Source organism: Gammaproteobacteria bacterium (assembly GCA_016712635.1).
Taxonomy (GTDB): Bacteria; Pseudomonadota; Gammaproteobacteria; order SZUA-140; family SZUA-140; genus JADJWH01.
This window is the reverse complement of the sequence record JADJQS010000002.1, coordinates 515,579-573,101: the sequence shown is the minus strand read 5'-3', so window position 1 is coordinate 573,101 and position 57,523 is coordinate 515,579. Positions and strand designations below refer to the sequence as shown.

Sequence of the window (57,523 nt, the reverse complement as noted above, 5' to 3'; positions counted from 1 at the left end):
GTGGCCGCCGAACGCGCGGGCGAGAAGGTGAAGGAATACGGCCTGAAGAACCTCGAGGTCCAGGTCAAGGGTCCGGGCCCCGGCCGCGACTCCGCCGTGCGCGCGCTGCACAACGCCGGCTTCAAGATCAACAATATCTCCGACGTGACGCCAATCCCGCACAACGGGTGCCGTCCCCCCAAGAAACGTAGAGTTTGAGCGAGACCGCCGTGGCTAAATATACCGATGCAAAGTGCCGTCTGTGCCGCCGTCAGGGCGAGAAGCTGTTCCTCAAGGGCGAGAAGTGTTTCGGCGCCAAGTGCGCCATCGAGAAACGCGGCTTCCCCCCCGGCCAGCACGGCAAGCGCCGCGCGCGCGTGACCGACTATGCCGTGCAGCTGCGCGAGAAGCAGAAGGTGCGCCGCATCTACGGCATTCTCGAGCGCCAGTTCCACCGCTATTACCAGAACGCCTCGCGCGTCAAGGCGTCTACCGGCGAGACCCTGCTGCAGATTCTGGAGAGCCGCCTCGACAACGTGCTCTACCGCATGGGCGCCGGCGCCTCGCGTTCCGAGGCGCGCCAGCTGGTGCGCCACAACGCCGTGACCGTCAACGGCAACAAGGTCAATATCCCGAGTTACCAGGTCAAGGCGAACGACGTGATCGCCCTGACGGACGAGGCCAGGAAGCAGCTTCGCGTACAGGCCTCGATGCAGTTTTCGCAGCAGCAGGGAGGCTGTGAGTGGCTGGATGTCAATCCCGACAAGATGGAAGCCGTGTTCAAGGGTCCTCCCGAGCGGAGCGATCTGCCGGCAGAGATCAACGAGCATCTCATCGTCGAGTTGTACTCGAAGTAAGCGCCGGTCGTCACAGCAGCTCATGCTCATCAACATTGGAGAGGACATCGCATGAAGAACTCTGCGACAGAGTTTCTTAAACCGCGAGTGGTGGATGTTCAGGTCATCAACGACCACCACGCGAAGATTACCCTGGAGCCGCTCGAGCGCGGTTTCGGCCACACCCTGGGTAACGCCCTGCGCCGGATCATGCTGTCCTCGATACCCGGCTGCGCCGTGACCGAGGTCGAGATCGACGGCGTGCTGCACGAGTACAGCTCCATCGAAGGCGTGCAGGAAGACGTCATCGACATCATGCTCAACCTGAAGGGCGTGTCGATCCGCATGGCCGGCCGCAGCGAGGCCACCCTGACCCTGAAGAAGAAGGGTTCCGGGCCGGTGCTGGCGCGCGACATCGATCTGGTCGGCGACGTTGTGATCGTCAACCCGGACCACGTGATCGCCCACCTGACCGACATCGGCGAGCTCAACATGACGCTGAAGGTCGAGCGCGGCCGCGGCTACCAGCCGGCGGTGCTGCGCAAGGAGAACAGCGAGACCAGCCGGCCGATCGGACGTCTGCTGCTGGATGCCTCGTTCAGCCCGATCCGCCGCATCAGCTACGTGGTCGACACCGCGCGCGTCGAGCAGCGTACCGACCTCGACAAGCTGATCATCGACCTGGAAACCGACGGCAGCGTGGACCCGGAGGAGACCATCCGCCGCGCCGCCAAGATCCTGCAGGACCAGCTCACCGTGTTCATCGACCTCGAGGGTCCGGAACTGGAAGAGCCGATGCCGGTGGTCGAGGACATCGACCCGATCCTGCTGCGCCCGGTGGACGACCTCGAGCTGACGGTGCGCTCGGCCAACTGCCTCAAGGCGGAGAACATCTATTACATCGGCGACCTCATCCAGCGTACCGAGGTCGAGCTGCTGAAGACGCCCAACCTGGGCAAGAAATCGCTGACCGAGATCAAGGACGTGCTGGCCTCGCACGGCCTGTCACTGGGCCTGCGCCTGGAGAACTGGCCGCCGGCGAACCTGAAGCAGCGCGAGAAGCAGGGCGAAGACAAGCCGGAGACGGCCGCCTCGGCGTGAGGCGCGCCCGCGCCTGCGGCGCGGGTTGAATAGAACAGACAGGAAAGGGCGGAATCATGCGTCACCGTAAGAGTGGAAAAAAACTGGGCCGTAACAGCAGCCATCGCAAGGCGATGTACCGCAACATGGCGGCCTCGCTGATGCAGCACGAGATCATCCGCACCACCCTGCCGAAGGCCAAGGAGCTGCGCCGGGTGATCGAGCCGCTGATCACGATGGCAAAGACCGACGGCGCGACGCGCCGCCGCCTCGCCTTCGACCGCATCCGCGACCGCGACATGGTGACCAAGCTGTTCAACGAGCTGGGTCCGCGCTACAAGGACCGCCCCGGCGGCTACCTGCGCATCCTGAAGTGCGGCTTCCGTCCCGGCGACAACGCCCCGATGGCCTACGTCGAGCTGCTCGACCGCCCCGTGGCGGCGGCGGAGAAGTCGGCCGCCTGAGGCAGCCGCGGAATCCTGAACTGACGAGACCGGGCCTGGCCCGGTCTTTTCGTTTCAGCCGCTCGCACTTCAGTTATCTTGCGTTCTCCCGGGTTCCGCTGCGCTCCATCCGGGCGGCGATGCGGAACCGCACCGGGAAGGGGGCAGATTTCACTCCAGGATTTGAAATCTGTCCCCGAAAGCCTGGTCCTTTGGCATCGCACCGGAATTTTCCTATAGTGTCGGCATGATCGTCCTGTTCACGGATTTCGGCCCGGCCGGTCCCTACGTCGGCCAGATGAAGGCGGTGCTGCACGGCATCGCGCCCGGGGAAACCGTGATCGACCTGCTGTCCGACGCGCCTGCCTGCGATCCGCGCGCCGCCGCCTACCTGCTCGCGGCGTACGCGGGCGATTTCCCCGCCGGGGCGGTGTTCCTCTGCGTGGTCGATCCCGGCGTCGGCGGGAAGCGTGCCGCGGTGGCGCTGCGGGCGGACGGGCGCTGGTTCGTCGGGCCGGACAACGGCCTGTTCAATGTGGTGGCCATGCGCGCGCGTGAGCTGGAGTGGCGGGACATCGCCTGGCGCCCGGAGCGCCTGTCGGCGACCTTTCACGGCCGCGACCTGTTCGCGCCGGTCGCGGCCCGCATCGCGCGCGGCGAGATGCCGCCGGGCGGCCCCTGCGAGGCGGCACAGCGCGTCGACAGCGGCTGGGCGCAGGATTACACGCGCATCATCTATGTGGATCACTTCGGCAACGCCCTGACCGGCATCCGCGCCGGGGGCGTTGAGCCGGAGCGCCGCCTCGAGGCTGGCGGCAGGACGCTGGGCGCGGCCCGCACCTACTCCGACGTGGCGCCGGGGGAGGCCTTCTGGTACTCGAATGCCAACGGCCTGGTGGAGATCGCCGTGAATCGCGGCAGCGCCGCCGCGGCGCTCGGCCTGCGCGTGGGCGACCCCGTGGCGTGGGATTGAGAGTAAACAGGACTGAGTGCGGAGGACTGAGGACGGAGTGAAACACCCACAAAACTGCGGACAGGTCCGCACCGCTTGTTTTCCGTGCGACATGTAGCCCGGATTCCGCTGCGCTTCATCCGGGCTACATGCCGAAACGCAGTGAAAGAGAAGCGGGCAAGGCAGGCGGATCTCGCGGGACAGTTTGAGGCCTTTACTCCGTCCTCAGTCCTCCGCACCCAGTCCTGTCATTCGCCCAGCGCCTTGATCGCCTCCAGCACCTCGTCGACGTGCCCCTCGACCTTGACGCCGCGCCATTCGCGGCGCAGCACGCCCTTGGCGTCGATCAGGAAGGTGCTGCGCTCGATGCCGCGCACCTGCTTGCCGTACATGTTCTTCATCTTCATGACGCCGAACAGCGCGCACAGCTTCTCCTCCGCGTCGGACAGCAGGTCGAAGGGGAAGGCCTGCTCGCTCTTGAACTTCTCGTGCGACTTGAGGCTGTCGCGCGACACCCCGAGCACCACGGTGTTGCGGCGCCTCAGCTTAGCGTACTGGTCGCGGAAGTCCTGTCCCTCGAGCGTGCAGCCCGGCGTGTTGTCCTTGGGATAGAAATAGATCACCACGGTGTTGCCCTTGAGGTCCGACAGCCGGACCTGCTTGTCGCCGGTGGCGGGCAGTTCGAAGTCGGGCACGGGTTTGTTGAGTGCGATGGCGTTCACGGTTCCTCCTGCGCGGGATGCTGACGGGTGCGGATTTCCCCTGCCCGTATCTTACCCGATTTGTCCGCGCCGCAAGACGTCCCCGCGCACGCGGTATGCGATCGGGGCCCGGTGCATTGTCATCCCGGGGCCGGAAAAGTAATATGACCCCCTGGCAATGCGCGGAGATCTCTGATGTTTCACGGCAGTATAGTGGCGCTGGTGACCCCGATGACGGCGGAGGGCGAGCTCGACTACGCATCGCTGCAGCGTCTGGTCGATTTTCACGTCGAAAGCGGCACCAGCGCCATCGTGGCGGTGGGCACGACGGGCGAGTCCGCGACGCTCGACGAGCCCGAGCACTGCGAGGTCATGCGCCGCGTGGTCCAGATGGCGCGCGGGCGCATCCCGGTGATCGGGGGCACGGGCGCCAACTCGACGCGCGAGGCCATCGCGCTCACGCGCAGCGCCATGGAAGGGGGCGCGGACGCCTGCCTGCTCGTCACCCCCTATTACAACAAGCCCACGCAGGAAGGCCTCTACCTGCACCACAAGGCAGTCGCCGAAGCCGTGCCGATCCCGCAGATCCTCTACAACGTGCCGGGCCGCACCGCCTGCGACCTGCTGCCCGAGACGGTCGCGCGCCTCGCCCACATCCCGAACATCGTCGGGCTCAAGGAGGCGACCGGCGACCTCGGCAGGCTCCGGCGGCTGCGCGAACTCTGCGGCGATGCGCTCGACCTGTTCAGCGGCGACGACGAGACCGCGATGGAATTCATACTGGGCGGCGGCCGCGGTGTCATCTCGGTGACCGCCAACGTGGCCCCCCGCGCCATGCACGAGATGTGCGCCGCCGCGCTGCGCGGCGACCGCGCCGCGGCCGCGGCCGTCAACGCCCGCCTGATGGCGCTGCACCGCGACCTGTTCGTCGAATCCAATCCGATCCCGGTCAAGTGGGCGCTGCACGAGATGGGCCTCATCCCGCCCGGCATCCGCCTGCCGCTGACGCCGCTCTCGCCACGGCATCACGATACCGTGCGTCGCGCCCTGCGCGAGGCGGGTGCGCTGTGAGCGGCGGCATGTCCGTTCCGGCACGGCTCGCGCTGCTCGCCCTCGCCGTCGCGCTGGCCTCATGCGGCATGAGCAAGCCGGACCTGCGCTATCGCGACAGCCGGCTGGAGCCCCCCCTGTCCCTTCCGGCCGGGGTGGACAGCCCCGGATATTCCGCCAGCATGGAGATCCCCCGGGCGGGATCGGCCGCGCCCGGGGCGGAAGGTCTCGACATCGAATTTCCGCCGGACCTGCGGGCCGTAGACCCGGTTCTCGTCACGGAGTGAGGCGGCCGCGCCGTCGCGGCGCGCGGGGAATTTCCCGTGCCTGAACGGCTCCGGTGCGGCGGGAGCGCTATGGACGATCCGTCGCCGCGGCCGTATCCTGTAACGCAAGACGCGCCCGGTGCCGGCACCGCCGGGCGGCGCCGGTTCTGACAATGAGGTAGAACATGCAAATCGTGAAGGAACTGTACTCGGGCAAGGCGAAATCGGTCTATACGACGGCCGACCCGGACCGGCTCGTCCTGCGCTTCCGCGACGACACCTCGGCCTTCGACGGCCGCAAGATCGAGCGTCTCGCGCACAAGGGCATGATCAACAACAAGACCAATGCCTTCGTCATGGCGCAGATCGAGCGTGCCGGCATCCCCACCCATTTCGAGAGCCTGCTGTCCGACACCGATTCGCTGGTCAAGCGACTCGAGATGATCCCGGTCGAATGCGTGGTGCGCAACATCACCGCCGGCAGCATCTGCCGCCGCCTCGGCGTGCCCGAGAATCTGGAACTCGATCCGCCCACCTTCGAGTTCTTCCTGAAGAACGACGAGCTGCACGACCCGATGGTGAACGAATACCACATCCGCGCCTTCGGCTGGGCCAGCGACGAGGAGGTCGCCACCATGAAGCGGCTCACCTTCGAGGTCAACGACGTGCTCAAGCGGCTGTTCCTGGACGCCGGCATCCTGCTGGTGGACTACAAGCTGGAATTCGGCCGCTTCCACGGCGAGGTCATGCTGGGCGACGAGTTCAGCGCCGACGGCTGCCGCCTGTGGGACGCCGAGACGCGCAAGAAGCTGGACAAGGACCGCTTCCGCCAGGACCTGGGCGGGGTGATCGAGGCCTACCAGGAGGTTGCGGCCCGCCTGGGCATCGACCTCGGCTAGTCCGGCGGCGCCACCCGCGGGAGGCGCCCGTCCCCGCATCGAGAAGGGAAGTTGAACAACATGCTACGTCTACCCGGCCGCGCCGCGCACTCGCGTTTTCGCCTCGACAAGCTGCGCGCCGAGATCGCACGGCAGGTGCCGTCGCTGTCCGCGCTCGGTTCCGAGTACATCCACTTCGTCGATCTGGAGCAGCCGCTCGCGCCCGCCGCGCACGCGGTGCTGGAACGCCTGCTCGACTACGGTCCGCGCGATGCCGAGCCGGTCAGCCGCCCGGGTGATGCGTCGGGGCAGATGCTGCTGGTGGTGCCGCGCGCCGGCACGATGACTCCGTGGTCGAGCAAGGCCACCGACATCGCACACATCTGCGGACTGGAGAACGTCGCGCGCATCGAGCGCGGCATCGCCTATCACCTCGGCCGCAAGGGCGGCGGCGTCTTCACCGGGCACGAGCTCGCGCGCATCATCCCGCTGCTGCACGACCGCATGGCGCAGACCGTGGTGTCCTCGGCCGATGAGGCGGAGGATCTGTTCCTGCACGCCGAACCGCGGCCGCTCGAAACGGTCGACATCCTGCAGGGCGGGCGCGCCGCGCTGGAGGCGGCCGACCGCCGCCTCGGGCTCGCGCTGAGCGGCGACGAGATCGACTACCTGGTGGAAAGCTTCGGCGCGCTCGGCCGCAATCCCACCGACGTCGAGCTGATGATGTTCGCGCAGGCCAATTCCGAGCACTGCCGCCACAAGATCTTCAACGCCGACTGGATCATCGACGGGCGCGCGCAGGAGCGCAGCCTGTTCGGCATGATCCGCACCACCGCGCAGAAGGCGCCGCACGGGCTGCTCAGCGCCTACAGCGACAACGCCGCGGTGATCGCGGGCACGTCCGCGCGCCGCTTCTATCCGGAGCCGGCGAGCGGCCGCTACCGCCGCGTCGAGGAGACGGCACACATCAACATCAAGGTCGAGACGCACAACCATCCGACCGCGATCTCGCCCTATCCGGGCGCTGCGACCGGCGCCGGCGGCGAGATCCGCGACGAGGGCGCGACCGGCCGCGGCGCCAAGCCGAAGGCCGGCCTGTGCGGCTTCTCCGTGTCGAACCTGCGCCTGCCCGGCGCCGCGCGTCCGTGGGAGGGCGACCACGGCAAGCCGGACCGCATCGCCTCCGCGCTCGACATCATGCTGGAAGGGCCGATCGGCGCGGCCGCGTTCAACAACGAATTCGGACGGCCGAACCTGGCCGGCTATTTCCGCACCTACGAGGAACGCGCGCCCGGGCCCGGCGGCCACCAGCTGCGCGGCTACCACAAGCCGATCATGCTGGCGGGCGGGCTCGGCAACATCAGCGAGGCGCACATCGGCAAGCAGGACCTGGTGCCGACCGCGCAGCTGGTGGTGCTGGGCGGGCCTGCGCTGCTGATCGGCCTCGGCGGCGGTGCGGCCTCGTCCATGACGAGCGGGGCGAGCAGCGCGGACCTCGACTTCGCCTCGGTGCAGCGCGACAACGCCGAGATGCAGCGCCGCTGCCAGGAAGTGATCGACCGCTGCTGGCAGCTCGGCGCGGACAACCCCATCCTTTCGATCCACGACGTCGGCGCCGGCGGCCTGTCCAACGCTCTGCCGGAGATCGTGCACGGCGCCGAGCGCGGGGCGCGCATCGAGCTGCGCGCCGTGCCCTGCGACGACCCGGGCATGTCGCCGATGCAGATCTGGTGCAACGAGGCGCAGGAGCGCTACGTGCTGGCGGTGGCCTCTGAGCGCAGCGCCGAATTCCAGGCCCTGTGCGAGCGCGAACGCTGTCCGTGCGCGGTGGTGGGCGAGGTGATCGCGGACGCGCAGCTCACCGTCGGCGACGGCTATTTCGACAACCTGCCGGTCGACCTGCCGATGCAGCTCCTGTTCGGCAAGCCGCCGAAGACGCTGCGCGACGTCCACCATGCCAGCTTCCACAAGCCGGAGCTCGACACGCGGGGCATCGACCTGCACGCGGCGGCGCTGCGCGTGCTGCAGTTGCCGGCGGTGGCCGACAAGACCTTCCTGATCGCGATCGGCGACCGCACCGTCGGCGGCATGGTCGCGCGCGACCAGATGGTCGGACCGTGGCAGGTGCCGGTGGCCGACGCGGCGGTGACGCTGAACGACTTCGACGGCCATGCCGGCGAGGCGATGGCGCTCGGCGAACGCGCACCGCTCGCGCTGATCCATCCCGCGGCCTCCGGCCGCATGGCGGTGGGCGAGGCGCTGACCAACATCGCCGCCGCGCCCATCCGCGCGCTCGGGGACGTCAAGCTGTCCGCCAACTGGATGGCCGCGGCCGGGCATCCGGGCGAGGACGCCGCCCTGTTCGACACGGTGAAGGCGGTGGCGCTCGAGCTGTGCCCCGCACTCGGCATCGCGATCCCGGTCGGCAAGGACTCGCTGTCGATGAAGACGCGCTGGAGCGAGCAGGGCGAGGCGCGCGAGATGACCGCGCCTCTGTCGCTCATCGTCAGCGCCTTCGCGCCGGTGGACGACGCGCGCCGCGTGCTGACGCCGCAGCTCGCGCTCGACCAGGGCGACACTGACCTGATCCTGATCGACCTCGGCAAGGGGCAGAACCGCCTCGGCGCCTCGGCGCTGGCGCAGGTCTACCGCCAGGTCGGACACCACGGACCGGACCTCGACGACCCGCAGGCGCTGAAGGCCTTCTTCGGCGCGATCCAGGACCTCAGCCGCGAGGGCCTGCTGCTGGCCTACCACGACCGTTCCGACGGCGGGCTGTTCGTGACCCTGTGCGAGATGGCCTTCGCCGCCCATGCCGGCGTCAGCGTGATGCTCGACGCGCTCGGCGACGATCCGCTGGGCGCGCTGTTCAGCGAGGAGCTCGGCGCCGTGGTCCAGGTGCGCCACGCCGATACCGACGCGGTGCTGGAGTGGCTGCATGGCGCGGGGCTCGGCCACTACAGCCACGTCATCGGCAGCGTCAACGACGAGGACCGCATCGTGTTCACGCGCGCGCACCGCGAGGTGCTGGCGGACAGCCGGGTCAACCTGCAGCGTGCCTGGTCGGAGACCACCTGGCGCATGCAGTCCCTGCGCGACAATCCGGCCGCCGCGCAGGAGGAATACGACCGCCTGCTCGACCACACCGACCCGGGCCTCAACGCCGCGCTGACGTTTGACCCGGCGGAGGACATCGCCGCCCCGTATGTCCGCAGCGGGGCGCGGCCGCGCGTCGCCATCCTGCGCGAGCAGGGGGTGAACGGGCAGGTCGAGATGGCCGCCGCCTTCGATCGCGCGGGCTTCGACGGCTTCGACGTCCACATGAGCGACATCCTCGCGGGCCGGACCTCGCTCGCCGGCTTCCAGGGGCTCGCCGCCTGCGGCGGGTTTTCCTACGGCGACGTGCTCGGCGCGGGCGGCGGCTGGGCCAAGGCGATCCTGTTCAACCCGCGCGCGCGCGACGAGTTCGCGGCCTTCTTTGCCCGCCCGGATTCCTTCGGCCTCGGCGTCTGCAACGGCTGCCAGATGTTCTCCCAGCTCCACGAGCTGATCCCGGGCACGGAGCTGTGGCCGCGCTTCGTCCGCAATGCCTCGGAGCAGTTCGAGGCCCGCCTCGCGCTGGTCGAGGTGCTGCCCTCGCCCTCGCTGTTCTTCGCCGGCATGGCGGGCTCGCGCATGCCCATCGCCGTCGCCCATGGCGAGGGCCGGGTGGAGTTCCGGGAGGGGCAGACCGAGGCGGCCGTGCGCAAGGCGGGGGCGGCTGCGCTGCGCTATGTCGAGAACCGCGGCGAGGCGGCGGCGCGCTACCCGGCGAACCCGAACGGCTCGCCCGGCGGGCTGACCGGCTTCACCACGCGCGACGGCCGCTTCACCGCGATGATGCCGCACCCGGAGCGCGTTTTCCGCGCCGTCCAGCATTCCTGGCGCCCGCGCGCCTGGGGCGAGGACGGCCCGTGGCTGCGGATTTTCCGCAACGCCCGTAAATGGCTTGGATAATATCAATTAAATCAATGTCTTAACTGCTTTGGGGCGGCGCGCCGATCGGCTATAATAGCGCCCATGCACGCATGGGGACATTCGCTCGTCAAGATCTGCGCCCTGTTCATCCCGCTGTCCATCGCCGCCGCTCTGGGGTGGTGGGGGCAGGGGCCGCGGCAGCAGCCCGTCCACGAAGGATGGAACGACTACCTGCAGCCGGTCGCGGTGGACGACGTCTCCGACCTGCAGCGCCTGTTCGCCGATCTCGAGTACACCTGGCCGCCGCCGCCGGGCCGTTCCGTCCCGCGCATCGCGATCGAACCCCTGCCGCTCGACTACACCCTGATCGAGGACGTCCAGACCCGGAAGTCGATGTTCTTCCGCGTCCTGCTGCCGATGGTGCTGGCCGAGAACGCGCGCGTCCTGCGCCAGCGGCAGGCGCTGGAGGAGGTCTTCGGCCTGGAGTCGCTGCCCGCCGCGGAAAGCCCGCGCGGACGCTTCCTGCGCGAGCTGATGGAGGAATACCGCGTCCAGGGTGACCCCGGCGCCGCGGGCCCGCGCGCGGAGCTGCTGCGCCGGGTGGACATGATCCCCGTCGCGCTGGTGCTGGCGCAGGCCGCCAACGAAAGCGGCTGGGGCACCTCGCGCTTTGCGCGCCTCGGCAACAACCTGTTCGGGGTGTGGACCTACCGCGAAGGGGCGGGCATCGTCCCGGCGGCGCGCCCCGAAGGCGAGACGCACGCCCTGCGCATCTTCGACAGCCTGCGCGACTCCGTGCGCGACCACCTGCACAACCTGAACATCGGCCACGCCTACGGCGAAGCTGCGCCAGCTGCGTGCCCAGATCCGCGCCCAGGGCGGCACGCTCGACTCCCTCGTGCTGGCCGGGGGGCTGTCGCGGTATTCCAGCCGCGGCGAGGACTACATCGGTGAGATCCAGGCGATCATCCGCTCCAACCACCTGCGCTCCCTGCGCGCCGCGGACCTGCGCGAGCACGACCTGTGGACGGCCTCGCGGTCCCGGGTTACGGGCGTATCCAGAGATGGCTGAACCAGTAGTACCGGTCCGGCCGTGAGGCGGAGGGCGCGGTGCAGTTGTAGCGGCTGCGCCCCGCAGGCAGACCGCCCGCGGCGCGGGCGCTGAAGACCGCGCTATCTCCCTTCCGTTCGATCCAGTTGATCCCGATCCTCACCCCGCCCTGGTCGAAGCAGCGCAGCGCATCGAGGCGCGCGTCGCCGGCCCCGGCGCCGGTCGCCAGGGTCGCGCGCATGAGCGGCGCCTTCGTCCCGGTGACCACCGGATCCCAGGGCTCGACCGCGCGCACAGGCAGGGCGAACGCGGCGGCCTTGGCTTCGAATTCCGCCCGACCGGCGTAGGCCTCGGCCATCGGAAAGCGCGGCAGCGCGCGCAGGTCGGACCATGGGCCGAGCGCGCCCGAGTGCTGGCCGAAGGCGGTGTAGCCGAGTCCCTCCACCAGCTCGGCGAGCGGGCGGTCGTATTCCCCGTAGGGATAGGCGAACAGCATGGGCGCCGCGCCGAGTTCCTCCTCGAGGCGCCGCTGCGCGCGCCCGATGTCCGCCGTCACGCGCGCGTTCCAGGCGGACGGTGACTCGCCGGGTGCGCGGCGGATCAAATAGTCGTGGCTGGCGGAATGGTTGCTGAAGACGGCGCCGCCAGCCTGCATCTCGCGCATCTGCGCCCAGCTCATGAAGTCGGGCAGCCTGTCATCGACGGCGCCGGTGGCGACAAAGACGGTGAACGGCCAGCCGCGCCGCTTCAGCCGCGGCCAGGCCCCGGTGTAGACCGAGAGATAGGCATCGTCGATGGTGATGGCGACCGTGCGGTCGGGGATCTCCCCGCCGTCGCGCAGGCGGTCGACGATGCGCTGCAGCGGCCAGACCTGATAGCCCGCCGCGGCCAGGTGATCCAGGTGGTCGTCGAACTGTTCGAGCCGGACGCTGGTGGAGGGATGTTCCGGCTCGCCGAAGCGGTGATACATGAACACGACGGCGTTCGACGGCCCGGCGCCCGCCGCATCCGCGGCGAGGAGCACGAACAGGGACAGCAGGACGCCGGCCAGCGACGGCATCCCGCCTTTGCGCAGGCGTGCCCGAATCCCGGTAACCGGTCTGATATTCATCATATATCTTGGCGTGCCCGCGGGCGCATCTGCTACCATAGCAGTCCTTTTTACCCCAACATCAACCCAACATCAAAGGTCGAACCCATGAAATCACACCTGGTTCTCGCATTGTCGGCGCTGCTGCTGACCGCCCCGGCCCTCGCCGCGGACGATCTGACCAAGGGCACAGACAAGCAGAAATTCAGCTACGCCGTCGGCTTCCAGATCACCCAGGGCCTGCGCCATGACGGACTGGAGCTCGACGCCGAGGCGTTCGCCCAGGCCGCGCGCGACGTGCTCACAGATCAGCCGGCCAAGCTGACCATGGAAGACATGCAGGCGGCGATCGAGAAGTTCCAGCAGCAGGCGGCGGCGGAACAGACGGCGAAGGCAGAGAAGGCGCTCAAGGACGGCCAGGCCTTCCTCGCCGATAACAAGGCCAAGAAGGGCGTGGTGACGCGTCCGAGCGGCCTGCAGTACCAGGTGATCAAGGACGGCACCGGCAAGAACCCGGCCGCCACCGACACGGTGGAAGTGAATTACCGCGGCACGCTGCTCAACGGCACCGAGTTCGACAGCTCCTACAAGCGCGGCGAGAGCGTGTCCTTCCCGGTCAACCAGGTCATCCAGGGCTGGCAGGAAGTCCTGCCGCTGATGAAGGTGGGCTCGCACTGGAAGGTCTTCATCCCCTCCAACCTGGCCTACGGCGAGCGCGGTGCGGGCGCCAACATCGGCCCGAACGAGACGCTGGTGTTCGAGATCGAGCTGCTCGGCATCAAGTAAGCGATCGCACGATTATCTGCCCGCCACCGCGGGCGCGCATGCAGTCACCCGAGCCGCCGGACGCCTGGACGTCCGGCGGCCGCGGTTTTTGTCCCCCCGGCTCGATCTTGCTACACTCGCCGGTTTCCGGAGTCACCCCGCAGGATCATTACCGATGTCTGACACGACGGAAACGGCGCGCCGCCGCACCTTTGCCATCATCTCCCACCCGGACGCGGGCAAGACCACGCTGACCGAGAAGCTGCTGTTGTTCGGCGGCGCGATCCAGCTTGCCGGCGCGGTGAAGGGGCGCAAGGCGAGCCGCCACGCGACGTCGGACTGGATGGAGCTGGAGAAACAGCGCGGAATCTCGGTGACGACTTCGGTGCTGCAGTTCCCCTACCGCGACAAGATCATCAACCTGCTCGACACGCCCGGCCACGCGGACTTCTCCGAGGACACCTACCGCACCCTGACCGCAGTCGACTCCGCGCTGATGGTGATCGACAGCGGCAAGGGCGTGGAGGAGCGCACCATCAAGCTGATGGAGGTGTGCCGCCTGCGCGACACGCCGATCATCACCTTCATCAACAAACTCGACCGCGACGGCCGCCCGCCGGTGGAGCTGATCGACGAGATCGAGTCGGTGCTGAAGATCAATTGCGCCCCGGTGAGCTGGCCGATCGGCATGGGCAAGCTGTTCAAGGGCGTGTTCGACCTGCTCCACAACCGCGTGCACCTGTACAGCCCGACCCACGGCGGCCGCATCCAGACCGGCGAGGTGATCGAAGGGCTCGACAACCACCGCCTCGACGAACTGGTCGGCAGTCAGGCCGACGAGCTGCGCGACGAGATCGACCTGGTGAAGGGCGCCAGCGCCCCCTTCGACCTGGAGGCCTACCGGCGCGGCGAGCAGACGCCGGTGTTCTTCGGTTCCGGCGTCAACAACTTCGGCGTGCGCGAACTGCTCGATGCCTTCGTCGAATGGGCGCCCGCACCGCTGCCGCGCGAGACACAGACGCGCACGATCGATCCTTCCGAGGAGAAGTTCACCGGCTTCGTGTTCAAGATCCAGGCGAACATGGACCCGATGCACCACGACCGCGTCGCCTTCCTGCGCATCTGCTCGGGGCGCTACCAGAAGGGCATGCGGCTCTTCCACGTGCGGCTCAAGCGCCAGGTGCAGATCTCGAACGCCATCACCTTCATGGCGGCCGAGCGCGAGCACACCGACGAGGCCTGGCCCGGCGACATCCTCGGCCTGCACAACCACGGCACCATCCAGATCGGCGACGCCTTCACCCAGGGCGAGGAGCTGAAGTTCACCGGCATCCCGGACTTCGCGCCGGAGATGTTCCGCCGCATCGTGCTGCGCGACCCGCTGCGCGTGAAGGCGCTCAACAAGGGTGTGGACCAGCTCTCGGAGGAGGGCGCGATCCGCGTGTTCCGCCCGCTGTTCGGCAACGACATCATCATCGGGGCCGTCGGCATCCTGCAGTTCGACGTCGTCGCGCACCGCCTGAAGCACGAGTACAACGTCGAGTGCAGCTACGAGAACGTGCAGGTCGCGACCGCGCGCTGGGTCCGCTGCACCGACGACAAGAAATTCACCGAGTTCCGCACCAGGCTCAACGACAACCTCGCCCTCGACAGCGGCGGCGACCTGGTCTACATCGCGCCGACGCGCGTCAACCTGCAACTGACCCAGGAACGCTGGCCAGACGTGGAGTTTCTGGCGACGCGGGAGCACTGAAAAGGTCGCTGATTCTTTTTTACACTGGGTGTGCTCCAAAATACCATGGGGTATGCTTGATGTCCGGGCGCAATGGCCCAGCCGGTGTGTGCATGCGTGCAGCGTGCGCTGCATCCCCGGCAGTCGCAGTAGGGAGGAGATGGAATGACTATCCCATCTATGCCGGCACCAGACTGGCTGGTTGACCAGTGGTTCAACACCGAGCGGCCGCTCGACCTGCCCAGCCTGCGCGGCCGTGTCGTGATGCTGCATGCCTTCCAGATGCTCTGCCCGGGTTGCGTCAGCCATGGAGTGCCGCAGGCCGAGCGCGTGCATCGCCAGTACGCGCAGGAGGGCGTGACCGTCGTCGGCCTGCACACGGTCTTCGAACACCATGCGGCGATGACACCACTGGCGCTCGAGGCTTTCCTCCACGAATACCGTGTCACCCATCCCGTCGGCGTGGACGTCGCCGTGCCGGGCCGCTCCGTTCCCGCTACCATGCAGGCCTACGCCATGCGCGGCACGCCGACGCTGATCCTGATCGATCGCGCCGGCCATATCCGCTTCCATGAATTCGGTCGTCCCGACGACCTCAAGGTGGGAATGGTTCTGGGGAGTCTGCTCGCGGAGCCGTGGGCAGCTCCGGCGGGCGTGCCGCCTGCCGGGCCGGTTGGCGTCGACAGCGGCTGCGATGATGAGGGCTGCGCGTTGCGTGATTGAAGAAAGGCCGACACACTATTCTTGATGAAATGGTGGCCGGCCCGTTCGCTATCTCCGCCTGCGGCACGAGTGAAATCTAAGGAGTCAGTGCCCTTTGCAGACTCTTTCTTCTGAGCGGGGTTGAATGGGGACAGATTTGAAATCTGTCCCCAAGGGCATTATTTATATTCGAAACTATTCTCCGCCAGCACGTTTCCTCCAGCATCAACTACCGCAACCGTCCAAGACCCGATCCACTCCGGCAGCAGTTCCTTGCTCGACCACACGCGCCAGCGTGCGCTGCCGGGCGTGAAGCTGACTTCGGCCAGGGTGTTGCCGTTGTAGGTCCAGCGGTGGGTGACGGTCTGGCCTTCGAGGTCGCGCGGTTCGGTGAAGAAGTAGACCTTGTTCGTATTCGCGGCGGCGGCCTCGGTGAGTTCGTCCACCGGCTCGCGGGCGTCGATGGTGGTGGTGAACTGGGCGCGGGTGACTTCGCCGGCCATGGCCGTTGATACGGAGAGCAGCAGGGCGAGGAGTGAGAACAGCAGGGTGGTCTTTTTCATGGTGGAGTCTCCTAGGCAGTGCCTGTGGAATGATTACTTGGTTGTCATTCCAGCGCAAGCGGGAATCCAGGGGCTTGAGTTATTTGACTTTCTGGGTCCCCGCTTTCGCGGGGATGACGAATTAACCGACCCATCGTTGTTGCGGGGATGACGGATTAGCCGATTCCCGACTGTGCGGGCATGACGGACTGGGTTGGGCTTCCTGGCTGAGAAGGTCGAGGATTATATCGACCGGATGCGCTCCCATTGCTGCTGCAACTGCTCGTGGTTGTGACGCAGTTCACCCAGGCGCTCGCGTTCCTTCGCGACGACGTGGGCAGGGGCGCGTTCGACGTATTCCTTGTTGGCCAGCTTGCCCTCGCAGCGGGTAATGTCTCCCGTCAGCTTGTCGAGCTCCTTCTGCAGGCGGGCGAGTTCGGCGTCCTTGTCGATCAGGCCGGCCATCGGGATCATCAGCTTCAGTTCACCGACCAGCGCGGTGGCGGACTCGGGCGGCATCTCTTCCGCCTTCAGCCAGCGGACGGATTCGAGCCGCGCCAGCGTCATCAGGAAGCCTTCGTTGTTCGAGAACTGCTCGCGGTCGGCGGCATCGCCGAACTGCAGCAGCACGGGCAGCGGCTTCGACGGCGCGATGTTCATCGAGCTGCGAATCTTGCGCACGCTCATGACGAATTCCATGATCCAGCGGATCTCGGTCTCGGCGGCCGGGTCGCGCAGCGTGTCCTGCGGCGCGGGGTAGGGCTCGCGCATCACGGTGGCGCCCTTTTTGCCGGCGAGCGGCGCGACGCGCTGCCAGATCTCCTCGGTGATGAACGGGATCAGCGGGTGGGCGAGGCGCAGGATGGCCTCGAGCACCTCGATCAGCGTGCGGCGCGTGCCGCGCTGCAGGGCTTCCTCCGCGCTGTCAGGATTGGCCAGGATCGGCTTCGACAGCTCCAGGTACCAGTCGCAGTATTCGTTCCAGACGAACTCGTAGATCGCCTGCGCCATCTGGTCGAAGCGGTAGACGGCGACGGCGTCGATCACCTCGCGGGTGACGGCCTGCAGGCGCGAGCGGATCCAGCGGTCCGGCAGGCTCAACTCGATGTTGCCGCCGTTCGCGCCGCAGTCCCTGTCCTCGGTGTTCATCAGCACGTAGCGCGCCGCGTTCCACAGCTTGTTGCAGAAGTTGCGATAGCCCTGGATGCGGTTGAGGTCGAACTTGATGTCGCGGCCGGTGGAGGCGAGCGCGCCGAAGGTGAAGCGCAGCGCGTCGGCGCCGAAGGCGGGGATTCCGTCCGGGTACTCCTTGCGCGTGGCGGCCTCGATCTGGCGCGACATCTGCGGCTGCATCAGCCCGCTGGTGCGCTTGGCGACCAGCGCCTCGAGTTCGATGCCGTCGATCAGGTCGATCGGGTCGAGCACGTTGCCCTTGGACTTCGACATCTTCTGGCCGTGGGCGTCGCGCACCAGGCCATGGATGTAGACCTCGCGGAACGGCACGTCGTCCATGAACTTCAGGCCCATCATGATCATGCGGGCGACCCAGAAGAAGATGATGTCGAAGCCGGTGACCAGCACGCTGGTGGGGTAGAAGGTCTTCAGCGCCGCGGTCTGCTGCGGCCAGCCGAGCGTCGAGAACGGCCACAGCGCGGAGCTGAACCAGGTGTCGAGCACGTCCGCGTCCTGTTCCAGTTTGATCCCCGGCCCGAGTTTGTGCTTCGCGCGGATCTCCGCCTCGTTGCGGCCGACATAGACGTTGCCCTGGTCGTCGTACCAGGCCGGGATGCGGTGCCCCCACCAGATCTGGCGGCTGATGCACCAGTCCTCGATGTTGCGCATCCATTCGTAATAGGTCTTGCTCCAGTTCTCCGGCACGAAGCGGATGGCGCCGGTCTCGACCGCGCGCACCGCCGGTCCGGCGAGCGGGGCGACGCGTACGTACCACTGGTCGGTGAGGTAGGGCTCGACGACGGCGTTGGAGCGGTCGCCGCGCGGCACCATCAGCTTGTGCGCCTGGGTGCGTTCCAGCAGGCCCTGCGCATCGAGGTCGGCTACGATGCGCTTGCGCGCCTCGTAGCGGTCGAGGCCGCGGTAGGCCTGCGGGAGCAGCGCGAAGGCGGGCGATTCCGTTTCGGTCGCGGCGATGTGCGCATCGACGGTGAAGATGTTGATCAGGCCGTTGTGCGGCAGCGCCATCAGCTCGGTCTCGTCGCGGTGGCGCTGCCAGACCTGATAGTCGTTGAAGTCATGCGCCGGGGTGATCTTGACGCAGCCGCTGCCGAACTCGGGATCGACATAGTCGTCGGCGATGACCGGGATGCGGCGGCCGGTGAGCGGCAGCCCGACCTGCTGGCCGATCAGGTGGCGGTAGCGCTCATCATCGGGATGCACCGCGACGGCGGCGTCGCCGAGCAGGGTCTCGGGCCGCGTGGTGGCGACGGTCAGGTGGCCGTTGCCGTCGACCAGCGGATAGCGGATGTGCCACATATGGCCATCCTCCTCCTGCGAGATCACCTCGAGGTCGGACAGCGCGGTGTGCAGCACCGGGTCCCAGTTGACCAGGCGCTTGCCGCGGTAGATCAGGCCTTCCTCGTACAGGCGGACGAACACCTCCTGCACCGCCTCCGACAGGCCCTCGTCCATGGTGAAGCGCTCGCGCGACCAGTCGAGCGAGGCGCCCATGCGGCGCAGCTGGCGCGTGATGCTGCCGCCCGACAGATCCTTCCACTTCCACACCTCGTCGATGAACTTCTCGCGGCCGAGGTCGTGGCGGGTGATGTTTTTCGCCGCGAGCTGGCGCTCCACGACCATCTGGGTCGCGATGCCGGCGTGGTCGGTGCCGGCCTGCCACAGCGTGTTGTCGCCGCGCATGCGGTGGTAGCGGGTCAGGGCGTCCATCAGCGTGTCCTGGAAGGCGTGGCCCATGTGCAGCGTGCCGGTGACGTTCGGCGGCGGGATCATGATGCAGTAGGGCGTGCCCTGCCCGGCGGGGGCGAAGTGGCCCTCGTCCTCCCAGGTGCGGTACCAGCGTTGTTCGAGGGCGTGCGGGTCGTAACTCTTGTCCATGGCGGAATGCGGTCCTGAAACGGCTCGGTCTGGTTGCTGTGCGGATGAGCGGCTTATTGTAGCGGAGATTGCCCGCCCGCGGCAGCGAACGGGGCGCTCAGTCGAGGTTGTGCGTCTCGGGCGCGCAGCCGCGCTCGCGGTAGCGGCGGAAACGCTCGCGTCCCGCCTGCTTGACCTCGGACGACTGGTCCACGATCTCCGCGACGCGCTCGAAGCGGTCGAAGAAGTCCGGCACCGCGGCGGCGAGGTTGATCAGCACGTCGCGCGCCGGCGGCGCGGCGCCGCCCGCGCTGCCGATCAGGACCTGGGGCGGCGGCTGCGGGTCGTCGCCCAGCAGCGCATGGGGCAGGAAGCTGCCGGCGCGGAAGGTCCACAGCAGTTCGTCGAGCCGGCGCGCGTGCGCCTCGGAGTCCGCGTGCAGGTAGACCTTGTGCCCCATCTTGCAGGCCTTCTCCGCCAGCCGGCAGCAGAGGAGATCGCGGGCCGCCGGCGTCTCGCCGGGCAGGATGTAGAAATCGACGCGGGGCATGGTCATTAGTGATGATCCGCAAGTAGCCAGGATGAAGGTGCGCAGCGCCGGAATCCTGGAAGCCTTGCCCGATCCCGGATTCCGCTGCGCGGCATCCAGGCTGCGGCTTCTGTATTGGACGTCATCCCCGCGCAGGCGGGGATCCTGGTCTTCAAGACGCCAGCGTTCCGGATTCCCGCCCCCGCCTTCGCGGGGGCCTGCCTGAACCACGCGGGAATGACAGATTCATGGTGCGCGCCTGGCGTGTTCACCCCTGGGCCTGGTCGATCAGGTACTGGGTCAGCAGCGGGATCGGGCGGCCGGTGGCGCCCTTGCTGCCGCCCGAGAGCCAGGCCGTGCCGGCGATGTCGAGGTGCGCCCAGGGATAGGCCTTGGTGTAGCGCGACAGGAAGCAGGCCGCGGTGATGGCGCCGCCGTCGCGGTTGCCGACGTTCGCCATGTCGGCGAAGTTGCTCTTGAGCGACTCCTGGTATTCGTCCCACAGCGGCATCTGCCACGCGCGGTCGCCGCTGCTGGTGCCGGCGCGCAGCAGCTCCTGCGCCAGGTCCTCATCGTTGGCAAACAGGCCGCTCGCCTGTTTGCCCAGCGCCACCACGCAGGCGCCGGTCAGGGTCGCGACATCGATCACCGCGCGCGGCTTGAAGCGCTCGCTGTAGGTCAGCGCGTCACACAGGATCAGGCGGCCCTCGGCGTCGGTGTTCAGGATCTCGATGGTCTGGCCCGACATGCTGGTGACGATGTCGCCCGGCTTGCTGGCATTGCCGTCGGGCAGGTTCTCGCAGCTCGGCACCACGGCGATGACGTTGAGCGGCAGCGCCATCTCGGCGGCGGCCACCACGGTGCCGAGCACGGCGGCGGCGCCGCACATGTCGAACTTCATCTCGTCCATTGTGGCGGCGGGCTTGATCGAGATGCCGCCGGAGTCGAAGGTGATGCCCTTGCCGACCAGGACGTAGGGCTTCTCGGTGCGTTTGGTGCCGTGGTAGCTCAGCACGATCAGGCGCGGGGGCTGGCGGCTGCCGCGCGCGACGGACAGCAGCGACCCCATCTTCAGCGCCGTCATCTCCTTCTCGGTGAGGATCTTGACGCTCAGCTTCGCGTTGCCCCGGGCCAGCTTGCGCGCCTCGTCGGCGAGGTAGCTCGGCGTGCAGATGTTGCCGGGCAGGTTGCCGAGGTCCTTCGCCAGCGCGATGCCGTTCGCGACCGCCTGACCCTGCCGCACGGCCTGGCGGGCGGCGGTGAGCCCGTCCGCCTCGGCGATGTTGAGGGTGAGCCGGTGCAGCTGCGGCGCGCCGCCGTTGTCTTCCTTCTTGCTCTTGAGGCGGTCGAAGCGGTAGAGCGCCTCGTGCGTGACTTCCACCGTCTGGCGCAGCGTCCAGGCGAGGTCGCGGTCCTTCACCTCGATCTCGGTAAGGAAGGACACGGCCTCCCGGAGGCCGATCCCGGCGAGCGCGGACGCCATGCCCTGGAGCACCTTGCGAAAGCGGGCGGCGTCCAGTTCCTTCTCCTTGCCGCAGCGCACCAGCAGCACGCGGTCATAATTCAGGCGGGGTACGTTATACAGGCACAGGGTCTGGCCCGGCGCGGATTTCATGTCGCCGCCCTTCAAAATGTTTACAATGTAGCCGTTCGACAGCCGGTCGAGTTCCTGTGCCGAGGGGCTGAGGCGGTGCCCATCGAACACGCCCACCACCGCGCAGGTGGATCGTTGCTTGCCGATGGTGATGCTTTTGACGATGAATTCCATGTGGGCTCCAGAAGGTCGGTGTAGTGTCAACCGGGACGGCGGCGGGGCGTTATCGCCTGCAGCGGACGTTCTTGGGTTCCGCGAAAGTTTACCTCAATCGGGCTGATTTTCCACCCGCCTCCCGCCGGCAAGGATCCCGCGCTTGGTCATCGATCGCTACATCCTCAAGGAAATCTTCTACACCCTGCTGGTGGTGCTGTTCGTCCTGCTGGTCATCTTCCTGAGCAACCGCTTCGTGCGCGTGCTCGCCGACGCCAGCGCGGGCGACCTGGCCAGCGAATACGTGCTGACCCTGCTGGCGATGAAGACGCTGGCGTCCATGGTGATCATCCTGCCGCTGGGGCTGTTCATGGCGGTCCTGCTGGGATTGAGCCGCCTGTACAAGGACAGCGAGATGGTCGCCCTGGCGGCATGCGGCGTCAGCGTGCGCGGGATATACCGCTCGGTGATCGCGCTCGCGCTCGTGGTCGCCGCGGCGGTCGCGGCGGTGTCCTTTTATCTCGCGCCGTGGGCGGAGGAGCAGAGTTACCGCATGCGGGACGCGCAGGAGTCGCAAACCCTGCTGACCGGCATCATCCCCGGGAGATTCACCGAGCCGGAGGGCGCCGACGGTGTGATGTACTTCGAGCGGCTGTCCGCCGACGGCACCTTGATGCACGATGTCTTCATCCAGCAGCACCGGAGCGAGGGCGAGGTGGTGCTCTCGGCCGAACGCGGGCGCCGCTGGCTGGACGAGACCGGCGCGCAGTATCTGGTGCTGATGGACGGTTACCGCTATGAAGGCATGCCGGGGGACGCCGATTTCAGGGTGATCCGCTTCGAGCAGCACGCGGTGCGCATCGAGGCGCGGGACGTCGCCCCGACCCTGCGCAAGCAGCGTGCCCGGCCCACGAGCGAGCTGATCGGCTCGGACGATCCGGCCGACGTCGCCGAGCTGCAGTGGCGTGTCTCCATGCCGCTGGCGGTCCTGTTCCTGGCGCTGCTGGCCGTACCGCTCAGCCGCACCAGCCCGCGCCAGGGCAAATACGCGAAGCTGTTCGTCGCCGTGCTGATCTATCTGATCTACAGCAACTTCCTCGGCGTCTCCAATTCGTGGCTGGCGCGCGGCAGGCTCGCGCCGGAGATCGGGATGTGGTGGGTCCATGTCGCGCTGCTGTTCAGCATCTGGCTGCTGTTCGTGCGCCAGTACGGGCTGCACTGGGTGCTGCGCTCGATGTTCGGGCGGAGGGAGGCGGCGTGAAGGTGCTGGACCTCTATATCGGGAAGGCCGTGATCGGCGGGGCGTTCCTGGTCATGTGCGTGCTGCTGTCGCTGTTCGTGTTCATCGAGTTCATCGGCGAGCTCGACGTGATCGGGCGGGGTAATTACGGCATGTGGGAGGCGGTCAGGTACGTCCTGCTCAGCGTGCCGCGGCTGACCTACGAGCTGATGCCGCTGGCGGCGCTGCTGGGCAGCCTGGTCAGCCTCGGCATGCTCGCCGGCAACAACGAGCTCATCATCATGCGCGCCTCCGGTGTTTCGCTGGCCCGCATCTCGTGGGCGGCCATGAAGGCCGGTCTGCTGCTGGTGCTGTTCGCAATCTGGATCGGCGAGTGGGTCGTCGCCGACGCGGAGAAGAGCGCAACGGCGATCCGCTCCAGCGCCCTCGCCGGCAAAGATTCCCTGCGCACGGCGGACGGATTCTGGACGCGCGACGGGCGCGATTTCATCAACGTGCGCACCGTCCTGCCCGGCGGCGGGCTGGTCGGCGTGTATATCTACGAGTTCGACGACGCGCGCGAGCTGCGGCGCATCTCCAGCGCCAACAGCGCGATCTACACCGACGGTGAATGGCATCTCAAGGAGGTCAGGCGCAGCGCGATCAGCCCCGACGGCGTGGCCACCGAGAGCATGCCCGACCTGACCTGGCGCTCCCAGCTGAGCCCGGATCTGCTCGACGTCATCGCGATCAAGCCCGACAGCCTGTCCGTCAGCGGACTGTACAAGTACATCCGCTACCTGCGGATGAACGGCCTGAGTTCGGGACGCTACGAGATCGAGTTCTGGACCAAGATCGCGCTGCCGTTCGCCACCTGCGTGATGGTGTTCGCGGCCCTGCCGTTCGTATTCGGTCCGCTGCGTTCGGTCGGCGTGGGCCAGCGCATCCTGATCGGCGTGCTGGTCGGGATCGGCTTCTACCTGCTGAACCAGACGGTGGGCTACCTCGGCCTGGTATACGAATTCAACCCGCTGCTGAGCGCGGTGCTGCCGACTGTCCTGCTGCTGGCGGGCGCCTTCTACATGATGCGCCGGATCCATTAGGGCGGGGCGCGCCGCACGGACATCCGGCCCAAACGGACCCGCAGATGGAATCCATTGAAGATCAATTCATTGATAGTGCAATGTGCGAAGTCATCTGAACATCGCCGGGTCCGGCCATGCCCGAGTCCATCGGGCATGGGGCTGACCCGCAGCCTTCACCGCATCCCCCTCCGCTGAAGTTCCGCCGCGCAGTCCGGCAGGCCGTGATGCGCCAGCCGCGACGGCCGGATGACGCCGGTCCGTCTGCGCACCGGCCGGTCCGATCATAAGCCGCTTGGGCTATTGACACGTCTCAGGGGCGGGAGTACGGTTTAGATCGTGTCTTAGACATGGTCCAACATTTTTAAAACAAAAATTATAGATAGCACGTCCTTCAACTCACCCAAGCACGATCCGGAACCTGTATTTCGTTATTAACTAGGCAGCAAAAGGAGAAAGCACTAGTAGTACTGGAAACAACGCGACACAACGACACTAATGCGCGCTCACGCGCAAGAGGAGGATTCAGCCGTGGAAAAGATTTCAAGAAGAAACTTTCTAGGTATGTCCGTAAAGGCAACTGCTGCAACGTTTGTTGCCGGTACGTTCGCCCCAGCTCCCAACAGCTTTTTCGGCCTCGCCGGCATCGCCGAGGCGGCCACCAAGAAGATATCGCCCTTCACCTTCGCAGTTATCACCGACGCCCACCTGCACGACATCAAGGATCACAAGTTCGACCGCATCCTGGAACGGGCGGTAGATGATATCAACAAGATGAACCCCGCTCCCGATTTCGTGCTCTACGGCGGCGACATCGGACAGCTCGCCAAGCCGGGCGAACTCGACAAGGGGAAGAAGATCCTCTCCAAGCTCAAGATGCCCTACAAGATCATCCCGGGCGAGCATGACTGGTACCTGGATCTCGGCAAGGGCTGGAAGGATCGCTTCGGCGCCGACCACTGGTCCTTCGACCACAAGGGCGTGCACTTCATTGGCATGAACTCGATCCTGGTCGACGACTACTGGACCGGCCGGGGCCTGACACCCGACGAGCGGATGGGCTGGTGCGCCGAGCTCGAGTCCCACCGCTGCGGCGCCTGGGGCGTGGGTGCGGAGCAGCTGGACTGGCTGGCGAAGGATGTCGCGAAGCTCAGCCCGGATACGCCGGTGTTCATCATGACCCATTCGCCGCTGTGGGATTACTATCCGCGCTGGAACTTCCAGACCAAGGACGCCCCCCAGATCCGGCAGATCCTCGGCAAGTTCGACAAGGTGGTCGCGATACACGGACACGTGCACCAGGTCGTCTACAACGCGATGGGCAACATGACCTCGGCGGGCCTGCTGTCGACCTCGTGGCCGTGGCCGTATCCCCAGATCCAGCTTCCCTATCCGAGTCTCAGGATGAACCGCGTCGACCCTGCCGACATCTACGACGGTCTGGGCGGCCACAAGGTCAACCTGGCGGGGGACAAGGTGTTTGGCGGCATGCTGAACTACCAAGTGTGGTCGGATCTGCTCCCCGCCAACGTGCAAGCCGGCATCAAGCTCTAACCGTGGAGGATTACGTGATGAAAAAACATAAAAGCATGTATGCAATCGGTGCCTCCGTCACGGGTCTGAGCCTCGCGGGGTTCTTGCTGCTGGGCGGTCCAGCGGATGTCCAGGCGAAGAAGCCGGTCAGTCCGGCGCAGGCCGAACAGGAACGGCAAGAGCTGATGAAGGCGGTATTAACGGGCGATGCCCTCTGGCACGACGGCTCGCTCGGCACCAACGGTCTGGCCTGCGGGAACTGCCACCCTGACGGTTCGGCGACCAATCCGCACACCTGGCCCAAGTTCCAGACGAACCTGGGCAAGGTCGGCACGCTGAGGGAGATGATCAACTGGTGCATCATGGTGCCGCTGGAAGGGAAGGCGTTGCCGACCGAAGGCGACAAGATGATCGCGATGGAGGCCTATGCCACCTTTATGCATGACGGGGTAGCCATCGCGCTCGGCAAGGATGAGCAACATGGTGCGAATCCTGTCAAGGGTAGTGGTGCCGGCTATCCGTTACCAGAAGGTGTCACCGACATGGATGCCCCATGATGGGGGTGCCCCTGATGATGAATAACAACGTTTGATGGCTGTATACTGAATCCCTCACGGGTGTTACGCCCGTGAGGGATTTTTGTATCCGGCAAGCTCAAATGCGGCCCAGAGATGTGCGGAGGGATTTAATGAAAGCAAGATTCGTCCCGGTTGTTATAGTGTTATCGGCGTGGCTGCTGGGCTCGGAGGCCTGGGCCGCACAGGAGTGCCGAGCGAATATCACTGAATCGACGCCGAGCAGCAGTTTTGAACTGCATGAAAATGGTACGGTGACTCACAAGGATACCGGCCTGATGTGGATGCGCTGTGCGATCGGTCAGTCCTGGGACGGCCATGGATGCCGGGGCCAGCAGCGCGAGTTCACCTGGGCGGAGGTGGCGCAGGAGGTCGAGCGACTCAACAAGGAGGGATATGCCGGCTTCAATGATTGGCGCTATCCGGTGATTCCCGAGCTCGCATCGATCGTCGAGCGCAAGTGTTTCTTCCCCCGGGTCAATTCGACGGTATTCCCGAATACACCGAATGTCCTGTTCTGGAGCGGCATGGAGAGGCGCGGCATACCGGAAGAAGCCTATGCGCTCGATTTCGGCGGGGGCGAGGCCAATCCCCAGGCGAAGACGATGAAAGGCGCGGCGCGTCTCGTGCGGGGCGGACCCTGGTGGAAGCCGCCGCAGATGATGCCCGCCGAGTAATCACCCGCAGTCAGACCAGACTCAGCGGCCTGTCCCGGCATGATCCGGGCAGGCCCTGACCATCCGGAAGGCACAGGCCCGATCCCGGCGGGGGCAAGGCGCCCCGCACCGATGTTTCTAAGCTATTGATCAGGTTGGCGCTCCCTAGGGGTTTCGAACCCCTGTTCCCGCCGTGAGAGGGCGGTGTCCTAGGCCGCTAGACGAAGGGAGCGTGTGTGATTTAAACCGGGGATGCGGGACAGTAGGATGTCCCACGAATTTCGGCTATTATACGGTTCTTCTGTGAATGTACAACCTATTGATAATAATTCAGGAATAACCTAGCCAGCAGAAAGGGACAGCGTCATCACCAAGCCCCTCGTTATTCCCCGTTCCGAACACAGCCTATCCCGGACGGGGATCAATCAAAATGCATTGAAGGTCTTGTACCGACTCAGGGAGGCGGGTTACGCCGCCTATCTCGTCGGCGGCTGCGTGCGCGACATGCTCCTGGGTCGCGAGCCCAAAGACTTCGATGTCTCCACCGACGCCCACCCCGAGCAGGTCAAGGCGCAGTTCCGCAACTGCCGCCTGATCGGACGCCGGTTTCATCTGGCGCATGTCCACTTCGGGCGCGAGATCATCGAGGTCGCGACCTTCCGCGCCCTCGCCTCCGACGGAGACGACTCGGAGAACCGCCTGGTCGAGGACGGCAGGATCATCCGCGACAATGTCTACGGGACGGTCGAGGAAGATGCCTGGCGCCGGGACTTCACCGTCAATGCGCTGTACTACAACATCGACGACTTCAGCGTCGTCGACTACGTGGGTGGCGTCGAGGATCTGCGCGCGGGTGTCCTGCGACTGATCGGCGATCCGGAGACGCGTTACCGCGAAGATCCGGTGCGCATGCTGCGCGCGGTGCGTTTCGCCGTCAAACTCGGGTTCCGCCTGCATCCGCAGACGGAGGCCCCGCTGCGTGCGCTGGCGCCGCTGCTGGCGAGCATCTCGCCCGCGCGCCTCTATGAAGAGGTGCTCAAGCTGTTCCTGGGCGGGAGCGCCGAACAGACGGTGGAGATGCTGCGCCACTACGATCTCTTTCAGCACCTGTTTCCCGCCACCGAGCGCACCATGAGCGCGGCGCGCGAGGGTGTGCCTGCGGCGATGGTGATGCGCGCCGCCGCCAATACCGACGCCAGGATCGCGCAGGACAAGCCGGTCACGCCCGCCTTCCTGTACGCCGCCTTCCTGTGGGCGCCGATGCGCGAACGGGCGCTCGAGCTGCAGGAGCAGGGGCAGCCCGAACTGCCCGCGCAACAGCAGGCGGCGGGCGAGGTCATGCAGGAACAGAGCCAGCACGCCATACTGCCGCGCCGTTACGCGCTCCCGATGCGCGAAATCTGGCAGATGCAGCCGCGTCTGCAGCGCAACGCCGGCAAGAAGGCGCTGCGCCTGCTGGAGCATCCGCGGTTCCGTGCCGCCTACGATTTCCTGCTCCTGCGCTGCGAAGCGGGCGAGGAACTGCGCGAGCTGTGCGAGTGGTGGACGAGCATGCAGGAAACGGACGAGGCGGGGCGCACTACCTTGCTGGAGCAGCCGGCGGCGAAGCCGGCGGGTGAGGGCGCGCGCCGGCGCCGGCGCCGGGGCGGCCGCCGCCGCGGCGGAAACGCGGGGGCGGGCGAACCGAAGGGTGACCAGCCGTAGCGTGCCCCGGAGGTGTGAATCCGGGACGGCGGAAGCAGTGTGGACGGTCGGCAAATGGCGAAGCCCTGTGCAGGTTCAGACGGCGCCGGGGTGCGGGCCTACATCGGCGTGGGCAGCAACCTCGATGACCCGCTGCGCCAGGTCGAGCGGGCCTTCGCCGCGCTGGCGGATCTGCCCGCAAGCCGCCGCCTGGCGGTATCCTCCCTGTACCGGAGCCGCCCGCTCGGAGATATCGCGCAGCCGGATTTCATCAACGCTGTCGTGCTGCTGGAGACGCGGCTGCCCGCGCCAGAACTGCTGGACGAGCTGCTCGCCATCGAGGAGCGCCAGGGGCGCACGCGGCGTCCGGGCGAGCGCTGGGGTCCGCGCAGCCTGGATCTCGACCTGCTGCTCTACGGCGACCGTGAATTCAGCAGTCCGCGGCTGACGGTGCCGCATCCGGAAATGGTTCGGCGCGATTTCGTTCTGTATCCTATGTTCGAGATCGATCCTGAACTGGTGATACCCGGAGCCGGAAGCCTGCGCGACTGCCTGCAGCGCTGTCCGCGGCGCGGGCTGCAACGAATGGAGAAGCGCGATGAAACCGCCGCGTCGTAACTACATCGTGGTCGAGGGGCCGATCGGCGTCGGCAAGACCACCCTGGCCAAACGCCTCGCGGCGACCTTTCACAGCGAGCTGCTGCTGGAGGGTGCGGCGGAGAATCCGTTTCTCGAGCGCTTCTACCGCAATCCGCGCGAGGCGGCGCTGCCCACGCAGCTGTATTTCCTGTTTCAGCGCGCGCGCCAGCTGCAGGGGCTGCGCCAGGGCGATATTTTCCAGCCCGTCCGCATCTCCGACTTCCTGATGCAGAAGGACCGCCTGTTCGCCAGCCTGACGCTCGATGACGAGGAGCTCAAGCTGTACGAGCAGGTGTATAATCAGATGACGTTCGATGCCCCGGTGCCGGATCTGGTGATTTACCTGCAGGCGCCGGCGGAGATACTCCGCAGCCGCATCCGCGCCCGCGGCATCGCCCACGAGCAGTTGATCGAGGCGGATTACCTGCAGCGGGTGGCGGACGCCTATGCACGATTCTTTCATTACTACGACACGTCGCCGCTGCTGATCGTGAACGCCACCGAGATCGATCCGGTCAACAACGGGCGCGACTACGAGGCACTGGTGGACCGCATCCACGGTATCAGCAGCGGCCGCCACTATTTCAACCCATTGCCGCTCGCTCTGTAGCGCAGCGGCCGGAACGGGTCGCCGACAGCCATGTCCCCTGAGCAAACAGAAGTCACGCTGTCCACTCTGCGCGCGCTGAAGCGGCAGGGCGGGAAATTCGCCTGCGTTACCGCCTATGACGCGAGCTTCACCCGCATCCTCGAGGCGGCGGGCGTCGACGTGCTGCTGGTGGGCGACTCCCTCGGGATGGTCGTGCAGGGTCATGACACGACCCTGCCCGTCACGCTCGACGACATGGTCTACCACACGCGCTGCGTCGCCCGCGCACGGCGGCGCGCGCTGATCATGAGCGACATGCCGTTCATGAGCGCCGCCGCGCCCGAGCAGGCGCTGGCCAATGCGGCGCGGCTGATGCAGGAGGGCGGCGCCCATGTCGTCAAGATCGAGGGCGGCCGCATCATGGCGGACGCCGTGCGCCTGCTGAGCGGACACGGGTTGCCGGTATGCGCCCATCTGGGCCTGCTGCCGCAGTCGGTGCGCAAGCTGGGCGGCTACCAGGTGCAGGGACGCGATGATCGCGCCGCGGCGATGCTGCTCGAGGACGCGAAGATCCTCGAACAGGCGGGGGCGGATGTCCTGCTGCTGGAATGCGTGCCCGCGGCGCTGGCGGCCCGGATCACCGCCGCCACCGAACTGCCGGTGATCGGCATCGGTGCGGGTGCGGGGTGCGACGGCCAGGTGCTCGTGCTCTATGACATGCTGGGCGTCACGCCAGGCAGGCGTCCGCGCTTCTCCATGGATTTTCTCGCCGGCCGCGGCAGCGTGCAGGCGGCCGTCGAAGAGTACGTGCGCGCGGTGAAGGCGGGCGAGTTCCCCGGCGCCGAGCACGCATATACCTGATGCTGCTGCCGGTCACGCGCGGGGAGATCGAGGACGTCACCGGCAGCTGGCGCCGCGCCGGGGAGAGGATCGCCTTCGTCCCCACCATGGGCAACCTGCACGCCGGCCATCTGGAGCTGGTGCGTGCGGCGCGGCAGATCGCGGTTCGCGTCGTCGTCAGCATCTTCGTCAATCCCCTGCAATTCAACGACGGCGACGACCTCGCGGCGTATCCGCGCACGCCGGAAGAGGATCGCTCCCTGCTGCGCACGGCCGGCGTCGACGCGCTGTTCATGCCGGACGCCGCGGCGGTCTATCCGCGCGGCATGGAGGCGGCCACCCGCATCGAGGTGCCCGGCCTGTCCTCCATCCTGTGCGGCGAATTCCGTCCCGGCCATTTCAGCGGCGTGGCGACCGTCGTCGCCGCGCTGTTCAACCTGGTGCGTCCGGACGCGGCCGTATTCGGCGAGAAGGACTACCAGCAACTGCTCGTCATCCGGCGCCTGGTCGAGGATCTCCATTTCCCGCTTGAGATCGTCGGCGTGGCGACCGTGCGCGAAGCGGACGGCCTGGCGTACAGCTCGCGCAACCGCTACCTCTCGCCGCCGGAACGCCGGCAGGCGCCCGAACTGTATCGCGTACTGTGCGGCGTGCGTGACGGGATCCTGGAAGGTGGGCGCGACTACCCCGTACTGGCGGAATCCGCGCGTCGGCGCCTGGAGTCCGCGGGATTCCAGCCCGAATACCTGGGCGTGAGACGGGCCGGTGATCTGGCGCCGGCGGGGCCGGCGGACCGCGCCTTGCGCGTGCTGGCTGCGGTACGTCTCGGCAAGGCGCGCCTCATCGATAACATCGCGGTCGAACTGCCCGCCTAACTCCCGCTGGAGCAAGGCAATTTCGGCCGCGAGTTTGTATCCCGGCCGTATGATGCTAAAATCGCTGGAAATTCCATGCAGCTCATGCCGTTAATGAGCAAAGGCGAACCGATAGATGCAACGCACCCTGCTGAAGGCGAAACTTCACCGCGCCCGCGTCACCCATTCCGAACTGGAATACGAGGGCTCGATGGCGATCGACGAGGCGTTGCTGGAGGCTGCGGGTATTCTCGAGTTCGAGCAGATCCAGGTCTACAATCTCGCGAACGGCGAGCGCTTCACCACCTACGCCATCCGCGCGGAGCGCGATTCCGGCATCATCTCGGTGAACGGCGCCGCGGCGCACAAGGCGTCACCGGGCGACCGCGTCATCATCTGCATCTACGCGACCCTGAGCGCCCAGGAGCTGGCCAACCACAAGCCGACCCTGGTGTATGTCGACGAGAACAACCGCATCACCCACACCCGCAATCACATCCCGCGCCAGGTCGCCTGACCGGGCCGGCGCACCTTCCAATTTTAATGCAGGATGCCGCACGCGGCCGGGGTTTCCCGGCGGCCCGCGGCGAGAGTTCGTTCAGCCGGTGTTGCGCATGCCCGCCGCGATCGCGTTGATGGAGCGCAGCAGGGGGTTGACCCACGCGGCCTGTTCCTCCACCCCGAGCTCCGGGTCGCGGCTGCGTTTCAGCAGGGTGATCTGGATGTGGCTGAGCGGGTCGAGATAGGGGTTGCGGCGTGTCAGGGACAGCGCCAGCGCGGGATTCTCCTCGATCAGCTGTTTTGCCTTGGCGACCGCCAGGGTGTGCTCGACGGTGTGGCGGTATTCCTCGCTGATCATGCCGTAGATCGTGGCCGCCAGCTTGCGGTCACTGCACAGCACCGCGTATTCCCCCGCGATCGTCATGTCGGCCTTGAACAGTGACATCTGGGTGTTACTGAGCAGGGCGCGGAAGAAGGGCCACTGGCGGTACATCGTGCGCAGTTCCTCGAGCCGCCTGGGGTCGTCTTTGCACCAGTGCTGCAGCGCCGATCCGATGCCGTACCAGGCCGGCAGCGTGTGGCGCGACTGCGCCCAGCCGAATACCCAGGGGATGGCGCGGATCGATGACTTGGTGCGGTCGGTCTTGCGGCGGTGGCTCGGGCGCGAGCCGATGTTCAGCAGGCCGATCTCGTTGACCGGCGTGGCTTCGTAGAAATAGTCGAGCAGCCCGGGGGTTTCATCCACCAGGCGGCGGTAGGCGGCCTCACCGAGCCGGGCGAGCTGGTTCATGATCTCGTGGTGGCGGCGGACCTGTTTCTTCGCCGGGAGCACCAGGCTCTTGCTCGCCTTGAGCAGGCCGGTGATGCCTACGCCGAGCTCATAAATGGCGGTCTCCTTGTTGCTGTATTTATAGGAGACCATCTCGCCCTGTTCGGTGAACTTGATGCGGCCCTGCACGGTGCCGGGCGGCTGCGACAGGATGGCCTCGTGCGTTGGTCCGCCGCCGCGCCCGATGGTGCCGCCGCGGCCGTGAAACAGCCGGCACTCGATTTTGTGCTCCGCCGTGAGCGCCATGATCTTGATCTGCGCCTGGTACAGTGCCCAGGAGGACGCCAGGATGCCGCCGTCCTTGCAGGAATCGGAATAGCCCAGCATGATCTCCTGCACGTTCCCCGCGGCCTTGAGCAGCGCCATGTAGGTCGGGCTGTTGAACAGATCCTGCATCACCGGCTCGATGCGATTGAGGTCGTCGATGGTCTCGAACAGGGGCGAAACGCTCAAGTGGCAGTACCACGATTTGTCCTCCTTGCGCCCCAGCAGCCTCGCCTGGCGCGCGAGGAACATCACCTCCATGACGTGGCTCGCCGAGTGCGTCATCGAGATGACGTAGCTGCCGAAGGCCTCGGCGCTGACCTCGGCGCGCAGGGCGGCCATGGTCTCGAACACATCCAGCGTTTCCTGCGTGGCCGGCGTCAGCGCACTGCGATCGATGCGCAGCGGTTCGCGCTCGATATGGCGCGACAGCAGCTTGTACCGTCCGGCCTCGTCGAGTTCCGTGTACTCCGTGCCCTCGGCGGCCCTGAGCAGCTCGGCGACCGCCTCGGTGTGGCGCGAGGACTCCTGGCGCAGATCCAGCTGGACCAGGAAGAAACCGAAGGTCTCGACCAGCCGGATCAGATCCTTGAGGCCGAGTTCGGTGATGTTCTGGTCGCCGTGCGATCGCAGCGAATCGCGGATCAGGCACAGGTCGCGCAGCAGGTCCTGCGCACTGTCGTACGAGGCGCGCGGCGGCGAGGCCGCCTCGCCTTCCAGTCGCCGCTGCATGTGGTTCAGCATCTGCTGCAGGCGGAAGCGCATGATGTAGAGCTTGCGGCGGTAGGGTTCATTGCGGAAGCGTTCGGCATCCTCGAGCGCCGGTTCGGCGTAACGCTCGTCATCGTCGAGGCTCGCGAGCAGCGCCGCCGATGGCGAGCACAGCAGCTTCGACTGGGTCAGTTCGTGGCCGAGCTGGCTGATCCGCGGCAGGTACTCCCTGAGTGCCGCGATGGCGTGCAGGCGCACGGCCACTGCCGTGACCTCCGGCGTGACGTTGGGGTTGCCGTCACGGTCGCCGCCGACCCAGGAGCCGAAGCGCACGAAGCTCGGGACGACGATGCCCGCGCCCGCCCCGTTCTCGTCGCCGTAGATTCGGTCCAGGGTTTTTTCCAGTTCCCGGTACATCGCCGGCACGGCCTGGAACAGGCTGTCCTGGAAGTAGTAGATGCCGTGGCGGATCTCGCCGATCACGTTCGGTTTCTGTCCGCGCACCTCGTCGGTCTTCCACAGCGTCTGGATCTCGGCCTCCAGCAGCTGATGCACCTCCTCGCGTTCCTCCCGTGACAGTTGCGCATCGTCGAGCTGCTGGCTGGTCACGAAGATCCGGCGCAGGATCTGCATGATGGTGTGCCGCTTGGCCTCGGTCGGATGGGCGGTGATGACGGGGTTGTAGCTCAGCCGGTCGAGCATGCTCTGCAGCTGCGCCGTGCTGATCTTCTCGCGGCGGAAGCCGCGCAGGGCCTCCTCGAAGGAGCCTGTCCAGAGGGGTTTACCGACGCGCCGCTGGCGCTGCCGCAGCTGGTGCTGGAACACTTCCTCGGCCAGATTGACCAGGCTGAAGTAGGTGCTGAAGGCCCGCACCACGTGGGTGACGATCTCGGGATCCAGCCGGCGGATGAGGCGGGTGAGCGCCGCGCGCTTGCGCGGAGACTCCTCCTTATGCAGCTTGATGTAGCCCTTGCGCAGCGTCTCGACCGCCGCGAATACGCGGCCGCCGGCCTGCGAATGGAGCACGTTGCCGAGCAGGTTTCCGAACAGCTTGACGCGTGCGCGCAGCTTCTGGTCGTGCAGCGCCAAACTGGCATCTTTGCGGGTCATGCGTGCGGCGTGTTTTTCGATGACCGTCTTGTTCATGGGCAGGGCGCATTATAGCCGATCAACCGGCCCCGCGCGCGGCGGCGAGCACGGCGGTGCGCTGATAGAGTTCCACGTACTGGTGCGCGCTCTGACGCCAGCCGAACTCCTGCTGCATGGCGACATAGGCCAGGCGTTTCCACGCGCGCGGCTGCCGGTAGCAGGCCAGCGCCCGGTCGAGGGCGGCGAGCAGCGCGGCGGGCGTCGGTTCGTCGAAGATGAAACCGGTGGCCGATCCGCGCCGCAGGGTCTCCTCGGTGGCGTCGATCACGGTGTTGGCGAGCCCGCCGGTGCGGTGCACCACGGGTACCGTGCCATAGCGCAGGCTGTAGATCTGGTTGAGTCCGCAGGGCTCGTAGCGGGACGGCATCAGGAAGATGTCGGAGCCCGCCTCAATCTGGTGCGCGAGCTCTTCGTTATAGCCGAAGTGCGCCGCCACCCGCCCGGGATAGGCGGCGACCGCCTGGCGCAGTTGCTGTTCGAGCAGCCGGCTCCCGCTCCCGAGCACGAGCACTTGCGCCGGCTGGCGCATGAGCTGGGGCAGGGCGGCGAGCATGAGGTCGAAGCCCTTCTGTTCGGCCAGCCGTCCGATCATGCCGACGAGCGGCGTCGCGCCGTCGACCGCGAGCTCGAAGCGCTGCTGCAGCGCGGCCTTGTTGACGGCCTTCTTGTGCAGGCTGAAGGCGTTGTATCTCTGGTAGATATACGGGTCCTTGGCCGGATTCCATTCCTTGTAGTCGGCCCCGTTGAGGATCCCGATGAGCCGTTCGGAACGATGCCGCAGCAGGTTCTCGAGCCCGCAGCCGAACTCAGGCGTGCATATCTCCTGCGCGTATTGCGGGCTTACCGTGCTGAGCATGTCCGCGTAGGCGATGCCGCCCTTGATGAAGGAGAGCTGGCCGTAGTACTCGAGACCATGCATCGACCACAATTCGGGCGGCAACACCAGCCGGTCGAAAGTCCCCGCGGGGAACAGACCCTGGTACGCCAGGTTGTGGATGGTGAACAGGGTGGCGGGACGTTCCGCGTGGCGCGTCAACAAAGCGACGGCCAGCCCCCCCTGCCAGTCATTGCAATGCACCAGGTCGGGGCGCCAGGAGAGGCCGGCCCGGTCCATGCCGACGGCCTCGGCCGCGCGGGCGAACACCGTGAAGCGTTCGGCGTTGTCCGGCCAGTCGCTGCCGTCGGGTCCGAGGTAGGGCCCCCCCTCGCGATCGAAATGGGGCGGAGAATCAACCAGCCAGATCTTGATCGAAGTCCCCGGCAGCGTGGTTTCGAGCAGGCGCACCGGTTCCTCCGCCGGCGGGCAGCGGAACGCGGCGATCTCGCGGACGGAGCCCACGGTGTCGAGTACGCTCCGGTAGGCCGGGAGGAGCATGCGGATATCGCGCCGCAGCGCCTTGATCGCCTTCGGCAGGCTGGCGGAGACATCGGCCAGACCTCCGGTCTTGATCAGGGGGTGGATCTCACTGGTGACGAAAAGGATCTTGTTGACGCTCATGATCGTTGGTGCGAGGATTTCTGCCTTCGCTGGTCTTGTCAGTCTGTGGTCTGGCGGCAGAAAGTACGCCAGCATGGCAGGTTCGGTGTTCCGGCCGTATCCCGGATCGATGCGCCCCGGCTTAATAAATCACCGGGCGAGTCGATATCTCCAAGGATGGTTTTTAATCTCCCTGCGTAGAAGTTACCATACGGCACGTCGGGAAGCATGGCGGAGCGGCGGGGCGCCGCGGTTACACGGACTTTATCCCATATATCAAACTAGAGTTCAATTCTCGCCGCGAAACACTTGCGAGAACATTATAGAGGAAGCCGGACGATGAAACTTGGCATGATTGGACTGGGCAAGATGGGTGGCAACATGGTGCGCCGCCTGCGCCGGGCCGATTTCGAGGTTGTCGGATTCAGTCCGGCCGAGGAAGAGCGGAAGGCGCTGGTGGACGAGGTCGGCATGATCGGCGCGCCCAACATCGGCGGCCTGATCAAGCGCCTGGATTCTCCCTGCGTCGTCTGGGTCATGGTGCCGAGCGGGGATGCCACCGAGAAGGCCATGAAGGAGCTGGAGCGGCGCCTCTCGTCCGGTGACATCGTGGTGGACGGCGGGAATTCCAGCTACAAGGATACGCAGCGGCGCGGCGCGATGCTCGCCCAGTCCGGCATCGGCATGGTCGACGTCGGCACGTCGGGCGGTGTGTGGGGTCTGGAGAACGGCTATTGCCTGATGGCCGGGGGCGAAAAGGTCCATGTCAAGGCGATCGAGCCGATCCTGAAGGCCCTGGCGCCGGCGCCCGATCGCGGTTGGGCGCACGTCGGTCCGCGCGGGGCAGGGCATTTCACCAAGATGATCCACAACGGCATCGAATACGGCATGATGCAGGCCTACGCGGAAGGCTTCGCGCTGCTGCGCGGCAAGAAAGAATTCTCCCTCGACCTGGCGCAGGTGTCCGAGCTCTGGCGCCACTCTTCCGTGGTGCGCAGCTGGCTGCTCGACCTGACCGCCGACGCGCTGGCCATCGACCAGCAGTTCGACGACGTCTCTCCGGTGGTGGCGGATTCCGGCGAGGGCCGCTGGACGGTTGCCGAGGCGATCAACCAGGGCATCCCGGCGCCGGTGATCAGCCTGGCGCTGCACATGCGTTTCGCCAGCCAGCACGGCGGCGATTATGCCAACAAGATGCTGGCCGTGATGCGGAACGCGTTCGGCGGCCATGCGATCACGGCGCGGGACAAGGACGGAAAATAATTCCATGGATCAGTGCACGCTTGTCATCTTCGGGGCGACAGGGAACCTCACGCGCATCAAGCTGATGCCGGCGCTGTTCTCGCTTGAAGTCGAGGGTCGGCTGCCGGAGAAGATGACGATCGTCGCCTTCGCGCGCCGCGAGTGGAACAACGAGCGCTGGTGCGACGAGGTCGCCACCATGCTCGCGGAGAAATATCCGCAGGGCTACGACCCGGCCGCCTTCGAGCGCTTCCGCGCCCGGCTGCACTACGCGCAGGGCAGCTTCGACGACGCCCAGGCCTACGTGCGCCTCGGCGAGAAGCTCGCCAACAACGGCCTGTTCTCCCCCAACGTGATCTTCTACATGGCCATCCCGCCGGCGGATTTCGGCCCGGCGATCGAGCATCTGAGCGCGGTCGGCCTGCTGAAACAGGGCGGCGGATGGCGCCGGGTGGTGATTGAGAAGCCCTTCGGCTACGACCTGCTCAGCGCGCAGTCGCTGCAGCAGGGCATCACGCGCCATCTCGACGAGCAGCAGATCTACCGCATCGACCATTACCTGGGCAAGGGCACGGTACAGAACATCCTGGTGTTCCGCTTCGCCAACCTGCTGCTCGAGCCGCTGTGGAACCGCGATTACGTTGACCACGTACAGATCACCCATTCCGAGGTGCGCGGCATCGAGGGGCGGGCCGGCTATTACGAAGGCGCCGGGGCGCTGCGCGACATGCTGCAGAGCCATCTGATGCAGCTGCTCGCACTGGTGGCGATGGAGCCGCCCGCGATGATGGACGCCGAATCGCTGCGTGACGAGAAGGTAAAGGTGCTGAAGTCGATCCGCCCGATCACGCAGAACGCGGTGCACGCGCATGCGTTCCGCGGCCAGTACGCGCCGGGGACTGTCGGCGGCAGGGCGGTTCCGGGCTACCTGGAGGAGGAGGGCGTCGACCCGGGCAGCACCACCGAGACCTACGCCGCCCTCAAGCTCTACGTCGACAACTGGCGCTGGCGCGGCGTACCGTTCTACCTGCGCACCGGCAAGCGTATGGCCGAGGCCAGCTCAGCGATCACCATCCGCTTCAAGGAGCCGCCGCACCATCTGTTCCGCAACACCCACCTGGAGCGCATCAATCCGAACTGGCTGCTGATGGGCATCCAGCCGAATGAATGCCTGAAGATGGAGATCCAGGTCAAGGTGCACGGCCTGGAGATGCGCACCCGTACCATCAGCCTGGATGCGAGCTACCGTTCCAAGGACGACAAGGAGTCGGACGCCTATGAGGAACTGCTGCTCGACACCATGAAGGGCGATCACTCGCTGTTCCTGCGTTATGACGAGGTCGAGTGGGCCTGGCGCGTGGTCGATCCGGTGCTCAAGGTGTGGTCCATGGAGCGCGACTTCATCAACACCTACGCCTCCGGCACCTGGGGGCCGCGCGGGACCTACCGGCTGTTCGACCGTGACGACCAGTTCTGGCGCCACAAGCTCAGCGTCGACGGCAGCGACGTCGGTTCCGAAGCCTATTGAGTCCTTCCATGTCTGCGCTGACACGGTCTTCCGCCTGGCACGCCCTGGAGGCGCACTACGAGCAGGTCAGGGACGTCCACATGCGCGACCTGTTCCGCGCCGACGCGAAACGGTTCGAATCGTTCTCCCTCCGGCTCGGCGATTTCCTGGTCGACTACTCGAAGAACCGCATCACCGCCGAGACCATGGGCCTGCTCGCGGAGCTGGCCCGCCAGGCCGGCGTGCCCGAGCAGATCGGGCGCATGTTCGGCGGAGAGAAGATCAATTTCACCGAGAACCGCGCTGTGCTGCATACCGCGCTGCGCAACCGCTCAGGCCGCCCCGTATTCGTCGAAGGCGTGGACGTCATGCCGAAGGTCGGCGCGGTGCTGGCCAGGATGCGGACCTTCAGCTCCGCCGTGCGCAACGGGGACTGGAAAGGGTACACCGGCAAGAAGATCACTGACATCGTCAACATCGGCATCGGCGGATCGGACCTCGGACCGGCGATGGTGACGCGCGCGCTCCGGCCCTATGTGCGCACCGGCCTGCGCGTGCATTTCGTCTCCAACGTCGACGGCACGCAGATCATCGAAACCCTGAAGCAGAAGCCGCCCGAGCAGACGCTGTTCATCATCTCGTCGAAGACCTTCACCACCCAGGAGACGCTCGCCAACGCGCGTACGGCGCGCGACTGGTTTGTGCAGTCGACCGGGGACGAGGGCGCCGTAGCCAAGCATTTCGTCGCGCTCTCGACCAACGCGCGCGAGGTCGCCGCCTTCGGCATCGATCCCGCCAACATGTTCGAGTTCTGGGACTGGGTCGGCGGGCGTTACTCGCTGTGGAGCGCCATCGGCCTGTCCATCGCGATCGCGATCGGGATGGACAATTTCGAGCTGCTGCTGGAGGGCGCCCATGCGATGGACGAGCATTTCCGCACGGCGCCGATCGAGCAGAACATCCCCGTGGTGCTCGGCCTGCTCGGGGTGTGGTACAACAACTTTTTCGGCGCGCGCAGCCATGCCATCCTGCCCTATGACCAGTACATGGAGCGCCTGCCCGCCTACCTGCAGCAGGCCGACATGGAGAGCAACGGCAAGGGCGTCGACCGCGCCGGCGCAGCGGTCGACTACGCGACCGGTCCGGTCATCTGGGGCGAGCCGGGCACCAACGGGCAGCATGCGTTCTACCAGCTGATCCATCAGGGCACCGCGCTGGTCCCCGCGGACTTCATCGCACCGGCGCGCTCGCACAATCCGGTCGGGACGCACCACAAGATACTGCTGTCGAACTTCTTCGCGCAGACCGAGGCGCTGATGCGCGGCAAGACGGCGGAGGAGGTGCGGCGCGAGCTGACGGTGGCCGGCCTGGGCGGCGACGCGCTGGAGCGCCTGCTCCCGCACAAGGTGTTCGAGGGAAACCGGCCGACCAATTCGATCCTGTTCCGCAGCCTCACGCCGTACTCGCTCGGCATGCTGCTCGCGATGTACGAGCACAAGATCTTCACGCAGGGCGTGATCTGGAACATCAACTCCTTCGACCAGTGGGGCGTGGAGCTCGGCAAGCAGCTCGCCGCGTCAATCCTGCCCGAGCTCGCCGACGCCGGCCCCGCGCACGCGCACGACGCCTCGACCAACGGCCTGATCAACCACTACAAGTCGCTGAAGTAAGCGCCGCGCCGCCGGCGCTTCCCGGTCACGGAATGCCCGGGAAGCGCACCTCGAGGTCCTTGAGTATTCCGTCCGTGATATCGTAGATCAGGCCGTGGATGGTCAGCGTCTGTCCGCGCTGCAGGGCCTGCTGGACGATGGTGGTCCGGTAGACCTTCTTCGCCTGCTCCACGACGTTGAGCTCGCACATGAGCGCGAGCCGGCGCGCCACTTCAGGTTCCGCGTCGACGCGCTCGCGGTGCACTTCGTAGATCTCGCGCACGTTGTGAATCCAGTTGTCGATCAGACCGTGCGCCTGGTCCTCCAGCGCCGCCTTGACGCCGCCGCAGCCGTAGTGCCCGCATACGATGATGTGCTTCACGCGAAGGATGTCGACCGCGTACTGCAGGACCGAAAGGCAATTGATGTCGGTGTGGATTACAATATTCGCCACGTTGCGATGGACGAACAGCTCGCCCGGCGGCAGGCCGACGATCTCGTTGGCGGGCACGCGGCTGTCGGAGCAGCCGATCCACAGGTATTCCGGCGTCTGCTGCTCGGTCAGGTGCCTGAAGAAGTCGGGGTCGACGCGCGTCATGCGCTGCGCCCAGCGCTTGTTGTTGTCGAACAGGTCCTTTAATGGATGCATGATGGCCCGCGCTCCGGTACTGACGAATGATGATTATAGAGAATGATGAAGCTCTCCGCCTCCCCGCCGCGGCCGCCGGGAGGCGGCGGACCCGGTGCGTCCGCTGATGCGCATCGCCCTGGGCGTGGAATACGCGGGGACGCACTTCTGCGGCTGGCAGCTGCAGCAGGGCGTACGCACCGTGCAGGCCTGCGTGGAGGAGGCGCTCGGCCGCATCGCCGATCACCCGGTGCGCGTTGCCTGCGCCGGCCGCACCGATACGGGCGTGCACGCGCTCGGCCAGGTCGTGCATTTCGATACCGCGGCGGAACGCCGGCCCCGCTCCTGGGTGTTTGGAGCCAACACCTACCTCCCGCCGGACGTCAGCGTGCGCTGGGCGCTGCCCGTGGCGGAGGATTTTCATGCGCGCTTCCTGGCCGTGCGGCGCCATTATCGCTACGTGATCCACAATACGCCGGTGCGTCCCGCCGTTCCGGCTGCGGCGGTCGCGTGGGAATACCGCGCGCTCGATGCGGCCAGGATGCAGGCCGCCGCCGCCCACCTGCTCGGGCGGCACGATTTTTCCTCCTATCGCGCCTATGCCTGCCAGGCCAGAAGCCCGGTGCGCACGGTGCAGCGCCTGGATGTGGAACGCCGCGGCGAATTCGTCGTCATCGACATCGTGGCCGACGCCTTTCTGCATCACATGGTGCGCAATATCGCGGGCGTCCTGATCGCCATCGGTGCCGGCGAGCAGGCAACGGAATGGTCGCGCGAGGTCCTGGAACACAGGGACCGCCGCCTGGGCGGTGTGAACGCGGCGCCCGCCGGGCTGTATTTCGTGGGCGCGGAATATCCCGGGCAGTATGGCATCCCGTATGCGCCGGACCGGCCCGGCGTCTGGTGACGGCGGATAGGGGCGGGACGCCGGCGGCGTGCGCGGGATTTGACCGCTGATCAATAGATTGACTTTCCCCTTTCATCCATTCTCGAGTATCTTGTATCCGAATCTATGCGCACACGTGTTAAGATCTGCGGCATTACCCGGGCCGAGGACGCGGTGACGGCCGCGGCGCTCGGCGCGGATGCGATCGGGCTGGTGTTCTACGGTCAGAGTCCGCGCTGCGTGGATGTCGCGCGGGCGGCCGAGATCGCGGCGGGGCTACCGGTGTTCGTCCATGCGGTGGGCCTGTTCGTCGACGCCGGCCCCGCGGAGATCGAGGCCGTGCTCGGGCGGGTCCGCATCGACATCCTGCAATTCCACGGCGACGAACCCCCGTCGAGCTGCCGTATCTTCGGCCTGCCCTACATCAAGGCGGTGCGCATGCGCCCGGGCACCGATGTGCGGGCGGAGGCGGAGCGTTACCATGACGCCCGCGCGCTTCTGCTCGACGCCTATCGCCCGGGGACGCCGGGGGGAACCGGGGCGACGTTTCCCTGGGGCGAGATTCCCGCGCGGCCGGGCGCGCACATCCTGCTGGCCGGGGGATTGACGCCGGACAACGTCGCGGATGCAATTCGGGCTGCGCGTCCGTACGGCGTCGACGTGAGCGGCGGCGTCGAATCGGCCAGGGGCATCAAGGATGCCGCGCGCATGGCCGCCTTCTTCGCGGCTGTGCGGCGCGTTGACGCGGAGGGTGTCCGCGAGGCGTAATGCTATGGCCATTCACATTCCAGGATAGATATTCATGGCGAATCGAACGGCGGGCAGCAAGACGCCCGACTTGAACAGCATGCCGGACGCGAACGGGCATTTCGGCCCCTACGGCGGGCGCTTCGTGGCGGAGACCCTGATGGCGCCGCTGGAAGAGCTGCGGCTGGCCTATGAGCGCTACCTCCATGATCCCGACTTCATGGCCGAGATCGACCGCGACCTGCAGCACTACGTGGGCCGGCCCTCGCCGCTGTATCACGCCGAGCGCTGGAGCCGCGAACTGGGCGGGGCGCAGATCTACCTCAAGCGCGAGGATCTCAATCACACCGGGGCGCACAAGATCAACAACACCGTCGGCCAGGCCCTGCTCGCGCGCCGCATGGGCAAGCGGCGCGTCATCGCGGAGACCGGCGCGGGCCAGCATGGCGTGGCCACCGCCACGGTGGCGGCGCGCTTCGGCATGGAGTGCGTGGTCTACATGGGCGCCGAGGACATCAGGCGCCAGTCCATCAATGTCTACCGCATGCGCCTGCTCGGCGCGGAAGTGGTCCCGGTCGAATCGGGATCGCGCACGCTGAAGGACGCGCTGAACGAGGCCATGCGCGACTGGGTCACCAACGTCGACACGACCTTCTACATCATCGGCACGGTGGCCGGCCCGCATCCCTATCCCGCCATGGTGCGCGACTTCCAGGCCGTGATCGGGCGCGAGGCGCGCGCGCAGTGCCTTGCGCAGACGGGGCGCCTGCCGGATGCGCTGGTGGCCTGCGTCGGCGGCGGCTCGAACGCGATCGGGCTGTTTTATCCGTTCCTGCGCGACGACGTCGTCCTGTACGGCGTCGAGGCCGCCGGCGACGGCATCAGCACCGGCCACCATGCGGCGCCCCTGTGCGCCGGGCGGCCGGGCGTGCTGCACGGCAACCGCACCTACCTGATGATGGATGCCGACGGGCAGATCATCGAGACCCATTCGATCTCGGCCGGACTGGATTATCCCGGCGTCGGGCCCGAGCATGCATGGCTGAAGGACAGCGGGCGGGCGAACTACGTCTCCATCACCGACGACGAGGCGCTGGACGCCTTTCATACCCTGACCCGGGTGGAGGGCATCATCCCGGCGCTGGAGTCCAGCCACGCGGTGGCCTACGCCGCGCGACTCGCGCCATCGCTGGACAAGGACCGCATCATTGTCGTCAACCTGTCCGGCCGCGGCGACAAGGACATCCACACGGTCGCCGCGCGCGACGGGATCAAGGTATGAGCCGCATCGAAGGATGTTTCGGGCGGCTGCGCGCCGCGGGGAAGAAGGCCCTCATCCCGTATGTGACCGCGGGCGATCCTTCCCCCGCGTTGACGGTGCCCCTCATGCACGCCATGGCGGCGGCCGGCGCCGACATCATCGAACTCGGTGTGCCGTTCTCCGATCCCATGGCCGACGGACCGGTGATCCAGCGCGCGAGTGAGCGCGCACTGGCCCATCACGTCAGCCTGCGCACGGTGCTGGACATGGTGCGGCAGTTCCGGCGCGACGACCGCACGACGCCGGTGGTGCTGATGGGATACCTCAATCCGGTCGAGGCCATGGGTTACGACGCCTTCGCACAGGCGGCGGCGGAGGCCGGGGTCGACGGCACGCTGATCGTGGATATGCCGCCCGAGGAGGCCGGCGACCTGCTCGGCGCGCTCGAGGGACGCGGCCTCGATCCGATCTTCCTGGTCGCCCCGACCAGCACGCCGGACCGCCTGCGCGGAATCAGTGCGGCCGCGCGGGGATTCATCTATTATGTTTCGCTGAAAGGGGTCACCGGCGCCGCCCACCTCGACGTGGCATCGGTCCGGGACCGGGTGGCGGAGATCCGCGGCTGCACGGACCTGCCGATCGGGGTCGGATTCGGCATCCGGGACGCGGCCGCGGCGGCGGCCGTCGCCGCGGTGGCCGACGCGGTGGTGGTCGGGAGCGCGCTGGTGAAGATCATCGAGGATGCCGGGGAAGATACCGCGAGCATCGCCCCCGTGATCGGCGCCCGCCTGGCAGAGATGCGCCGGGCGATCGATGCGCCCGCCCGCTGAGGGCCTGCGCGGCGTTTGTGCGCGGACATATACTGACGAGACTGGGCATGGATCCTGTTGAACTATGAACTGGTTTGAAAAACTGCTGCCATCGAAGATCCGCACGGAAGGCGTGCGCAAGAAATCCATTCCCGAAGGCCTGTGGACCAAGTGTAATTCCTGCAATCAGATCCTCTATCGCGCCGAGCTTGAGCGCAGCTACGGCGTGTGTCCGAAATGCGGTTTCCATGACCGCATCGGCGCCCGCGCGCGACTCGACATGTTCCTGGACTCCGAGCCGCGCGTCGAGATCGGGGCCGAGATCGAACCGCTGGACTTCCTGCGTTTCCGCGACTCCAAGAAGTACCGCGACCGCCTCATCCAGGCGCAGAAGTCGACCGGCGAGAAGGATGCGCTGATCGTCATGATGGGCAAGGTGAAGGGACTGCCGCTGGTCTCCGCGGCCTTCGAATTCAGCTTCATGGGCGGTTCGATGGGATCCGTGGTGGGCGAGCGCTTCGTGCGCGGCGTCAACATCTGCATCGAGCGCGGCATCCCGCTGGTGTGTTTCTCGGCCAGCGGCGGGGCGCGCATGCAGGAGGCGCTGGTCTCGCTCATGCAGATGGCGAAGACCAGCGCCGCGCTCGCCAGGATGAACGCCAAGGGTCTTCCGTTCATTTCCGTCATGACCGATCCCACCATGGGCGGGGTGTCCGCCAGCCTTGCCATGCTCGGCGACATCAACGCCGCGGAGCCCAACGCCCTGATCGGTTTCGCCGGTCCGCGCGTGATCGAGCAGACCGTGCGCGAGAAGCTGCCGGAGGGCTTTCAGCGCAGCGAATTCCTGCTCGAGCACGGGGCGATCGACATGATCATCGACCGGCGCAACATGCGCGACAAGATCCACAGCCTGCTGGCGATGATGACCAAGCGCCTGCCGGCGTGACGCACCCGTCCCGCCGCTTCGCGCGTGACGGATCGGCCCGGCTCCCGCGGGCCGGCACCGTCTCCTGAGTCCCTCCGCGATGCGTTTCGATACCCTGGAAGCCTGGCTCGCCTGGCTCGAACACCTGCACCCGCGCAGCATCGATCTCGGACTCGAGCGCGTGCGGCGCGTCGCGGAGGCGCTGGGGCTCGGCGCGACGCTGCCCTGTCCCGTGGTGACGGTGGCGGGCACCAACGGCAAGGGCTCCAGCGTCGCCCTGCTCGAATCCATCCTCTCCGCCGCCGGCCATCGCGTCGCGGCCTACACCTCGCCCCACCTGCTGCGTTACAACGAGCGCGTCCGCGTCGGCGCACGGGAGGCGTCCGATGCTGAGCTGTGCCGGGCCTTCGACCGCGTGGACCGCGCGCGCGGCGACGTCAGCCTGACCTATTTCGAGTTCGGCACGCTGGCGGCCTTCGACCATTTCGCGCGCGCGCGGCCCGACGTCGCCGTGCTGGAGGTCGGCATGGGGGGGCGCCTCGACGCGGTCAATCTGCTGGATTGCGACGTGGCGCTGGTGACCAGCATCGGCATCGACCACGTGGACTGGCTCGGGCACGACCGCGAGACCATCGGTGCGGAGAAGGCGGGGATCTTCCGCCGCGACCGTCCCGCAGTATGCAGCGATCCCGCGCCGCCGCTATCGCTGCCTTCCGCGGCCGCCGACCGCGGGGCGGTGCTGCACCTGCCGGGGCGCGATTTCGGCTGGGCGGCGGGGGATTCCGCCGCGGGCGCATGGACGTGGTGGGGCGGCGGCGCCCGCTGCGACGATCTGCCGGCGCCCGCCCTGGCGGGGCGCTTTCAGTACCACAACGCCGCGGGAGTATTGATGGCGCTGCGCCTGCTCGACGGGCGACTGGAGGTTCCCGCGCGCGGCACTGGAGGAAGGCCTGCGGCGGGTTTCCCTGCCCGGGCGGTTCCAGCGCCTGGTGGTGGACGGCGTGCCGTGCATCCTGGACGTCGCCCACAACACGGACGGCACGGCGGCGCTGGCGCGTTCGCTGGCGGACGCGCCCGTTCCGGGGCGCACGCACGCCGTGGCGGCCATTCTCGGCGACAAGGACATCGACGGCATGATATCGTCGCTCGCGCACGTCGTGGACGACTGGTACGTGGCCCCCCTGCCGGTGGAGCGGGCGGCGCCGGTCGAACGCCTCAGGGACAGCATCGCCGCCCGCGCGCAGGCGGAGGCCCGGATCGGCGCCGATGCGCAGGCCGCCTTTCGCGCCGCCGTCTCTGCGGCGCTCCCCGGTGACCGGGTTGTCGTGTTCGGCTCGTTCTATACCGTCGGTGCGGTATTGCGTGCGCTTCACGGCGGTGTCGCCGACGCCTCCTCTTAAGTTAGAATCTGCACGTCATGAAAGAGTACAGACAGCAGGAAGGTCCGCAGCCGAACCTGCGCCACCGTCTGGTCGGCGCGCTGGTCCTCGTCGCGCTGGCGGCGATCGTGGTCCCGCTGGTCCTCGATTTCAACGCCGAACAGTTCTATCCGGCCGGACGGGACAATATCCCGGAGCAGCCCGAGGATTTCCGCATAGAAGAGGTGCCGCTGGTCGCGGCGGGAGATGCCGGCACGCCGGAAGATGGGGCACGCGCCGGCGCGCCGGCGGTCCCCGCGGACGCGGCTGCGGGCAAACCGCCCGCGTGGGTGGTGCAGGTGGGCAGCTTTTCCAGCGAGGATAACGCCCGCACCCTGCGCGATCAGCTGCGCGCGCAGGGCTACAAGGCGGTTTTCATCGATCGCGAGGTGAAAGACGGAAAGCCGGTACTGCGCGTGCGCATCGGTCCCGAGATGGAGCGCGCCCGCAGCGAGCAGATGCGCGAAAAACTGGCCCGGGATATGAAACTGGAGGCGGTGGTGATCAGCTATGATTGGCGCGGCTCGCGCGCGGAATAGTGGTAGAATGAGGGCCTCGCCGGATGACGTGGCTTGACATAGTCATCGTCGCCGTCATCACGCTGTCGACGTTGCTGAGCCTGTTCCGGGGCGTTGTGAAAGAGGTGCTTTCGCTGGCGGTATGGGTGTTGTCCTTCTGGCTGGCCTTTCGTTACTCGTACCCGGCCTCCGGGCTGTTCGAGGGAGTGGTTCCATATGAAAGCGTCAGGATCGGTGCGGCCTTTCTGCTCGTGTTCATCGTGGTGCTGGTCGCCGGCATGCTGGTAAGCAGCCTCGCATCGCGCCTGGTGCAGGCGGGCGGCCTGGGCATCGCCGACCGCGCGCTCGGTGCGCTGTTCGGCGCGCTGCGCGGGGTCGTGGTGGTCGCCGTGCTGGTGATGCTGGCGGCGCTGACGCCGCTGGCGCGGAACGCGGCATGGCAGGACTCACGGATGGTCGGTCATTTCGCCATCCTGTCGGACTGGGCCACGGACGGGCTGGGCGGCGCGGCGGACGGGATAATGAAGTCGATCCCGCGGGACGCGGGCGAATTCGCGGACGGAGGGTAGGCGATGTGCGGCATTATCGGCGCGGTGCGCCGCAGCAATACGAACCAGTCGCTGTACGACGGACTTACGGTGCTGCAGCACCGCGGGCAGGACGCGGCGGGCATCATGACCTGCGAGGGCACCAAGTTCTTTCTGCGCAAGGACAACGGCCTGGTGCGCGACGTGTTCGACACCTCGCACATGATCAACCTGCGCGGAAACTGCGGCATCGGCCACGTGCGTTATCCCACGGCGGGCTGCACGCTGCCGTCCGAGGCGCAGCCGTTCTACGTCAACTCACCCTACGGCATCGCGCTCGCGCACAACGGCAACCTGATCAACGCGGAGCGGCTCAAGCAGGACCTGTTCCGCGAGGACAAGCGCCACATCAATACCGAATCCGACTCCGAGGTGCTGCTCAACATCTTCGCGCACGAGCTGCAGAAGAGCGGCAAGATGCACATTGACGAGAACGACATCTTCACCGCCGTCGCCGGCGTGCACCGCCGCTGCCGCGGCGGTTATGCCGTGATCGCCATGATCACCGGCTACGGCATCGTCGGCTTCCGCGATCCCTACGGCATCCGTCCCATCGTGTTCGGCAAGCGCGAGACCGACCAGGGCACCGAGTACATGATCGCCTCCGAGAGCGTCGCGCTCGACGTGCTGGACTTCGAGCTGGTGCGCGACATCGCCCCGGGCGAGGCCGTGTTCATCTCGATGGACGGCGCGCTCTATTCGCGCCAGTGCGCGGAGAATCCGCAGCATTCGCCCTGCATCTTTGAGTACGTCTACCTCGCGCGGCCGGACTCGGTCATCGACGACATCTACGTGTACAAGGCGCGCCTGCGCATGGGCGAGAAGCTGGCGGCGAAGATCAAGCGCGATTTTTCCGGCCATCACATCGACGTCGTAATCCCGATCCCCGATACCAGCCGCACCGCCGCGCTGGCGCTGGCCCAGGATCTTGGCGTCAATTACCGCGAGGGCTTCATCAAGAACCGCTACATCGGGCGCACCTTCATCATGCCGGGCCAGCAGATGCGCAAGAAGTCCGTGCGCCAGAAGCTCAACGCGATCGACCTCGAGTTCAAGGGCAAGAGCGTGCTGCTGGTGGACGATTCCATCGTGCGCGGCACGACCTCCGACGAGATCATCCGCATGGCGCGCGACGCCGGCGCGAAGAAGGTCTACTTCGCCTCGGCCGCGCCGCCGGTGCGCTATCCCAACGTCTACGGCATCGACATGCCGGCGGCGCACGAGCTGATCGCGCACAACCGCAGCGAGGAGGAGGTAGCGCAGAGGATCGGCGCGGACGCCGTGTTCTACCAGGATCTGGACGACCTGATCAGGGCGGTCGGCAAGGGCAACACGCGCATCAAGCGCTTCGATACCTCCTGTTTCAGCGGCGAATACGTCACCGGCGACGTGACCACGGAATACCTGCAGGCGCTGGAGCACCAGCGCAGCGACGAGAACAAGAGCCGGCGCGGCAAGGAGACGGGCGGCAGCATGCTGAGCCTGTAGCTGTCGGCGTGACGCCGGCTTGACAAGCCGCGGACCGTTTTTTAACCTTGCGATGAAAGCGCCGATTTGATCTTCAGCTTGCGGGCGCGTAACAAATGCGGCTAAAGCGGATCACCTGCTTTGGCGTGCGCCGATGCGGGTTTTTTTGTTTGTGGCCGCGGCCGCGTTGCCGGGAGATATGCGATGACGGATGAGTTCGACGAATACGGGTTCTCGACCCGCGGCGTCCGCGCCGGGCAGCGGCGTACGGAACAGGGCGAGCAGTCGGAGCCGATCTTCACCACCTCGAGCTTCGTGTTCGGCAGCGCCGAACAGGCGGCGGCGCGGTTTTCCGGCGCCGAACCCGGCAACGTCTATTCACGCTTCACCAATCCCACGGTCAATGCCTTCGAACGCCGGCTGGCGGCGCTGGAGGGCGGTGAGCGCTGCGTGGCGACCTCCTCCGGCATGGCGGCGATCCTCACCGCCTGCCTGGGTCTGCTCAAGGCCGGCGACCACGTCGTGTGCGCGCACGGGGTGTTCGGCAACACCGCCCTGCTGTTCGCCAACTACCTTGGACGCTTCGGCATCGAGACCACCTTCGTGCCATTGACCGAACTGGCCGCCTGGGAGGCGGCGCTGCGGCCGGCTACGCGCCTGCTGTTCGTGGAGACGCCCGCCAATCCGCTCGCGCACATCGCCGACATCGCCGCGCTCGCCGCATTGGCGCACGGCCACGGCTGCCTGCTGGCGGTCGACAACACCGTGTGCACGCCGGCCCTGCAACGGCCGCTCGCGCTCGGCGCCGACATCGTCGTGCTGTCGGCGACCAAATATATCGACGGCCAGGGACGCTGCGTCGGCGGCGCAGTGGTCGGGAGCGAGGCTCTGGTCGGCAAGGAGGTGTACGGCGCCCTGCGCACGACGGGCGCCTGCCTCAGCCCGTTCAACGCCTGGGTGTTCCTCAAGGGACTGGAGACGCTTGCGGTGCGCATGCAGGCGCACAGCGCCGGCGCACAGAAGCTGGCCGCGTGGCTCGCGCGGCAGTCTGCGGTGCGGCAGGTGTACTATGCCGGACTGCCGGATCACCCGCAGCGCGAACTGGCGCGACGCCAGCAGAGCGGTTTCGGCGGATTGCTGGCTTTTGAACTGGACGGCGGCCGCGCCGAGGCGTGGCGCTTCATCAATGCGATGGAGCTGATCTCGGTCACCGCGAATCTGGGCGACACGAAGTCCTCGATCACCCATCCTGCGACCACCACGCACGGGCGTCTCTCCGCAGAGGCGCGCGAGGCCGCCGGCATCCGCGAAGGTCTGGTGCGTATCGCGGTCGGTCTGGAAGACGCCGACGACCTCCAGGCCGACCTCGCGCGCGGTTTCGACGCCCTGTAGGCGGGGCGCGGCGGCGCTGAGAGGTCAGGGTGGACCGCGACGCGCGCGCCGACCTGCTCGAGATCTACCGTCACGCCGTTGCCGCGGTGAACGGCCGCGTGCGGGTGCGCGCACACCTCGCCGGCCGGGAGCCCGGGGCGCCGGTGCGCGTGATCGCGATCGGCAAGGCGGCCGGACCGATGGCGCTCGGCGCCTGCGACGCGCTCGGCGACGCCGTGGAGTCGGCCCTGGTCATCACCAAGTACGGCCATGCCGCGGCCGGATTTCCCGCCGGTCTTCCGCTTACCGTGATCGAGGCCGGCCATCCGCTGCCCGATGCGAACAGCCTGCGCGCCGGCCGTGAGCTCCTCGATTTCATCGCGCGCGCCCCGGCGGCGGCGGTCTTTCTGTTCCTGATCTCGGGCGGTACCTCCGCGCTGGTGGAGGCGCCGGCGGGAGCGCTGCAGCTCGCCGATCTGCAGCGCGCGCACCGCTGGCTGACGGGATGCGGCCGGGACATCGCCGCGATCAACCGGGTGCGCACGCGGCTCTCGCTCATCAAGGGCGGCCGGCTGGCGGCGTATCTGGGAGGGCGGCGCACGCTGCAATTGCTGGTCTCCGACGTGCCGGGCGACGATCCCGCCGTGATCGGCTCCGGTCTGCTGAGCCCGGCCGATACCTCCGGGCCGCCGGACCGGGAGTTGCCTGCATGGCTGGCGGAATTCGCCGTCCGCGCGCCAGCGCCTCCCGGCGCCGATGCGCCGTGCTTCCGCACCGTCGAGACGCGCCTCATTGCCTCTGCCAGGGACGCGCGTCTGGCCGCCGCGGGGCATGCGCGCGTGCTGGGTTACGCCGTGCACCTGCATCATGGCTTGATCACCGGCGATGCCGCAGCGGAGGGGCGTCGGCTCGCGGGCGTGCTGCGCGACGGCGGCCCCGGCCTGCATGTCTGGTCGGGCGAAACGGTGGTGACCCTGCCGGATACGCCGGGGCGTGGCGGCCGCTGCCAGCAGCTCGCGCTCGCCGCGGCCGCGGATCTCGCCGGCCTGCCGGGGCGCGTCCTGCTCGCGGCGGGGACCGACGGAGGAGATGGGCCGGGGCCGGCAGCGGGCGCGATGGTCGACGGCGGCACGGTCGCGCGCGGTCGCGCGCGCGGCCTGGATCCGCTGGACTGTCTGCGGCACGCGGACGCCGGCGCGTTTCTCGAGGCCAGCGGCGACCTGATCCTCACCGGCGCGAGCGGTACCAACGTGATGGATCTGCTCCTCGCCTGGAACGGTGCCGGCTGACCCGGCACCCCGGTATCCCGGATCGGCGCCTACGAACCCCGGCTTCATCCTATCCGGCGTCGCGCTTGCTTTTGTTGCAGAATCATGTTTAAAGCTTGCCATGCCCGTTCCGATACCGGATCAGTATCAGGGACGGGGCGGCGGAAAACGGACAGGCGGTGGCGTATCCGGCTTATGCAAGGAGAGAAGATGCCACGAACACTGGTCAGGATGGCGGGGCGCGCGACGGGCATGGCCTTGTCTTTCGTGCTGTTTCCGGCCATGGCCGATGTCGAGGTTGTAGTGGTCGGCAGCCCCGATATCGAAGTGCCCTCCCTCAGTGAAAATATGGTCCGCAACCTCTATCTGGGCAAGACCGTGCAGCTCGATAACGGCACCCGCGTCGAGGTGATCGATCTGCCGAGCGGGAACTCGGTGCGGGACGAATTCTATGAAAAGGTGATCGGGAAGGACACCACGCAGGTAAAGGCGTACTGGGCGAAGCGCATCTTCACCGGCAAGGGGTCGCCGCCGGAGACGAAGCCCGATGAGCGCGCCGTGGTCAAGTGGATCAGTGAAGCACCGGGACGCATCGGGTATGTCAGTCGCGAGGCGGTGAACGGTTCGGTCAGGGTGCTATTGAGCAAAGATTGATTCTGCCCGGCGTGGCGGGGAAGTGGCGGGAGGCGAGATGAACGAGAGCAGACGGGCGGTTGTGGCGATGGCGGCGTGTGCGGTCGCGCTGATGTGCGGCGGCAACAATGCCCGGGCGCTCGACCTCGGCGTCTTCGGGGACCTGAGCTATATCGCCAGCGACATACCCGACGACGAGGCGAATTTCCGCATCGGCAGTCTCGACTTCTACGCGTCGCAGTACATAGACGACAAGACCAAGGCGCTGTTCGAGCTGCAGTTCCAGACCTTTTCCGGCGAGTTTGAATACGAGATCCAGCGCTACTGGATCATGCGTGAATTCTCCGAGGAGTTCCGCCTCGGCATGGGGAGGTTCCACCCGCCGCTCGGCTACTGGAGCCGCCACTTCCATCACGGCATCCTGCTGCAGGACACGGTGTCGCGGCCGTTCATCCTGAGTTTCGAAGGTTCGGTCAACTCTATCATCCCGATGCACATGATCGGTCTCCTGGCCGAAGGCGGTTTTGACAACGGACTTTTCTACGAGGCCGGGATCGCGAACAGCAACATGATCGATTCGACGGGGACCGACCGGATCGAGGTCCCCATCCGGGACGACCTCAGCCCGGAGAAGTCCTTCTTCGGACGCCTGAGCTACGCGCAGCCGGGCAAGCCCTTCATGCCGGGCGTGTTCGTGATGAGCAACAACGTGGTCGAGTCCGCCACGTCCGGCGGCCTGGTAGAGCGCGGCGAGGACCTGGTCCGGCAGTCGCTCATCGGCTTCGACCTGCGCTATGAATACGAGAAATTCGCCCTGCTGGCCGAGATCTATCACCTCGAGAACAAATCCCGGCCCGGTGTCGGGGACGGCGGGGACCATACCGCACTGGCCTATTTCGCCCAGTTCGGCTATCTGCTGACCGAGCAGCTGAAGGCGACGTACCGGCGCGAAGCGTTCGATTACGACGAGGATGACGCCTATTTCATGGACCCGAACCTGGTGGGAAGAAACCAGCTCGGCACCGAGGAGCGCGACATATTCTGCCTGCGCTACGACTTCAGCGAGTCCAACGCGCTCATGCTGGAGGTCAGCTTGCGCAATCCCGAACTCGCCGCCAGTACGACCACGGCGATCCTGAGCTGGGCGCTGGTGCTGTTCTGAGGCGGAGGAACCGGGACGCTTCAGCCGCGCCCGGGACCCGGGGCTGTGCCGCCGTCGATGCTCATCGCTTTCCCGATTCCATGTCGAGCACCACCCGGGTCATGGGGATGACGCTGTCGGGATTGAGCGAGATCGAGTCGATGCCGCGCTCGACCAGCCAGCGCGTCAGCTCCGGGTAATCCGAGGGCGCCTGCCCGCAGATCCCGACGTACTTGCCGTGGCGGTGGCAGGCCTCGATCGCCATCTCCATCAGCTTCAGCACCGCGGCGTCGCGTTCATCGAACCCGGTGACGATGCCCGAGTCGCGGTCCACCCCCAGGGTGAGCTGGGTCAGGTCGTTGGATCCGATCGAGAAACCGTCGAAGTGCTGCAGGAATTCATCGGCGAGCAGCGGGTTGGACGGGATCTCGCACATCATGTAGATCTTGAGCCCGTTTTCCCCGCGTTTCAGCCCGTGCCGTTCCAGCAGGGCGAGCACCTCGACGCCCTCGCGCACGGTGCGCACGAAGGGCACCATCAGCGCAACGTTGTCCAGCCCCATCGTCTCGCGCACGGTCTTCATCGCGGCGCACTCCAGCTCGAAGCAGGGCGCGAACTGTTCGGAGTAGTAGCGCCCGGCGCCGCGGTACCCGATCATCGGGTTTTCCTCCACCGGTTCGAAGGATGCACCGCCGATCAGCGAGGCGTATTCATTCGACTTGAAGTCGCTCAGGCGTACGATCACCGGCCGGGGATAGAAGGCGGCGGCGATGGTGCCGACGCCCTCGGCGAGCCGTTCGATGTAGAACGTCCGGCGGTCCGGATACCCGGCAACGATGGCGTCGATGCGGTGCCGTGTCCCTTCGTCCAGCGAATCGTATTCGAGCAGGGCGCGCGGGTGGATGCGGATGCTGTTGTTGATGATGAATTCGAGCCGCGCCAGGCCGACGCCGTCGTTCGGCAGGCGCGAGCAGTCGAACGCCTGCTCCGGATTGCCGACGTTCAGCATGATCCTGGTGCGCGGCCGCGGGGCGTCGCCGAGATCGACGCGCTCGGTCTCGAACGCCAGCAGGCCGGCGTAGACATAGCCGGTGTCGCCCTCGCTGCAGGAGACGGTGACTTCCTGGCCGGTCGCGATCGCCTGGGTCGCCTCGCCGCAGCCGACCACCGCGGGTATGCCGAGCTCGCGCGCGACGATGGCGGCGTGGCAGGTGCGGCCGCCGCGGTTGGTGACGATGGCGGCGGCGATCTTCATCACCGGCTCCCAGTCCGGATCGGTGATATCCGTGACCAGCACCTCGCCCCGCTGCAGGTCGCCCATCTGCGCGGCCTCAAAGATGACGCGCGCGCGGCCGGACGCGATCTTCTTGCCCACGCTCTTGCCGGTGACCACCACATCGCCGCACGCCTTGAGCCGGTAGGTCTCGTGGTAGCGCGCGTCGGTCAGCGCCTGCACCGTCTCCGGCCGCGCCTGGACGATGAACAGCTCGCCGGTGCGGCCGTCCTTGGCCCATTCGATGTCCATGGGCATGGGGCGCCCGGCCTTCGCCGTGTAGTGCTTCTCGATCACCACCGCGTTGCGCGCCAGCTGCAGCACCTCGTCGTCGCTGAGGGCGAAGGATTCGCGCGCCTCCTTTTGCACGCGCACGTTGCGGGTCGAGATGCCGGCGGTGGTGTCGCTGGTGTAGATCATCTTGATCGCCTTGTCGCCGAGCTGGCGCTTGATGATCGGGCGCCGCCCCTGTTCCAGCATCGGCTTGTAGACGTAGAACTCGTCGGGATTGACCTTGCCCTGGACGACGTTCTCGCCGAGTCCGTAGGCGGCGGTGATGAACACCGCGTCGCGGAATCCGGTTTCGGTGTCGATGGTGAAGATGACGCCGGAGGAACCGAGGTCGGAGCGCACCATCTTCTGCACGCCGATGGAGAGCGCGACGTCGCGGTGGGAGAAGCCCCTGTCGACGCGGTAGGAGATCGCGCGGTCGGTGAACAGCGAGCCGAACACCTGACGGCAGGCGGTGATCAGGTGCGGCAGGCCGCGGATATTGAGGTAGGTGTCCTGCTGGCCTGCGAAGGAGGCGGCCGGCAGGTCCTCGGCGGTGGCCGAGCTGCGCACCGCAACGTCGGGGTTGGCGCCATACTCCGCGGCCAGCTGCCTGTAGGCCGCGGCGATCTCGCCGGCAAGTTCGTCCGGAATGTCGCTGTACATGACCCATTCACGGATCACGGCCCCGGTATAGGCCAGCGCCTTCAGGTCATGGGTGTCCAGCTTGCCGAGGGCCTCGTCGATCTTCTGGTTGAGCCGGTTGTGCTCGATGAACAGGCGGTAGCCGTCCGCGGTGATCGCGAAGCCGTCCGGCACCTTGACCCCGAGCGGGGACAGCGTGTTGAACATCTCGCCCAGCGAGGCGTTCTTGCCTCCGACCAGGGGTATGTCCTCGATGTGAAGTTCTGAGAAGCGGCGGATGTAACGCATGCGGGCTTACCTCGATGGCTCGGACGATATCCGGAATGCGGACCGGGCGGCCGGCAGGGTTCCGCGCCCGCGCGATGGCTGGTTCGTGGCGCGCCGCGGTCTCACGTGATGACGGTCGGGCCTCCGCGGCCGGTGCGGGACAGAACGCCGGACAGCTTGTTGGCGATCTCGATCAGGTCCTTCAGGGCCGTCTGCGTGTCCTCGCCGTGCAGGGCGCGATCGGCGCTGTACTTTTCAATGTAGATGCGCAGCGTGGCGCCCTCCGTGCCGGTGCCGGACAGGCGGAAGACGATGCGCGAGCCGTCGGTGAAGCCGAGGCGGAGCCCCTGGCGCGCGGTGACCGACTGGTCGACCGGGTCGGTATAGCTGAAATCGTCGCCATAGGCCACCTTGTAGCCGCCGAGCTTCTTGCCCGGCAGCGCGGCCAGCGTGTCGCGCAGCTCGTCGACCATCTGCGCCGCGATGCCGGCCTCGACCTGCTCGTAGTCGTGGCGGGTGTAGAAATTGCGGCCGAAGGCGGCCCAGTGCTCGCGCACGATCTGCTCGATCGACTGGCGCCGCACCGCGAGGATGTTGAGCCAGAACAGTACGGCCCAGACGCCGTCCTTTTCGCGCAGGTGGTCCGAACCGCTGCCGAAACTCTCCTCACCGCACAGGGTGATCCTGCCGCTGTCGAGCAGGTTGCCGAAGAACTTCCAGCCGGTCGGTGTCTCGTAGCACGGGATGCCGAGGTGAGCCGCGACGCGGTCGAGCGCCTGGCTGGTCGGCATCGAGCGCGCGACTCCGGCGAGTCCGGCACGGTAGCCCGGCACGAGGTGGGCGTTGGCGGCGAGGATCGCGATGCTGTCGCTCGGCGTGACGAAGAAGCGTTTGCCGAGGATCATGTTGCGGTCGCCGTCGCCGTCCGAGGCGGCGCCGAGGTCGGGCGCGGTGGCCCGGTTCATGATCTCCACCAGCTCGTGGGCGTAGGTCAGGTTCGGGTCGGGGTGGCCGCCGCCGAAGTCGCTCAGCGGCGTCGCGTTGATGACCGTGCCGGGCAGT

Annotated in this window: 50 protein-coding genes, 1 tRNA gene and 1 pseudogene (2 of these 52 cut by a window edge); 40 read left to right on the top strand and 12 right to left on the bottom strand. The window is 66.8% G+C overall.

From position 1 onward, the window contains the following. The 5 genes from rpsK to IPK65_05900 all read left to right on the top strand — a co-directional run. Positions 1-198, top strand: partial view of a 30S ribosomal protein S11 gene (rpsK, locus tag IPK65_05920; protein MBK8162685.1) — the 3' portion only. The gene continues 192 nt to the left of window position 1, outside the view; 198 of the gene's 390 nt are visible here — the last part of the coding sequence; its start codon lies off the left edge, out of view; the stop codon is at positions 196-198. An 11-nt stretch (positions 199-209) separates the two neighbouring features. Then, entirely contained in the window at positions 210-836 is a 627-nt protein-coding gene (rpsD, locus tag IPK65_05915) for a 30S ribosomal protein S4 (GenBank protein MBK8162684.1), read from the top strand. A gap of 51 nt (positions 837-887) precedes the next feature. After that, positions 888-1,916 (top strand): DNA-directed RNA polymerase subunit alpha, encoded by a 1,029-nt coding sequence (rpoA, locus tag IPK65_05910; GenBank protein MBK8162683.1) that lies wholly within the window; start codon positions 888-890, stop codon positions 1,914-1,916. 56 nt (positions 1,917-1,972) lie between these two features. Further along, positions 1,973-2,359, top strand: a complete 387-nt coding sequence (gene rplQ, locus IPK65_05905; protein ID MBK8162682.1) for a 50S ribosomal protein L17 — start codon at positions 1,973-1,975, stop codon at positions 2,357-2,359. A 226-nt stretch (positions 2,360-2,585) separates the two neighbouring features. Continuing rightward, positions 2,586-3,311, top strand: coding sequence for an SAM-dependent chlorinase/fluorinase (locus tag IPK65_05900; GenBank protein MBK8162681.1), 726 nt, complete (start codon positions 2,586-2,588; stop codon positions 3,309-3,311). A gap of 227 nt (positions 3,312-3,538) precedes the next feature. Here the strand turns inward: IPK65_05900 and IPK65_05895 are convergent, their stop codons facing one another. Continuing rightward, positions 3,539-4,012, bottom strand: coding sequence for a peroxiredoxin (locus IPK65_05895; GenBank protein ID MBK8162680.1), 474 nt, complete (start codon positions 4,010-4,012; stop codon positions 3,539-3,541). A gap of 174 nt (positions 4,013-4,186) precedes the next feature. Between IPK65_05895 and IPK65_05890 the strand changes: the two genes are divergently transcribed. From IPK65_05890 to IPK65_05870, 5 genes are all read left to right on the top strand, one after another. Beyond that, positions 4,187-5,062, top strand: a complete 876-nt coding sequence (locus tag IPK65_05890) for a 4-hydroxy-tetrahydrodipicolinate synthase (GenBank protein ID MBK8162679.1) — start codon at positions 4,187-4,189, stop codon at positions 5,060-5,062. Further along, entirely contained in the window at positions 5,059-5,328 is a 270-nt protein-coding gene (locus IPK65_05885) for a hypothetical protein (protein MBK8162678.1), read from the top strand. Before IPK65_05890 ends, IPK65_05885 begins: the two co-directional genes overlap by 4 nt. A 164-nt stretch (positions 5,329-5,492) precedes the next feature. After that, entirely contained in the window at positions 5,493-6,206 is a 714-nt protein-coding gene (gene purC / locus IPK65_05880) for a phosphoribosylaminoimidazolesuccinocarboxamide synthase (protein ID MBK8162677.1), read from the top strand. 60 nt (positions 6,207-6,266) lie between these two features. After that, complete coding sequence (gene purL / locus IPK65_05875; protein ID MBK8162676.1) at positions 6,267-10,181, top strand: phosphoribosylformylglycinamidine synthase; 3,915 nt, start codon at positions 6,267-6,269, stop codon at positions 10,179-10,181. A 63-nt stretch (positions 10,182-10,244) separates the two neighbouring features. Then, on the top strand, positions 10,245-11,096 hold the full coding sequence (locus tag IPK65_05870) for a glucosaminidase domain-containing protein (protein ID MBK8162675.1): 852 nt from the start codon (positions 10,245-10,247) through the stop codon (positions 11,094-11,096). A gap of 92 nt (positions 11,097-11,188) precedes the next feature. On the opposite strand, the gene IPK65_05865 is transcribed toward IPK65_05870, so the two are convergent. Then, on the bottom strand, positions 11,189-12,307 hold the full coding sequence (locus IPK65_05865; GenBank protein MBK8162674.1) for a polysaccharide deacetylase family protein: 1,119 nt from the start codon (positions 12,305-12,307) through the stop codon (positions 11,189-11,191). Positions 12,308-12,391: 84 nt separating this feature from the next. Between IPK65_05865 and IPK65_05860 the strand changes: the two genes are divergently transcribed. The 3 genes from IPK65_05860 (at position 12,392) to IPK65_05850 (ending at position 15,503) form a co-directional block, all read left to right on the top strand. Next, positions 12,392-13,069 carry an FKBP-type peptidyl-prolyl cis-trans isomerase gene (locus tag IPK65_05860; protein ID MBK8162673.1) on the top strand — a complete coding sequence of 226 codons (678 nt, stop codon included), beginning with the start codon at positions 12,392-12,394 and terminating at the stop codon, positions 13,067-13,069. Between the two features lie 154 nt (positions 13,070-13,223). Further along, positions 13,224-14,801: a peptide chain release factor 3 gene (locus IPK65_05855; GenBank protein ID MBK8162672.1), complete on the top strand. Its 1,578-nt coding sequence runs from the start codon at positions 13,224-13,226 to the stop codon at positions 14,799-14,801. Positions 14,802-14,945: 144 nt separating this feature from the next. Further along, a complete protein-coding gene (locus IPK65_05850; GenBank protein ID MBK8162671.1) occupies positions 14,946-15,503 on the top strand; it encodes a redoxin family protein in 558 nt (185 codons plus the stop codon). Positions 15,504-15,661: 158 nt separating this feature from the next. Here IPK65_05850 and IPK65_05845 read toward each other — a convergent pair whose 3' ends face one another. The 4 genes from IPK65_05845 to IPK65_05830 form a co-directional block, all read right to left on the bottom strand. Next, the gene (locus IPK65_05845) at positions 15,662-16,045 is read right to left on the bottom strand and encodes a DUF2914 domain-containing protein (protein MBK8162670.1); all 384 of its coding nucleotides are present in this window, start codon (positions 16,043-16,045) and stop codon (positions 15,662-15,664) included. Between the two features lie 222 nt (positions 16,046-16,267). Then, positions 16,268-19,093: a valine--tRNA ligase gene (locus IPK65_05840; GenBank protein ID MBK8162669.1), complete on the bottom strand. Its 2,826-nt coding sequence runs from the start codon at positions 19,091-19,093 to the stop codon at positions 16,268-16,270. 97 nt (positions 19,094-19,190) lie between these two features. Then, positions 19,191-19,622 (bottom strand): DNA polymerase III subunit chi, encoded by a 432-nt coding sequence (locus tag IPK65_05835; GenBank protein ID MBK8162668.1) that lies wholly within the window; start codon positions 19,620-19,622, stop codon positions 19,191-19,193. A 247-nt stretch (positions 19,623-19,869) separates the two neighbouring features. Next, positions 19,870-21,369 (bottom strand): leucyl aminopeptidase, encoded by a 1,500-nt coding sequence (locus tag IPK65_05830; protein ID MBK8162667.1) that lies wholly within the window; start codon positions 21,367-21,369, stop codon positions 19,870-19,872. Between the two features lie 142 nt (positions 21,370-21,511). On the opposite strand from IPK65_05830, the gene lptF reads away from it, so the two are divergent. The 5 genes from lptF (at position 21,512) to IPK65_05805 (ending at position 26,434) form a co-directional block, all read left to right on the top strand. After that, on the top strand, positions 21,512-22,609 hold the full coding sequence (lptF, locus tag IPK65_05825; GenBank protein MBK8162666.1) for an LPS export ABC transporter permease LptF: 1,098 nt from the start codon (positions 21,512-21,514) through the stop codon (positions 22,607-22,609). After that, a complete protein-coding gene (gene lptG, locus IPK65_05820) occupies positions 22,606-23,670 on the top strand; it encodes an LPS export ABC transporter permease LptG (GenBank protein ID MBK8162665.1) in 1,065 nt (354 codons plus the stop codon). Before lptF ends, lptG begins: the two co-directional genes overlap by 4 nt. A gap of 477 nt (positions 23,671-24,147) precedes the next feature. Further along, positions 24,148-25,203 (top strand): metallophosphoesterase, encoded by a 1,056-nt coding sequence (locus tag IPK65_05815; GenBank protein MBK8162664.1) that lies wholly within the window; start codon positions 24,148-24,150, stop codon positions 25,201-25,203. A gap of 2 nt (positions 25,204-25,205) precedes the next feature. Further along, a complete protein-coding gene (locus IPK65_05810) occupies positions 25,206-25,739 on the top strand; it encodes a cytochrome C (GenBank protein ID MBK8162663.1) in 534 nt (177 codons plus the stop codon). Positions 25,740-25,870: 131 nt separating this feature from the next. Next, positions 25,871-26,434 carry a DUF1566 domain-containing protein gene (locus tag IPK65_05805; protein MBK8162662.1) on the top strand — a complete coding sequence of 188 codons (564 nt, stop codon included), beginning with the start codon at positions 25,871-25,873 and terminating at the stop codon, positions 26,432-26,434. Positions 26,435-26,569: 135 nt separating this feature from the next. On the opposite strand, the gene IPK65_05800 is transcribed toward IPK65_05805, so the two are convergent. Beyond that, positions 26,570-26,645 (bottom strand) — tRNA-Glu (locus IPK65_05800). A gap of 134 nt (positions 26,646-26,779) precedes the next feature. Here IPK65_05800 and pcnB point away from each other — a divergent pair. From pcnB to IPK65_05770, 6 genes are all read left to right on the top strand, one after another. Next, the gene (gene pcnB / locus IPK65_05795; protein MBK8162661.1) at positions 26,780-28,117 is read left to right on the top strand and encodes a polynucleotide adenylyltransferase PcnB; all 1,338 of its coding nucleotides are present in this window, start codon (positions 26,780-26,782) and stop codon (positions 28,115-28,117) included. Positions 28,118-28,171: 54 nt separating this feature from the next. Then, positions 28,172-28,714, top strand: coding sequence for a 2-amino-4-hydroxy-6-hydroxymethyldihydropteridine diphosphokinase (folK, locus tag IPK65_05790; GenBank protein MBK8162660.1), 543 nt, complete (start codon positions 28,172-28,174; stop codon positions 28,712-28,714). Then, positions 28,695-29,345 carry a deoxynucleoside kinase gene (locus IPK65_05785; GenBank protein MBK8162659.1) on the top strand — a complete coding sequence of 217 codons (651 nt, stop codon included), beginning with the start codon at positions 28,695-28,697 and terminating at the stop codon, positions 29,343-29,345. The genes folK and IPK65_05785 overlap by 20 nt, the downstream gene beginning before the upstream one ends. 30 nt (positions 29,346-29,375) lie before the next feature. Next, positions 29,376-30,185, top strand: coding sequence for a 3-methyl-2-oxobutanoate hydroxymethyltransferase (panB, locus tag IPK65_05780; protein ID MBK8162658.1), 810 nt, complete (start codon positions 29,376-29,378; stop codon positions 30,183-30,185). Beyond that, the gene (locus IPK65_05775; GenBank protein MBK8162657.1) at positions 30,185-31,039 is read left to right on the top strand and encodes a pantoate--beta-alanine ligase; all 855 of its coding nucleotides are present in this window, start codon (positions 30,185-30,187) and stop codon (positions 31,037-31,039) included. Before panB ends, IPK65_05775 begins: the two co-directional genes overlap by 1 nt. Before the next feature lie 115 nt (positions 31,040-31,154). After that, on the top strand, positions 31,155-31,535 hold the full coding sequence (locus IPK65_05770) for an aspartate 1-decarboxylase (protein MBK8162656.1): 381 nt from the start codon (positions 31,155-31,157) through the stop codon (positions 31,533-31,535). An 81-nt stretch (positions 31,536-31,616) separates the two neighbouring features. Here IPK65_05770 and ppc read toward each other — a convergent pair whose 3' ends face one another. Together ppc and glgA are read right to left on the bottom strand one after the other, a co-directional pair. Further along, positions 31,617-34,433 (bottom strand): phosphoenolpyruvate carboxylase, encoded by a 2,817-nt coding sequence (gene ppc / locus IPK65_05765; protein ID MBK8162655.1) that lies wholly within the window; start codon positions 34,431-34,433, stop codon positions 31,617-31,619. A gap of 58 nt (positions 34,434-34,491) precedes the next feature. Further along, positions 34,492-35,970: a glycogen synthase GlgA gene (gene glgA, locus IPK65_05760; protein ID MBK8162654.1), complete on the bottom strand. Its 1,479-nt coding sequence runs from the start codon at positions 35,968-35,970 to the stop codon at positions 34,492-34,494. A gap of 318 nt (positions 35,971-36,288) precedes the next feature. Here glgA and gnd point away from each other — a divergent pair, with 318 nt between their 5' ends. Genes gnd through pgi form a run of 3 tightly spaced genes read left to right on the top strand, consistent with a single transcriptional unit; the run spans position 36,289 to position 40,368 of the window. Beyond that, a complete protein-coding gene (gene gnd, locus IPK65_05755) occupies positions 36,289-37,212 on the top strand; it encodes a decarboxylating 6-phosphogluconate dehydrogenase (protein ID MBK8162653.1) in 924 nt (307 codons plus the stop codon). After that, the gene (locus IPK65_05750) at positions 37,178-38,719 is read left to right on the top strand and encodes a glucose-6-phosphate dehydrogenase (GenBank protein MBK8162652.1); all 1,542 of its coding nucleotides are present in this window, start codon (positions 37,178-37,180) and stop codon (positions 38,717-38,719) included. The genes gnd and IPK65_05750 overlap by 35 nt, the downstream gene beginning before the upstream one ends. Before the next feature lie 8 nt (positions 38,720-38,727). Beyond that, positions 38,728-40,368, top strand: a complete 1,641-nt coding sequence (pgi, locus tag IPK65_05745; protein ID MBK8162651.1) for a glucose-6-phosphate isomerase — start codon at positions 38,728-38,730, stop codon at positions 40,366-40,368. A 25-nt stretch (positions 40,369-40,393) separates the two neighbouring features. Here the strand turns inward: pgi and can are convergent, their stop codons facing one another. Then, complete coding sequence (gene can, locus IPK65_05740) at positions 40,394-40,996, bottom strand: carbonate dehydratase (protein ID MBK8162650.1); 603 nt, start codon at positions 40,994-40,996, stop codon at positions 40,394-40,396. Positions 40,997-41,102: 106 nt separating this feature from the next. Between can and truA the strand changes: the two genes are divergently transcribed. The 13 genes and pseudogenes from truA to IPK65_05675 all read left to right on the top strand — a co-directional run bounded on the left by truA (position 41,103) and on the right by IPK65_05675 (position 54,027). Continuing rightward, positions 41,103-41,882: a tRNA pseudouridine(38-40) synthase TruA gene (gene truA, locus IPK65_05735; protein ID MBK8162649.1), complete on the top strand. Its 780-nt coding sequence runs from the start codon at positions 41,103-41,105 to the stop codon at positions 41,880-41,882. A gap of 105 nt (positions 41,883-41,987) precedes the next feature. Further along, positions 41,988-42,629, top strand: coding sequence for a phosphoribosylanthranilate isomerase (locus tag IPK65_05730; GenBank protein ID MBK8162648.1), 642 nt, complete (start codon positions 41,988-41,990; stop codon positions 42,627-42,629). A gap of 34 nt (positions 42,630-42,663) precedes the next feature. Beyond that, positions 42,664-43,890 carry a tryptophan synthase subunit beta gene (gene trpB / locus IPK65_05725; GenBank protein ID MBK8162647.1) on the top strand — a complete coding sequence of 409 codons (1,227 nt, stop codon included), beginning with the start codon at positions 42,664-42,666 and terminating at the stop codon, positions 43,888-43,890. After that, entirely contained in the window at positions 43,887-44,699 is an 813-nt protein-coding gene (locus IPK65_05720) for a tryptophan synthase subunit alpha (GenBank protein MBK8162646.1), read from the top strand. The genes trpB and IPK65_05720 overlap by 4 nt, the downstream gene beginning before the upstream one ends. Before the next feature lie 64 nt (positions 44,700-44,763). Continuing rightward, positions 44,764-45,624: an acetyl-CoA carboxylase carboxyltransferase subunit beta gene (locus tag IPK65_05715; protein MBK8162645.1), complete on the top strand. Its 861-nt coding sequence runs from the start codon at positions 44,764-44,766 to the stop codon at positions 45,622-45,624. Between the two features lie 79 nt (positions 45,625-45,703). Then, positions 45,704-47,003 (top strand): annotated as a pseudogene (gene folC, locus IPK65_05710) (bifunctional tetrahydrofolate synthase/dihydrofolate synthase). A 17-nt stretch (positions 47,004-47,020) separates the two neighbouring features. Further along, positions 47,021-47,560 (top strand): SPOR domain-containing protein, encoded by a 540-nt coding sequence (locus IPK65_05705; GenBank protein MBK8162644.1) that lies wholly within the window; start codon positions 47,021-47,023, stop codon positions 47,558-47,560. Between the two features lie 23 nt (positions 47,561-47,583). Next, a complete protein-coding gene (locus IPK65_05700) occupies positions 47,584-48,108 on the top strand; it encodes a CvpA family protein (protein ID MBK8162643.1) in 525 nt (174 codons plus the stop codon). Between the two features lie 3 nt (positions 48,109-48,111). After that, positions 48,112-49,614 (top strand): amidophosphoribosyltransferase, encoded by a 1,503-nt coding sequence (purF, locus tag IPK65_05695; GenBank protein ID MBK8162642.1) that lies wholly within the window; start codon positions 48,112-48,114, stop codon positions 49,612-49,614. A 183-nt stretch (positions 49,615-49,797) separates the two neighbouring features. Further along, positions 49,798-50,985 (top strand): O-succinylhomoserine sulfhydrylase, encoded by a 1,188-nt coding sequence (locus tag IPK65_05690; protein ID MBK8162641.1) that lies wholly within the window; start codon positions 49,798-49,800, stop codon positions 50,983-50,985. A gap of 62 nt (positions 50,986-51,047) precedes the next feature. After that, the gene (locus tag IPK65_05685) at positions 51,048-52,253 is read left to right on the top strand and encodes a DUF4147 domain-containing protein (protein ID MBK8162640.1); all 1,206 of its coding nucleotides are present in this window, start codon (positions 51,048-51,050) and stop codon (positions 52,251-52,253) included. Positions 52,254-52,442: 189 nt separating this feature from the next. Next, positions 52,443-52,886 (top strand): phosphate ABC transporter substrate-binding protein, encoded by a 444-nt coding sequence (locus IPK65_05680; protein ID MBK8162639.1) that lies wholly within the window; start codon positions 52,443-52,445, stop codon positions 52,884-52,886. A gap of 37 nt (positions 52,887-52,923) precedes the next feature. Then, positions 52,924-54,027 carry a hypothetical protein gene (locus tag IPK65_05675; protein MBK8162638.1) on the top strand — a complete coding sequence of 368 codons (1,104 nt, stop codon included), beginning with the start codon at positions 52,924-52,926 and terminating at the stop codon, positions 54,025-54,027. A 61-nt stretch (positions 54,028-54,088) separates the two neighbouring features. On the opposite strand, the gene ppsA is transcribed toward IPK65_05675, so the two are convergent. Both ppsA and IPK65_05665 read right to left on the bottom strand, forming a co-directional pair. After that, entirely contained in the window at positions 54,089-56,482 is a 2,394-nt protein-coding gene (gene ppsA / locus IPK65_05670) for a phosphoenolpyruvate synthase (GenBank protein MBK8162637.1), read from the bottom strand. A 101-nt stretch (positions 56,483-56,583) separates the two neighbouring features. Continuing rightward, positions 56,584-57,523 carry the 3' portion of an alpha-D-glucose phosphate-specific phosphoglucomutase gene (locus tag IPK65_05665; protein MBK8162636.1) on the bottom strand. Its footprint extends 695 nt past the window's final position, so 940 of the gene's 1,635 nt are visible here — the last part of the coding sequence; its start codon lies beyond the right edge, outside the window; the stop codon is at positions 56,584-56,586.

What these genes read in the sequence shown, in the direction of transcription:
- IPK65_05720 (MBK8162646.1), top strand. Translation starts at nt 43,887, where the DNA reads ATGAGCCGCATCGAAGGATGTTTCGGGCGGCTGCGCGCCGCGGGGAAG.
- IPK65_05890 (MBK8162679.1), top strand. Translation starts at nt 4,187, where the DNA reads ATGTTTCACGGCAGTATAGTGGCGCTGGTGACCCCGATGACGGCGGAG.
- IPK65_05805 (MBK8162662.1), top strand. Translation starts at nt 25,871, where the DNA reads ATGAAAGCAAGATTCGTCCCGGTTGTTATAGTGTTATCGGCGTGGCTG.
- IPK65_05705 (MBK8162644.1), top strand. Translation starts at nt 47,021, where the DNA reads ATGAAAGAGTACAGACAGCAGGAAGGTCCGCAGCCGAACCTGCGCCAC.
- IPK65_05850 (MBK8162671.1), top strand. Translation starts at nt 14,946, where the DNA reads ATGACTATCCCATCTATGCCGGCACCAGACTGGCTGGTTGACCAGTGG.
- glgA (MBK8162654.1), bottom strand. Translation starts at nt 35,970, where the DNA reads ATGAGCGTCAACAAGATCCTTTTCGTCACCAGTGAGATCCACCCCCTG.
- gnd (MBK8162653.1), top strand. Translation starts at nt 36,289, where the DNA reads ATGAAACTTGGCATGATTGGACTGGGCAAGATGGGTGGCAACATGGTG.
- IPK65_05840 (MBK8162669.1), bottom strand. Translation starts at nt 19,093, where the DNA reads ATGGACAAGAGTTACGACCCGCACGCCCTCGAACAACGCTGGTACCGC.
- IPK65_05815 (MBK8162664.1), top strand. Translation starts at nt 24,148, where the DNA reads ATGCGCGCTCACGCGCAAGAGGAGGATTCAGCCGTGGAAAAGATTTCA.
- IPK65_05770 (MBK8162656.1), top strand. Translation starts at nt 31,155, where the DNA reads ATGCAACGCACCCTGCTGAAGGCGAAACTTCACCGCGCCCGCGTCACC.
- IPK65_05900 (MBK8162681.1), top strand. Translation starts at nt 2,586, where the DNA reads ATGATCGTCCTGTTCACGGATTTCGGCCCGGCCGGTCCCTACGTCGGC.
- IPK65_05715 (MBK8162645.1), top strand. Translation starts at nt 44,764, where the DNA reads ATGAACTGGTTTGAAAAACTGCTGCCATCGAAGATCCGCACGGAAGGC.
- pgi (MBK8162651.1), top strand. Translation starts at nt 38,728, where the DNA reads ATGTCTGCGCTGACACGGTCTTCCGCCTGGCACGCCCTGGAGGCGCAC.
- purF (MBK8162642.1), top strand. Translation starts at nt 48,112, where the DNA reads ATGTGCGGCATTATCGGCGCGGTGCGCCGCAGCAATACGAACCAGTCG.
- IPK65_05830 (MBK8162667.1), bottom strand. Translation starts at nt 21,369, where the DNA reads ATGGAATTCATCGTCAAAAGCATCACCATCGGCAAGCAACGATCCACC.
- IPK65_05845 (MBK8162670.1), bottom strand. Translation starts at nt 16,045, where the DNA reads ATGAAAAAGACCACCCTGCTGTTCTCACTCCTCGCCCTGCTGCTCTCC.
- rplQ (MBK8162682.1), top strand. Translation starts at nt 1,973, where the DNA reads ATGCGTCACCGTAAGAGTGGAAAAAAACTGGGCCGTAACAGCAGCCAT.
- folK (MBK8162660.1), top strand. Translation starts at nt 28,172, where the DNA reads ATGGCGAAGCCCTGTGCAGGTTCAGACGGCGCCGGGGTGCGGGCCTAC.
- ppc (MBK8162655.1), bottom strand. Translation starts at nt 34,433, where the DNA reads ATGACCCGCAAAGATGCCAGTTTGGCGCTGCACGACCAGAAGCTGCGC.
- IPK65_05690 (MBK8162641.1), top strand. Translation starts at nt 49,798, where the DNA reads ATGACGGATGAGTTCGACGAATACGGGTTCTCGACCCGCGGCGTCCGC.
- IPK65_05750 (MBK8162652.1), top strand. Translation starts at nt 37,178, where the DNA reads ATGCGATCACGGCGCGGGACAAGGACGGAAAATAATTCCATGGATCAG.
- IPK65_05680 (MBK8162639.1), top strand. Translation starts at nt 52,443, where the DNA reads ATGCCACGAACACTGGTCAGGATGGCGGGGCGCGCGACGGGCATGGCC.
- IPK65_05675 (MBK8162638.1), top strand. Translation starts at nt 52,924, where the DNA reads ATGAACGAGAGCAGACGGGCGGTTGTGGCGATGGCGGCGTGTGCGGTC.
- IPK65_05785 (MBK8162659.1), top strand. Translation starts at nt 28,695, where the DNA reads ATGAAACCGCCGCGTCGTAACTACATCGTGGTCGAGGGGCCGATCGGC.
- IPK65_05835 (MBK8162668.1), bottom strand. Translation starts at nt 19,622, where the DNA reads ATGCCCCGCGTCGATTTCTACATCCTGCCCGGCGAGACGCCGGCGGCC.
- truA (MBK8162649.1), top strand. Translation starts at nt 41,103, where the DNA reads ATGCGCATCGCCCTGGGCGTGGAATACGCGGGGACGCACTTCTGCGGC.
- IPK65_05855 (MBK8162672.1), top strand. Translation starts at nt 13,224, where the DNA reads ATGTCTGACACGACGGAAACGGCGCGCCGCCGCACCTTTGCCATCATC.
- IPK65_05860 (MBK8162673.1), top strand. Translation starts at nt 12,392, where the DNA reads ATGAAATCACACCTGGTTCTCGCATTGTCGGCGCTGCTGCTGACCGCC.
- IPK65_05730 (MBK8162648.1), top strand. Translation starts at nt 41,988, where the DNA reads ATGCGCACACGTGTTAAGATCTGCGGCATTACCCGGGCCGAGGACGCG.
- purL (MBK8162676.1), top strand. Translation starts at nt 6,267, where the DNA reads ATGCTACGTCTACCCGGCCGCGCCGCGCACTCGCGTTTTCGCCTCGAC.
- IPK65_05865 (MBK8162674.1), bottom strand. Translation starts at nt 12,307, where the DNA reads ATGATGAATATCAGACCGGTTACCGGGATTCGGGCACGCCTGCGCAAA.
- IPK65_05775 (MBK8162657.1), top strand. Translation starts at nt 30,185, where the DNA reads ATGCTGCTGCCGGTCACGCGCGGGGAGATCGAGGACGTCACCGGCAGC.
- IPK65_05700 (MBK8162643.1), top strand. Translation starts at nt 47,584, where the DNA reads ATGACGTGGCTTGACATAGTCATCGTCGCCGTCATCACGCTGTCGACG.
- trpB (MBK8162647.1), top strand. Translation starts at nt 42,664, where the DNA reads ATGGCGAATCGAACGGCGGGCAGCAAGACGCCCGACTTGAACAGCATG.
- IPK65_05870 (MBK8162675.1), top strand. Translation starts at nt 10,245, where the DNA reads ATGCACGCATGGGGACATTCGCTCGTCAAGATCTGCGCCCTGTTCATC.
- ppsA (MBK8162637.1), bottom strand. Translation starts at nt 56,482, where the DNA reads ATGCGTTACATCCGCCGCTTCTCAGAACTTCACATCGAGGACATACCC.
- panB (MBK8162658.1), top strand. Translation starts at nt 29,376, where the DNA reads ATGTCCCCTGAGCAAACAGAAGTCACGCTGTCCACTCTGCGCGCGCTG.
- rpoA (MBK8162683.1), top strand. Translation starts at nt 888, where the DNA reads ATGAAGAACTCTGCGACAGAGTTTCTTAAACCGCGAGTGGTGGATGTT.
- can (MBK8162650.1), bottom strand. Translation starts at nt 40,996, where the DNA reads ATGCATCCATTAAAGGACCTGTTCGACAACAACAAGCGCTGGGCGCAG.
- purC (MBK8162677.1), top strand. Translation starts at nt 5,493, where the DNA reads ATGCAAATCGTGAAGGAACTGTACTCGGGCAAGGCGAAATCGGTCTAT.